Raw genomic sequence first — 56,052 nt, forward strand, 5'->3', positions numbered from 1 at the left:
CCGGCACTACCGGTAGAATGCCTCCATGAAAATCGCCTCCTGGAACGTCAATTCGCTCAACGTGCGCCTGCCGCACCTGGAACAGTGGCTCACCGCCTTCGCCCCGGATGTTGTCGGCATCCAGGAAACCAAGATGGAAGACCACAAGTTCCCCGACGCCGTACTGGCCGGGCACGGCTATCGCAGCGTGTTTGCCGGGCAGAAGACCTACAACGGCGTGGCGCTGCTGTCGCGTGAACCGGCACAGGACGTGCAGATCGGCATTCCCGGTTTTGAAGACGAGCAGAAGCGCGCCATTGCCGGCACCGTAAACGGCGTACGCATCATCAACCTCTACGTGGTCAATGGCCAGGATGTCGGTACCGATAAGTACGAGTACAAGCTGCGCTGGCTGGAGGCCGTGCATGCCTGGGTCGCCGATGAACTGAAGAAGTACCCGGAGCTGATCGTGATGGGCGACTTCAACATTGCCCCCGAAGGCCGCGATACCCACGACCCGCTGGTGTGGAACGAGAATCACATCCTCACCTCCACCGCCGAGCGCGGCGCCCTGCACAAGCTGCAGCAGCTCGGCCTGCACGATGCCTTCCGTCTGCACAACGATGAGGACGGGGTGTTCAGCTGGTGGGATTACCGCGCTGCGGGCTTCCGCCGCAATCTGGGTCTGCGGATCGATCTGACGCTGGTGTCCGATGCGCTGAAGGCACGCGCGGTGGCGGCCGGGATTGATCGCGAGCCGCGTACCTGGGACCGGCCGAGCGACCATGCGCCGGCGTGGGTGGAATTGGGTTGAAATGAAAAGACCCGGCGGTAAGCCGGGTCCAAGCTTTCCGTGGTTGCCGGCCAGCGGCCGGCACTACCGGATGCTCTTGCGGGTGAAGAGGTTCACTATCGCCAGCAGGATCACCGCGCCAATAAGCGAGAACAGGAACGTGCGGATGGTGATCGCTTCGTTGATGCCACCGCCGAACAGCCAGCCGGCGAGCAACGCGCCGACAATGCCGACCACGATGTTGAGGATGATGCCCTGCTGAGCATCGCGGCGCATGATGATGCTGGCCAGCCAGCCCACCACGCCACCTACGATCAGCCAGATGATGATGCCCATGATCTTGACTCCCGGTTTGTCGATGCGACGGCGCAAGTTGACGGCAGATGCCGTGAAGTTGCCGTGCAATCGCACCCACAACGCATTCGCATGAGCCTACCGGCCACCCTCGAAGGGCCGTGGCGCTTTGGCCCGGTGACCGTCTGGCGGTTGCCCCACCTCAACGGCACCCGCGGCGAGCCGCAGGCGCGCGTGCTGCTGGCCGAACAGCTGGGCGGCCAGCCCGAAGACCTGCCACTGCTGCGCGACGAGCGCGGCCGGCCGGAGCTGGACGGCCATCTGGCCCACCTGGGCACCGGCTGGAGCCATAGCCATGGCCTGCTGCTGGTGGCACTGGGCGAGGGCGTGCGCCTCGGCGTGGACCTGGAACCGCTGCGGCCACGCCCGCGCATGCGCGAAATCACCGAGCGCTTCTTCCACCCGGCCGAGGTGGAATGGCTGCTGGGCCTGGACGAGGCCGGTCTGAACCACTGGTTCTTCCGGGTCTGGTGCGCCAAGGAGGCGCTGCTGAAGGCGCAGGGGCAGGGCATCTCGTTCGGCCTGCACCGGTTGCAGCTGGCTCCGGGCGCTGATGGAGCCCTGCACCTGGCCTGGTGCGACCCGGAACTGGGCCCGGCCAGCCGCTGGCACCTGCACGAGTGGCAGGCCGCCCCGGACTTCCGCGCCGCACTGGCCTGGTACGTGCGCTGAGCGCAGCCGGCATTCCGGCAATCCCTGCGATAATGCCGGCATGACCGCACACACTCTTCCCCCCGGTGTGGCCGACGCGCTTGAGCGTGGCCTGGCCGCGATGCAGCTCGACGCCGCCCTGGCCGCGCCGCTGCTGCAGTACCTGACCCTGCTCGACCGCTGGAACAAGACCTACAACCTGACCGCCATCCGCGATCCACTGGAGATGGTCACCCGCCACCTGCTCGACTCGCTGGCGATGCAGCCGCACCTGGAGCGCGGCACCCTGGCCGACCTCGGCACCGGTCCCGGGCTGCCCGGCATTCCGTTGGCCATCGCCCGGCCGCAGCTGCAGGTCACCCTGGTGGAGAGCAACGGCAAGAAGGCACGTTTCATGCGCGAGGCCGTGCGCCAGCTCGGGCTGACCAACGCCCGCGTGGCCGAATCCCGCGCCGAGGCGCTGGCCGAACCGGGCGCATATGACAACCTGACCGCGCGCGCGATGGACACCCTGGCCGGAATCATCGAGGTCGGTGGGCACCTGTTGCGCCCCGGTGGCCGCCTGCTGGCCATGAAAGGCGTTTACCCCCACGACGAGATTGCCCAGCTGCCGGCCGGCTGGACCGTGGAAACCGTGCTGCCGCTGCATGTGCCGGGCTTGACCGGCGAGCGTCATCTGGTGGTGGTGGCCGGTCCGTGAGCCGCCGCCGGGTAGGTCGCAAGAGCCTTCCGGCGCATCTCACAGTGCATGACACGCCCCTTATACGCATAATGACCAGTCCCACTCCCTGCCGATGAGGCTCACCCGCATGGCCCGCATCATCGCCATCGCCAACCAGAAAGGTGGCGTCGGCAAGACCACGACCGCCGTCAATCTGGCCGCTGCCCTGGCTGCTGCGCCCAAGCGCGTGCTGCTGGTCGACCTCGATTCGCAGGGCAACGCAACCATGGGCAGTGGCGTGGACAAGCGCGAAGTGGTCGCGTCCACCTGCGACCTGCTGCTGGGTGAAGTCACCGCCGAGCAGGTACGGGTCACCGCGCCGGAAGGCTACGACCTGCTGCCGGGCAACATCGACCTGACCGCCGCCGAGATCCAGCTGATGGACCAGGGCGAGCGCGAGCAGCGCCTCAAGCGTGCCCTGGCTCCGATCCGCGACCAGTACGACTTCATCCTGATCGACTGCCCGCCGGCGCTGTCGCTGCTGACTCTGAATGCCCTGGCCGCCGCCGATTCGGTGATCGTGCCGATGCAGTGCGAGTACTACGCGCTGGAAGGCCTGAGCGCGCTGGTGGAAACCATCGAAGCACTGCGTGCCAATCTGAACCCCACGCTGGAAATCGAAGGTGTGCTGCGCACCATGTTCGATGTGCGCAACAACCTCGCCAACGCGGTCTCGGCCGAGCTCACCGAGCATTTCGGTGACCGCGTGTTCCGCACCATCGTGCCGCGCAACGTGCGCCTGGCCGAAGCGCCCAGCCATGGGCAGAGCATCGTCGGCTACGACCGCGCCTCGCGCGGCGGTGTGGCCTACCTCGGGTTGGCCGGCGAGATCATCCGCCGCAACCACCAACGCAACACGGCCGGTACGGCCATGGAGACCGCCTGATGACCAGCAAGCCCGCCCTCGGCAAGAAACGCGGCCTCGGCCGTGGCCTCGACGCCCTGCTCGGGCCCAAGGGCGCGGTGACCCAGGTGCAGCAGGCTACGGCGGTGGTCGAACCGCTGCCGGGTGAGGTGCTGCGCAAGCTGCCGGTGAAGCAGCTGCAGCCGGGCAAGTACCAGCCGCGCCGCGAGATGGACCCGACCAAGCTCGACGAGCTGGCCGAGTCGATCAAGGCACAGGGCGTGATCCAGCCGATCCTGGTGCGTCAGCTGGCGGCTGACAGCTATGAGATCGTCGCCGGCGAACGCCGCTGGCGCGCCTCGCAGCTGGCCGGGCTGGACGAAGTGCCGGTGGTGGTGCGCGAGCTGGAAGACCGCACCGTCATCGCGATGGCGCTGATCGAGAACATCCAGCGCGAAGACCTCAACCCGCTGGAAGAAGCCGAAGCACTGCAGCGGCTGATCTCCGAATTCACCCTGACCCATGCCGAAGCCGCACAGGCCGTGGGCCGTTCGCGTGCGGCGGTGTCCAACCTGCTGCGCCTGCTGGAACTGCCGGTTGCCATCCGCGTGCTGCTGGAAAGCCGCCGCCTGGAAATGGGTCACGCCCGCGCGTTACTGACCCTGGCCCCGGAACTGGCCAGCAAGCTGGCCCAGGAAGCGGCCGACCAGGGCTGGTCGGTACGTGAGGTGGAACATCGCGCCCAGCAGTTTGCTGCCGGCAAGGTGCCCGGCAACCTGCGCAAGAAGCCCAGCCCGGGTGCCCCGCAGGCCGACATTGCCTCGCTGGAAACCGAACTGTCCGAATCGCTCGGCGCACGCGTGGCGATCAACCACGGTCGCGGCGGCAAGGGCAAGCTGATCATCCACTATACCGACCTGGACACCCTGGACGGCGTGCTGGAAAAGCTGCGCGCCCGCAAGGGTTGATCGAGCGCATGACCATCCTCGTTACCGGTGCTGCCGGCTTCATTGGTGCCAACACCTGCCGGGCCTTGGTCGAGCGTGGTGAATCCGTGGTCGGGCTGGACAACTACAACGACTACTACGACCCGCAGATCAAGCGCGACCGCGTCGCCGCGCTGTGTCCGGGCGTGGATATCCGCGCGCTGGACCTGACCGACCGCGAGGGACTGGCCGCGCTGTTCGATGAAGTGCAGCCCACCGCCGTGATCCACCTGGCCGCCCAGGCCGGTGTGCGCTACTCGCTGCAGAACCCGCACGCCTACGTGGACAGCAACCTGGCCGGCTTCGTCAACATGCTCGAGCTGTGCCGCCACCGTGGCGTGCAGCACCTGGTGTACGCCTCCAGCAGCTCGGTGTACGGCGACTCGGCCACGCCGCCGTTCTCGGAAGACCAGCGCATCGACCGCCCGCGCTCGCTGTACGCGGCGACCAAGGCCGCCAACGAACTGATGGCCTACACCTACGCCCAGCTGTATGGGCTGCGTGCCACCGGCCTGCGCTTCTTCACCGTGTACGGCCCCTGGGGCCGGCCGGACATGGCCCCGCTGCTGTTCTCGCGCGCGGTGCTGGCCGGCCGCCCCATCGAGGTGTTCAACGACGGCAAGATGCAGCGCGACTTCACACACGTTTCCGACATTGTGAGCGGTATCCTCGGCGCGCTGGCGCATCCGTCCAGCGAGGACGTTCCGCACCGTGTCTTCAATCTCGGCAACCACACTCCGATCGAGCTGGAGCAGTTCATCGGCATCATCGAGGCCGCCGCCGGACGCCCGGCGCACAAGGTCTACAAGCCGATGCAGCCCGGCGACATGGTCCGTACCATGGCCGACACGCGCCGTGCACATGACGCTTTTGGCTATGAACCGGCCACGCCCATCGAGCGCGGGTTGCCGCCCGTGGTCGACTGGTGCCGCGATTATTTCGGCGACCGCGCCTGATTCCCGCCCGGGTATTCATCTTCGGATAACGTTGCCTACGGAGAATGCGCGGACCTTCAACGGCCGCGAACCCATCTCCCACATGGCCCCCAGGCTTGCCCGCCCCCGTAGAGCCACGCCCTGCGTGGCTGCGCGTTCCCACCACCGCAGGTCACGATCATGAGCGAACCCCAGCTGTCGGTCGTCGTCCCGGTGTTCAACGAACGCGACAACGTCCAACCTCTGATCGACGAGATCACCGCGACCCTGCGCGGCCGCGCGGCGTTCGAGATCGTCTACGTCGACGATCACTCCACCGATGACACCCTGGCCGTGCTCACTGCGCTCAAGGCCACCACCCCCGAACTGCGCGTGTTCCATCACGTCACACAGAGCGGCCAGAGCACCGCGGTCCGCACCGGGGTCAAGGCCGCACGTGCGCCGTGGATCGCCACTCTGGACGGCGACGGCCAGAATGACCCGGCCGACATTCCGCGCCTGCTGGTCGCGCGCGATGCCGCGCAGGCGGCGGTGAAGCTGTTTGCCGGCTGGCGGGTCAACCGCCAGGACAGCGGCAGCAAGCGCTGGGCCAGCAAGTGGGCCAACGCCATCCGCGCCCGCATGCTGCGTGATGCCACGCCCGATACCGGCTGCGGTATCAAGCTGTTCGAGCGCGCCGCCTTCCTCGACCTGCCTTACTTCGACCACATGCATCGCTACCTGCCCGCGCTGATGCAGCGTGCCGGCTGGCAGACGGTGAGCGTGCCGGTCAATCACCGCCATCGCACCGCCGGTGTCTCCAAGTACAACAACCTCGGCCGCGCCCTGGTCGGCATCCGTGACCTGCGCGGGGTGGCCTGGTTGATCACCCGCAGCCGGCGTACCGCCGTGGAAGAACGCTGATGGAACTGCACTGGCTGGATCAACCGATCACCTGGCTGTTCTGGACCGGCCTGCATGTCACCGGCTGGAAGCTGATCGGCTACACCGGCGCGCTGATGTTCGGCGGGCGCTGGCTGGTGCAGTTCATCGCCTCGCGCCGCGCCGGCAAGCCGGTGATCCCGCGGCTGTTCTGGTACATGAGCGTGGTCGGCAGCCTGATGACCCTGAGCTACTTCCTGTTCTCGGCCAAGCAGGACTCAGTGGGCGTGCTGCAGAACCTGTTCCCGGCCTTCACCGCCTTGTACAGCCTGCACCTGGACATCAAACATCGCGGCTGGAAGCGCGATCGTGCCGAACATTGACCCCCAACGTTCGATACATGCCGGACTGAACCCGGGGTGCCATGATCGGGGTTCGCCTTCCCCGGGAACCCGTCTGCGTGAATACCCGTCTGTCTGTTGCCCTGCTGCTCGCCTTGTCCCTGCCGGCCGCCGTTTACGCCGCACCGCCCGCCACCACGGCCGCTCCGGCCAGCGTGGCCACCGAATCACCGGCTGACGCCGCGTTCCGTGGCATCTACGAGAAGGAATGGGCCTGGCGCCAGGCCGGTGGCGGCGAAGCCAGCGAGGATGGCGACGGCCCGGCCCAGGCCACCCGCATGCCCGACGTCGGTGCCGCCGCCCAGCAGGCGCGCCTGAAGGTCTGGGACGACGTGCTGGCCCAGTTGGACAAGGTGGACGTCAAGGCACTGTCGCCGGCCAACCAGGTCAACTACGCGATCTACCGCGACCAGGTCTTCAACCTGGCCGCCGAAGTGCGCCTGCGCGGCTACGAGATGCCGTTCAACTCGGACTCGTCGTTCTGGTCCAACCTGTCGTTCATGGCGCGCCGCGAAATGAAGACCGCCAAGGACTACCAGAACTACATCGCGCGCCTGAATGATGTGCCGCGTTATTTCGACCAGCAGACCGACAACATGCGTGCCGGCCTGAAGCGTGGCTTCAGCGTGCCACGCGCCGTGCTGGATGGCCGCGAAGTGGCGATCAGCATGGTCGCCGACCTGAAGGATCCGACCGAATCGCCGTTATACGCGCCCTTCAAGAAGCTGCCGGCCAGCATTCCCGCCGCCGAACAGGCGCAGCTGCAGGCGCAGGCGCGCCAGGCCATCAGCAACAGCGTGGTGCCCGCGTTCGGCAAGCTGCGCACCTTCTTCCTCAACGAATACGTGCCGCAGGCCCGCACCACCCTGGCCGCCGAAGCGCTGCCGGATGGCAAGGCCTACTACCAGCAGCAGATCCACGAATACACCACGCTCGATCTCACCCCGCAGCAGATCCACGAGATCGGGCTGAAGGAAGTGGCGCGCATCCAGGCAGAGATGAACACCATCATCCAGCAGGTGGGGTTCAAGGGCAGCTTCGCCGAGTTTCTCACCTTCCTGCGCACCGACCCGCAGTTCTACGCCAAGACCCCCAACGAGCTGCTGTACCGCGCGGCGTGGATATCCAAGCGCATCGATGGCCAGATCGGCAAGTACATGACCCTGCCGCGCGCCCGCTTCACCATCGTGCCAGTGCCGCCGGACATCGCGCCGTTCTGGACCGCCGGCCGCGGCGGCATGGGCACCTACTGGCTGAACACCTACAACCTGCCGGCCCGTCCGCTGTACAACCTGCCCGCACTGACCCTGCACGAATCCGACCCGGGCCATGCGCTACAGGGTGCGCTGGCCGCCGAGCAGGGCGAACAGCCGGAGTTCCGCCGTAATGCCTACATCTCCGCCTATGGCGAAGGCTGGGGCCTGTACAGCGAGAAGCTCGGCGTGGAAATGGGCATCTATGAAACGCCGTACGAAGACTTCGGCCGGCTTACCTATGAGATGTGGCGTGCCGCGCGCCTGGTGATCGACACCGGTGTGCACCACAAGGGCTGGACCCGTCAGCAGGCCCTGGCCTACCTGCGCGACCACACCGCGCTGAGCGAGCATGAAGTCACCACCGAAGTGGACCGCTACATCTCCTGGCCGGGCCAGGCGTTGAGCTACAAGCTGGGCGAGATCGCCATCGTGCGATTGCGCGCGCAGGCCGAGAAGGAACTTGGTGACCGCTTCGACGTCAGGGCCTTCCACGACGCCGTGCTGAAGCAGGGTTCGGTGCCGCTGCCGGTGCTGGAGCAGCAGATCCAGGCCTTCATCGCCGAGCGACGCGCACCGTGATGTCGGCTTTGGCATCGGAATCGATTGATTCTGTCGATACTGGAAAGCACGTCTCAGTCTGACTCCAGCAGATCACTACTGTGGGGGCGCGCGTCATGTCCGGCGCGCGTCACCCTCAGGAGTAGCAACCATGCTGGAAGCCCTGACCGCGCTACGACACCGCCTGCGCACAACCGCGCCGCGCGATGTGGTCCCCGAACTGCCGCGACCGCCGGGTCAACCGGAACTGCAGCAGGTCCGCAATGGACACATGCCCACCGCTTCCGGCCCTTCCGCGCTCCGCTCCGCTCCGCTGGCCCCGTTTCTGATCCCCGCCAAAGAGGCGCGAACGCTGCTCGGCCTGCTGCGCGCTTCGCGACGTGCGCTTGATCCGGATTATCTGCTGCGGCCCGGCTCCACCGAGCAGCACGCGCAGGAACTGTTCTACCGAACGCGCACGGCATTGCTCGCCGAGGTACGGGCAACGCCGGTACCTGCGCCACCACACGGCGTCACCACCCCGACGCTGGACGCCTGTTCTCTACCGGCCGATGTCCTGCGCCGCCTGCTCTCGGCCAATCCTGGATTGATCGTGGCCGAGGCCAATGCCGGGCGCGCGGGCAAGCAGCTGCTCATCCAGAACATGCCGGTGCTGCGTGCGTTGGGTGTGGATACGCTCTATCTGGACCAGCTGCAGTGCGACCTGCACCAGAAGCACCTGAACAACCTGCATCGAACGGGCTTGCTGTCGCCGGAAGTGGAGCACTTCATGCGCCTCATTGATACCGGCCACATGACCGACGCACGCGGGGGCAACACGTATCTGGCCGTGTTGGACGCGGCAAATCGGGCTGGCCTGCGGGTGGTCGCGCTGGACCAGATGACCAGTTACCACTTGAAGGGTGCCGCCGACGAACTGGACAGCCCCTACGAATCGGCAGCCGACCTGCGCGCACGGGTGTTCAGCCATGTCGCTGCGCAGCGCATCACGCACGACCAGCAGCAGCGTGGACATCTGTCAGGCGTACGTCGTTGGGTCGCGCTGCTCAGCAACGGCTATGCCGGCAGCATCAATGGGATTTCCGGTGTCGGACCACGCCTGCGTATTCCCACTCTTCGGGTGGAGGACGCCGACGCCAGCGAGAACAACCGCCTTCGTGCCGGCTTCGACCCGGGCCGCACCATCCCGCCGGGCCCACTGACCCACAGCGGTGAGATGCAGTGCGATTACCTGCTCAAGGTCCCCATGCCGGGGCCGGGCGGGTTGCACAGTACCCCTGAGCCGTGCAGTGCCGAGCAGGCCCAGTCAGCGCGTCGCCGGCGCGCGGCGATCGCCGCCTGCAGTGGCGACCTTTCGCGTATCGGTACCTACCGGCTGATTGAACCCGACGCCGGAGAACCGTGGTTGGTGTATCGGTCCGGTGCGGGCGAACTGGTCGCCCAGCGCGTGGTGGCGACCACAACCGGCGGACTGCGCCTGCAGGTGGCCGACGCTGCTGATTCCGACAACACGGTGCCGCCCGCGCGCGAGTTCCGTGACCTCGGCCATCTGCGCCAGACGCTGTCCCTGCGCATGGAAGAGGTCCCGCGCGGCACCGCCGTATGAATCGAGCTCGGCCCTGCGATTGTGTAACGAGCACGGCGGCCGCTACCCTGCCGGCCATGCTGTCCCGCCTGCGCCACCGTTGTCCGTTGCCGCTCCGCCTGCTTCTGCTGGCGGTGATGCTGCTGGGTACCGCCGGTGGCGCGCTGGCGTCAGCGCTGGGTGATCTGCATGCGCTGTCGCATGCAGACCACCCCCCGGTGTCGCACCCCGTGTCGGAGCCGGACCATGACGACGGGCATGACGACGACGATGCTGGCACCCGCCTGCTGCATGTATTGGTGCACTGTGGCCATTGCCACGGTCAAGGCGGAATGCTCGCCTTTGCCGCACCCAGCTGGCAGCTGCCGCCAGTATCGGCCCACGGCGTGCCGACCGGGCTCGACGATGCGCTGCATACGCAGCCGCCCGAAAACCTGCTGCGCCCCCCGATAGCCGGTTGATGCCAGGCGGCCGCGTGCCGCGTTCGCTCGACCTTTCTGCTATCTGGAGATTCCCATGTGGACGCACATGGCCGCGATTGCGGCCCTGGCGTTCGTGCCTTGCGCCTATGCGCAGGGCACGCCGCCCGCTATTCCTGTTCAACATAGCGCCGAACGCCCGGTTCCCGGCGCGATTGCGCCCGCGTTGACCCTCGACGACGCCATCGCCCGCGTCGCCCGCCAGCATCCCGACCTGCGTCTGGTCGACGCCCAGCGCTCGGCGCTGGAGGCCCGCCGCGACGCGGCCACGCTGCGGCCACCGCTCACCTTCGGCGTGGAGCTGGAGAATGCGCTGGGCACCGGAGCCGCGCGCGGTTTCGACGCTGCCGAACTCACCGTCAGCCTGGGCGGCGTGCTGGAGCGTGGCGGCAAGCTGGATGCGCGCCGCACCCTGGCCCAGGCCAATCTGGATGCACTCGCTCCGCAGCGCGAGATCGCGCGGCTGGACCTGATGGCGGAAGTGGCCCGTCGCTATCTGGCGGTGACCCAGGCAGTGCAGCAGTTGGAGATTGCCCGCACCGACATCGAGCAGCGACGACGTGCGGTTGCCGCCGCGCGCCTGCGGCTGCAGGCGGGTGCCTCGCCGGAATCGGTGCTGCTGACTGCACAGGCGCAACTGGCCCAGGCCGAACTGGACCGCGACCGCGCGCTGCAGATGGCGCTGTCGGCCAAAGTCGCGCTGGCCGCGCTGTGGCAGCAACGCGAGCCCGACTTCGACATCGTCAGTGGCAACCCCCTGCAGCTGCCGGCCCTGCAGGACCTCAGCGTTCTGACTGACCTGCTGCAGGGCACGCCGGAACTGGCCGTGCTGGCCGGCGAGGGCCGCATCCGCGACGCCCAACTGCAGCTGGCCCGCACCCAGGCCCGGCCTGATTTCAACTGGCAGGTAGGGGTGCGAAACAGCCGCGACAGCCGTGACACGTCGCTGGTGGCCGGCTTCAGCCTGCCCCTGGGCAGTGTGCGCCGCGCCGAGCCGGAGGTCCGTGCGGCCGAAGCCGAGCGCGCGCTGAACGGTATTGAACGGCAGGCGCGCGAACTGCAGCTGTACGCCACCCTGGCGGAAGCCCATGGGCGTTACCAGACCGCGCGGCTGGAAGTGACGCGGCTGGCGCGCGATGTGCTGCCGCAGCTGCAGCGGGCAGAAAAGGCCGCCGAAACCGCATGGCGCGCAGGCGCGGTCAGCTACATGGAGTGGGCGCAACTGCAGGCGCTGCGTATTGAAGCGCGGCAACGCCAGCTGGATGCGGCCATGGCCGCACAGACCGGCCTGATCGAACTCCAGCGCCTGACCGGGCAGAGCCTGCTCGCCAGCGACGTCACCCCCCCCTCGTCCGTTGCCATGTCCACGGAGGACCGCCCATGACTGTTTTCAGCTCCCATACCGTTCTGGCCGCTGCCGTACTGCTCGCCGTGCTCGCCCTTAGTGGATGCGGCAAAGACGCATCATCCGAAACCGCGACCGACACCGAAGCCGCTCATGGCCATGGTCCCGGCGAGGCGGCCGGGTCCGACGAACACGACGACAACCATGAGGATGAAGGGCCGCAGCGCACCACCATTTCCGCCGCCATGGCTGAGCAGGCCGGCATCCGCGTCGCGGCGGTGACCGCGGGTACCATCGCCGACGAACACGACGTGCAGGGCCTGCTGACCCCGGTCGACGGTCGCGTCGCCCAGGTGATGGCGCGCTTCCCCGGCCCGATCCGCACGCTGCGCGCCAACGTCGGCGACCACGTCAAGGCCGGGCAGGTGCTGGCCAGCATCGACAGCAATCTGAGCTTGTCGACGTATACCGTCAGCGCGCCGATCAGCGGCGTGGTGCTGGCACGCCAAGCGCAGGTCGGCGGCGTGGCAGGCGAGGGCACGCCCTTGTTCGAGATCGGCGATCTATCCACGCTGTGGGTGGACCTGCACATCTTCGGTAACGACACCCAGCACATCACCGCCGGTGTGCCGGTCACCGTGTCGCGCATGACCGACGGCGTCAGCCAGACCACCACGCTGGAACGCGTGTTGCCCGGCACCGCCACCGCCAGCCAGAGCACCGTTGCCCGCGCGTCGCTGCGCAATGACGATGGCCTGTGGCGGCCCGGTGCGGCGGTGAAGGCGCGCATCGTCGTGGCGACCACCGCCGCGGCGCAGGTGGTGCCACTCACTGCCGTGCAGACCCTCGATGGCCAGGACGTGGTGTTCGTGCGTACTGGCGACACCTACACCGCGCGCCCGGTGAAGCTCGGCGCGCGCGACGCGCAGAAGGCTGAGGTACTGGAGGGGCTCAGCGTCGGTGAGCTGGTCGTGGTCGAACAGAGCTACGTGATCAAAGCCGATATCGGCAAGGCGGGGGCCGCGCATGAGCACTGAGCGACTGCCGCTGCTGGAACGCATCATCGGCGCGTCCATCGCGCACCGCTGGTTGATGATGATGCTCACCCTGGCGCTGATCGCGGTGGGCATCTGGAGCTTCACCCGGCTGCCGATCGACGCCACTCCCGACATCACCAACGTGCAGGTGCAGATCAACACCGCTGCGCCGGGCTACTCGCCACTGGAGGCCGAACAGCGCATCACCTACGCGGTGGAGACGGTGATGGCCGGCCTGCCGCGGATGGAGCAGGTGCGCTCGCTGTCGCGCTACGGCCTGTCCCAGGTCACCGTGGTGTTCGAGGACGGCACCGATATCTACTTTGCCCGGCAACAGGTGGCCGAACGCCTGCAGCAGGTGAAATCGCAGATTCCAGCCGGGTTGGATCCGCAGCTGGGGCCGATTGCCACCGGCCTCGGTGAGATCTTCATGTACACCGTCGATGCCGATCCCAAGGCGCGCAAGCCCGATGGAAGTGCGTACACCGCCACTGACCTGCGCACCCTGCAGGACTGGGTGATCCGGCCGCAGCTGCGCAATGTGCCCGGGGTAACCGAGGTCAACACCATCGGTGGCTTCCAGCGTCAGGTGCACATCACGCCTGACCCGGCGCGCCTGCGCGCGCTGGGTTTCACCCTGGAGGATGTCGCCCAGGCGGTGGAAACCAACAACCAGAATGTCGGTGCCGGCTATATCGAGCGCAACGGCCAGCAGTTCCTGGTGCGCGTTCCCGGCCAGGTCGCCAACCTGGACGAGATTGGCAACATCGTGCTGGCCCGCCGCGAAGGCGTGCCGATTCACGTGCACGACGTGGCCGAGGTCAAGGACGGTCCCGAACTGCGCAGCGGCGCGGCCACCCAGAACGGGCATGAAGTGGTGATGGGCACCGTGGTGATGCTGATCGGGGCCAACAGCCGCGAGGTCGCCCAGGCCGCCGCCGCCCGGCTGCAGCAGGCCCAGCGCAGCTTGCCCGAAGGTGTCACCGTCACCGCCAGCTACGACCGCACCGCGCTGGTCGACCGCACCATCCAGACCGTGGCGAAGAACCTGATCGAAGGTGCGTTGCTGGTGATCGTGGTGCTGTTCCTGCTGCTGGGAAATTTCCGCGCTGCACTGATTACCGCCGCGGTGATTCCGCTGGCGATGCTGTTCACCCTCACCGGCATGGCGAGGGGCGGGGTGTCGGCCAATCTGATGAGCCTGGGCGCGTTGGACTTCGGCCTGATCGTCGATGGTGCGGTGATCATCATCGAGAACTGCCTGCGTCGCTTCGGTGAGCGCCAGCACGCCCTCGGGCGCGACATGACCGTGGCCGAACGCTTCGCGGAAACCGCCAGCGCCACCGCCGAGGTGATCCGCCCCAGTCTGTTCGGGCTGGGCATCATCACCGCCGTGTACCTGCCGATCTTCGCGCTCAGTGGCGTGGAAGGAAAAATGTTCCACCCCATGGCCATCACCGTGGTGCTGGCCCTTACCGGTGCAATGGTGCTGGCACTGACCTTCGTGCCGGCGGCGATCGCGCTGTTCCTCGGCGGCCGCGTGCAGGAGAAGGAGAACCGGCTGATGGCGTGGGTGCGCAGCCGCTATGCCCCCGCGCTGGACTTCTCGCTGCGCCGTGGGCGCTGGATGGTCGGTGGCGCTGCGGTGCTGGTGGTGGCCTGTACCCTGCTCGCCACCCGCCTGGGCAGCGAGTTCGTGCCGAACCTGGACGAGGGCGATGTCGCCATGCACGCCATGCGTATTCCCGGCACCAGCCTGACCCAGTCGGTGCAGATGCAGACGCTGATCGAGAACCGGCTGGTGCAGTTTCCGGAAGTGAGCAAGGTGTTCTCCAAGATCGGCACGCCCGAGGTCGCCTCCGATCCGATGCCGCCCTCGGTGGCTGACACTTTCATCATGATGAAGCCCCGCAAGGACTGGCCCGATCCCCGCAAACCGCGCGCGGTGCTGCTGGCTGAACTTGAGGAGGCCGTCGAGCAGCTGCCCGGCAACAACTACGAGTTCACCCAGCCGATCCAGATGCGCACCAATGAACTCATCTCCGGCGTGCGCGCGGACGTGGCGGTGATGGTGTTCGGCGACGACCTCGATACGTTGTTGTCAGTGGGCAGGCGCATCGCCAGCGTGGCCGGCCAGGTGCCGGGTGCGGCTGACGTGCGGGTGGAGGAAACCAGCGGGCTGCCGTTGCTTACGGTGACCCCGAACCGTGCCGCGCTGGCCGGGTACGGGCTGAATCCCGGGCAGGTGCAGTCCACCGTCGCCACCGCAGTCGGCGGTCAGGTGGCCGGGCAGCTGTTCGAGGGCGATCGCCGGTTCGACATCGTGGTGCGCCTGCCTGAGATGCTGCGCCAGGATCCGGCCGCGCTGGCTGACCTGCCGGTATCGCTGGAGCCGGCGCTGGCCGGTGGGGATGCCGACGAATCCAGCCGTGCTGACAACTGGACCAGCGGCAGTGCCCGCACTGTGCCGCTGCGCGAGCTGGCCACCTTGACCAACAGCGAGGGCCCGAACCAGATCAACCGCGAGAACGGCAAGCGCCGCATCGTGGTCACCGCCAACGTGCGCGACCGCGACCTGGGTAGTTTCGTCGGCGAGCTGCAGCGGGCCATCAACCAGAACGTGCAGGTACCCAACGGCTACTGGGTGGAGTACGGCGGCAGCTTCGAACAGCTGATCTCCGCCAGCCAGCGTCTGGCTGTCGTGGTGCCGGTGACGTTGCTGCTGATCTTCGCGCTGCTGTTCTGGGCGTTCGGTTCGATCAAGGACGCCGCCATCGTGTTCAGCGGCGTACCGCTCGCGCTCACCGGTGGTGTGCTCGCGCTGGCCGCACGCGGTATTCCGCTGTCGATCTCCGCCGGCGTCGGCTTCATCGCCCTGTCCGGCGTGGCGGTGCTCAATGGCCTGGTGATGATCAGCTTCGTACGCAGCCTGCGCGACAACGGCCTTGCCCTGAACGACGCCGTACGCGAAGGCGCACTCGGCCGCCTGCGCCCGGTGCTGATGACCGCGCTGGTCGCCTCACTCGGCTTCGTACCGATGGCCTTCAACGTCGGTGCCGGTTCCGAGGTACAGCGCCCCTTGGCCACAGTCGTCATCGGTGGCATCGTGTCCTCCACGCTGCTCACCTTGCTGGTACTGCCCGTCCTCTACCGCGCGCTGCACCGCCCTGCGCGGTAATCATCTGCTCGACGTACGCTACCGCCGCTGCCACACCATCTTCCGCCGCCATCGCCTGTCCCAACATCGCCGCCCGCTCTCGCGCGGGCGGCGATTCTGCAAACCCGATCGCCCGCGCAAGCGAATCCACATCCAACCGCTTCACCGACAACGCCCCGGGTGCCACGCCCAGTTCCTGAAGTCGCCGCGCCCAGAAAAACTGATCCGCCGCGAACGGCATCACCAACGACGGCACCCCCGCACGACACGCGGAGTGCGTCGTCCCGCTGCCGCCGTGATGGATGACAAACGCACAACGCGGGAACAGTGCCTCATGCGGCACCGCGCCCACGACGAACACCGACGGCGGCAGCGTCATTTCCGGCAAACCCGCCCACCCCGGCGACAACAGCACCCGGCGTGGTGCCAACGCGCCCAGCAACGCAGGCAGCACCTGCTCCCGATCAAACCCGGCCATGCTGCCGAAGCCTAGATAGACCGGGGCAGGGCCCGCATCCAGAAACGCCTGCAGCTCCGCATCTGGCTGCCATCCCAGATCCGGCGCACGCCACTGCCCACACACATGATGATCGGCCGGCCAATCCGCCGGCTCCGGCAACAGACTGGGCGAGATGCCATACAACATCGGCACGTCGCGCCACAGCGACCGTCGCGCCGGCATGCCCATCGCTTGGCGCGCTTCATTGATCGGCCATTTGAAGGTTCGCCACACCGCGTGGTTTACCGCGCTGTAGCTCCACCGGTTCAACACGCCCGGCAGCCTCAGGCGCGGCAGAAACGGCGTAGGAAACAGCCGGGTAGGGGTCAGCGGAATCATCCCCAACCCGATCACCGGAATGCCATGCCGCTCCGCTACGCTCATGCCCACAAACGCAGCCAGCCCGCCGGTCAGCACCGCATCGCACCCCACCGCCGCCGCATCCGCCTGCCGCATCCACGCCGGCACATGCCGCGCCGCCATCCGCGCCAACCCGCGCGCCGCCGCACCCAGATCATTCCTACGCGACACCAGTGCCACCACCTCGTCATGGATGTCGCCCTCCAGCGCCGCATGCGGAACCCCCAGCACCCGCGCCGATTCCAGCGTGCCGCCCTCGGCCAGCAGCATCACCTCGTGCCCGGCCTGCATCAGCCCATGGCACAGCATCGCCAGCGGCCGGGTGTCGCCCTCGGTCCCGTAGGTCACGACCAGCAATCGCATCGGCGGCTCCGAAGTGGGGAAGTTCGAGTATCCAATGATTTCCGAGCATGAAAAAACCGCCTTGCGGCGGTTCTTTCTTCCCGAGCCGTTTAGCCAACCTAATGACGACGGCAGGGGCGGGGTCGTAGCTGGAGTACAACATCCGGGCCGAGACCACGTACAGAGGCAGAAGCGCCACATTCAGGCTTCCCCTGTGGATAACCCCTTGCGCTGCCCGGCGTTGCCGTGCATAATGCGCGGCTCGCTGTGCCCGGTTTCGACCTGGCTGGCGGCCGGGAACACGTCCTCCGGCTCGCCTTCGACAGCGTAACCCTTTGATTCTCTTGACGTGTGGCGGGTCACCGCCGAGGCCGCCGTCGCCCGGGCTATGGGCTGACAATGACTACTATCGAGGTGCGCAATGTCCCGTAAATGCCAGGTGTCCGGCAAGGGAGTGCAGACGGGTAACAACGTCTCGCACGCCAACAACAAGACCCGTCGTCGTTTCCTGCCGAACCTGCACGAACGTCGCTTCTGGGTTGCCAGCGAAAACCGCTGGGTGAAGCTTCGTGTTTCCGCGCATGCACTGCGCACCATCGACAAGAACGGCATTGATTCCGTTCTGGCTGAGCTGCGTTCGCGCGGCGAAAAGGTCTGAGGAGTAAACGATCATGGCAGGCAAGCGCGATAAGGTCCGTATGATTTCGACCGCCGGTACCGGTCACTTCTACACCACCGACAAGAACAAGAAGAACACCCCGGGGAAGATGGAGTTCTCCAAGTACGATCCGGTCGTGCGCAAGCACGTCCCGTACAAGGAAGGCAAGATCAAGTAATCCACCCGGATTACGCGATCCCCGCGAAAAACCCGCCGCAAGGCGGGTTTTTTGTTGGGCGGTTTTCCATCACACCGGCCATGGCACACTGGCCCCACCTCCAGGCGGGCGACACAATGCTGTTCGAATGGGTGCTGGGCTCATGGCTGCTGCTGCTCGACTGGCTGATCCGGCTGGCCGCGCTGTTCTGGATTCCCACCCGCACCACGCCCGGGGCGGCCCGCAGCTGGTTGCTGCTGGTCGGCTTCGTGCCGCTGCTCGGATTGCCCGCCTACCTGTTGTTCGGCCATCCCTGGCTGTCGCGCCAGCGCGTGCAGCGCCAGGCTGAGGCGTCCCAGGTCATCCGTGAGGAGCAGGGCCTGCAACGCCTGCTGCGCTGGAACCCGCCCAAAGACACCGCCATCGCTGAAGTGGTCCCGCTGGTCGAACGCCAGGGCGACTTCATGCCCGTGCACGGCAATGCCGTCGAGCTGCACACCGACTACGACCACTCCCTGCAGGCCCTGCTCGCCGACATCGACCAGGCCCGCGAGCGTGTACACCTGCTTTACTACCTGATGTTCGACGACGCCGTCGGCGAGGCCGTCGCCGATGCCCTGCAGCGTGCCGCTGCCCGTGGCGTGCATTGCCGCCTGCTGCTGGACGCGGTCGGGGCCAAGCGCGGCCTGCGCCGTTACCGCCACCGGCTGCAGGCCGTGGGTGTGGACGTGCGCGCCATGCTGCCCGGTGGCCTGCGCTGGCGGCGCAGTGGGCGGATGGACCTGCGTAACCACCGCAAGATCGCCGTCATCGACAACAAGGTTGGCTATGTCGGATCCCAGAATCTGGCCCAGGCCGGCTTCGTGCCTGGCTTCTCCAACCGTGAACTGGTTGCCCGTGTACGGGGTCCTGCCGTTGCTCACCTTGAAGCTGTGTTCGCCAGCGACTGGTACATCGAAACCGGGCAGCGTCTCGACGTGATGACCAGTGTCCCGGTGTGCGCGGCCGACATGCCCACCCAGCTGCTGCCCAGCGGCCCGGCGTACCCCTACAGCAATGCGCGCGACGCGGTGAATGCGCTGATCCATCTGGCCCGCCGTCGTATCGTGCTGGTCACCCCGTACTTCGTGCCTGACGAAGCCACCCTCAGCGCGCTGCGCATTGCCGCGCTGTCCGGCGTCAACGTGCAGTTGATTCTGTCGGCCAGCAACAACCAGCGGCTGACCGCCTGGGCCCAGGAAGCGTATTACGACGAACTGCTGCGCTGTGGCGTACGCATCGCGCTGTACGAACCGCACTTCCTGCATGCCAAGCACCTCACCGTCGACGACGACATCGCCCTGCTCGGCTCGATCAACCTCGACATCCGTTCGTTCGCGCTGAATGCCGAAATCGGCCTGCTCTGCTATGACGCGCGGATGGTGCGCCAGCTCGTGCATATCGAAGACGACTACCTCAAGCACGCCACCCAGCTGGACCTGCACACCTGGCGTGAGCGCCCCGCATGGAAGCGCTCGCGCGAAGGCATCGCACGCCTCGCCGATGCGCTGATGTAGCCCAGGCGGCAGTCAGGGAGCGCTGCCGCGCATGGCCTACAATGCCGGCATGACGGAAATCCAGCCTTCCCGCCAGGTGGACCTGGCCATCATCGGCGGCGGTGCGGCCGGCGTGCTCACCGCGATCAACGCGCTGCGCGCGGCAGCACCCGGCCAGCGCATCGCCCTGTTCGAGCCGGCGTCCTCCGTGGCCCAGGGCATCGCCTATGCCACGCCATGGCCCGAGCACCTGCTCAACGTGCCTGCCGGCAAGATGAGCGGGTTTCCCGAGCAGCCTACGGATTTCCTCGATCATCTTCTCGCGCATCGTGAAGCACCCGACGCCACGCTGGCCGAGCAGTACGTGCCACGCCTGGATTACGCCGATTACCTGCAGCAGCGGCTGACCGAAGCTGAAGCCGCCAGCGCCGGCAGCCTGCAGGTCGTCCACGATGCTGTTGTTTCGCTGCAGCCGCAGTCCGGCGGCCACCTGTTGCAACAGGCGGAAGGCGGGAACTGGCAGGCCACACAGGTGGTACTGGCCTGCGGCAACAGCATGCGCCCGCTGCCGTTGCCCGAAGGCAACGCCTTGCCGCCCGGCAAGGTGGTGGACGCCTGGGATTATGACGGTGTGCGCATGCTCGCCGGCGACCAGGACCTGGCCATCATCGGCACCGGCCTGAGCATGGCCGACTGCGTGGTGTCGCTTCTGGCGGCGGGCCATCGCGGCCGCATTCATGTGCTGTCGCGTCATGCGCTGCTGCCCTTGCCGCATGCGCACGGCGGCAGTGCCGACTTCGACCCGCAGCCCCTGCTGCAGCTGCCGCTGCGCGCACGCATGCGCCAGCTGCGCGAACACGTGCGCGCCGCACAGGCGCAGGGCCTGCCGTGGCAGGCCGTGATGGACCGCATCCGTCCGCTGGGGCAGGCGCTGTGGCGCAGCCTGGATGAGGCCGACCAGCGCCGCTTCCTGCGCCACGTGGTGCGCTACTGGGATGTACACCGGCATCGGATCGCCGAGTCCGTACACGACCAGTTGATGGAGGTCGAGCGCAGCGGCCAGCTGCAGCGCCATCGCGCGCGGCTGGATGCCGTGCTGGTCCAGGACGCCAATCTGCAGGTGCACGGGCGCGGCACGCCGCCGTTCAACGTCGGCGCGCTGATCAACGCCACCGGCGTGGAAACCCTCGCGCTTGGCCTGCGCAACCCGCTGCTGCAGCAGCTGCTGGCCGAAGGCTATGCGCGCCCGGGCCCGCATGGGCTGGGGCTGGATGCCGATCCTGACAGCGGGCAGCTCCACGATGCCCAGGGCGCGCCACAACCGGGCGTGTGCGTGGTCGGCAGCCTGCGCATCGGCACCCTGTGGGAAAGCCTGGCCATTCCCGAACTGCGGGTGCAGGCCCAACAGGCCGCGCGTGCCGCGATTGCCTGAACCCGTTGCATGCGCTGCCCCGGTGCGCCACCGCCCGGGGTAAAATGGCGGCATGGATGTCTCCCACCTGCTCGACGGGCTCAACCCCGCCCAGCGCGAGGCCGTGTCCGCCCCGCCCGGCCACCATCTGGTGTTGGCCGGTGCCGGTTCCGGCAAGACCCGCGTACTGACCCACCGCATCGCCTGGCTGCATGAAGTCTTCGGCGTGCCCACCCATGGCATTTTCGCGGTCACCTTCACCAACAAGGCCGCCGGCGAAATGCGCCACCGCATCGACGCGCAGCTGCCGCACGGCAGCCGCGGCATGTGGATCGGCACCTTCCACGGGCTGGCCCACCGCCTGCTGCGCCTGCACTTCGCCGAAGCCAAGCTGCCCGACAGCTTCCAGGTCTTGGATTCGGACGATCAGCTGCGGCTGGTCAAGCGCGTGGTGCAGCAGCTGGAAATCGACGACGGCAAGTACCCGCCCAAGCAGATTGCCTGGTGGATCAACGAGCAGAAAGACGAAGGCCGCCGCCCGCAGCACATCCAGCCCGAGCCTAGTGACCACTGGCTGGAGACCATGCGCCAGGCCTATGCGGCCTACCAGGAGCGCTGCGACCGCGCCGGGCTGGTGGATTTCGCCGAGCTGCTGCTGCGCGCGCATGAGCTGTTGCGCGACAACCCGGCATTGCTGGCGCACTACCGCTCGCGCTTCCGCGAGATTTTGGTGGACGAGTTCCAGGACACCAACGCCATCCAGTACGCCTTCGTGCGCGTGCTGGCCGGCGACAGCGGCCACGTCTTCGTGGTCGGCGACGACGACCAGGCCATCTATGGCTGGCGCGGTGCCAAGGTGGAAAACGTCCAGCGCTTCCTGAAGGACTTCCCCGGCGCGCAGACCGTGCGCCTGGAGCAGAACTACCGCTCCACCGCCAACATCCTCGGCGCGGCCAATGCGGTGATCGCGCACAATCCCGACCGCATCGGCAAGGAACTGTGGACCGACAGCGGCGACGGCGAGCCGATCGACCTGTATGCGGCGTACAACGAAATGGACGAAGCGCGCTATGTGGTCGAGCGCGCCCGGCAGTGGGTGCGCGACGGCGGCAGCTATGCCGACGCCGCCGTGCTCTACCGCAGCAACGCACAGTCGCGCGCGTTTGAAGAAGCGCTGATTTCCGAGCAGGTGCCGTACCGCGTGTACGGCGGCATGCGCTTCTTCGAGCGCGCCGAAATCAAGGACGCGCTGGCTTACCTGCGCTTGATGACCAATCGCGACGACGATGCGGCCTTCGAGCGCGCGGTGAACACGCCGACACGCGGCATTGGCGACCGTACCCTGGACGAAGTGCGCCGGCTGGCCCGCAGCCACGCCATCTCGCTGTGGGAAGCCACCATGCTCACTGCGCAGGGCAACGAGCTGGCCGCGCGCGCCCGCAACGCGCTCGCCGGCTTCCTCACCCTGGTCAACCAGCTGCAGCACGAAGCCGGTGAGATGACCCTGGCCGAGCGCATCGACCATGTGCTGCTGCGTTCGGGCCTGCGTGATCACTGGGCCAAGGAAAGCCGCAATACGCTCGACTCCGAATCGCGTTCGGACAACCTGGACGAACTGATCTCGGTCGCCTCGCGCTTCACCCGCCGCGAAGATGACATCGAAGAAACCGGCGAAACCATGAGCGAGCTGGTCGCGTTCCTGTCCTACGCATCGCTGGAGGCGGGCGAAGGCCAGGCCCAGGCGGGCGAGGAGGGCGTGCAGCTGATGACTCTGCACTCGGCCAAAGGCCTGGAGTTCCCGCTGGTGTTCCTGGCCGGCATGGAGGACGGCCTGTTCCCCAGCGCCCGGTCGCTGGAGGAAAGCGGTCGGCTGGAAGAAGAGCGCCGACTGGCCTATGTGGGCATCACCCGCGCGCGTCAGAAGCTGGTGCTCAGCTACGCCGAGTCGCGCCGCATTCACGGCCAGGACAACTACAACGTGCCCTCGCGCTTCCTGCGTGAGATCCCGCGCGAGCTGCTCAACGAGGTGCGGCCGAAGGTGCAGGTGGCCCGTCCGGCCTCGCTTGGGGCCAACCGGGTGATGGGCCACGCCGCGATCGAAGTACCGCCGTTGAAGCTGGGGGCCATGGTCACCCATGCCCGATTCGGCGAAGGCATGGTCACCGACTACGAAGGCAGCGGCGCGCACGCGCGCGTGCAGGTGGAGTTCGCCGAGGCCGGCAGCAAGTGGCTGGTGATGGCCTACGCCAACCTGACGGTGCTGTGACCCGCAACGTCCTCTTCCTCTGCAGCCAGAACCGCCTGCGCAGCCCCACCGCTGAGCAGGTGTTCGCCGACTGGCCGGGCATTGAAACCGCCTCGGCCGGCCTGCTGGCCGACGCCGACGTGCCGGTCAGCCCCGAGCTGCTGCAGTGGGCGGACCTGATCTTCGTGATGGAGCGCGCCCACCGCAACCGGCTGTCCAGCCGGCATCGGCAGTGGTTGAACGGCAAGCGCGTCATCTGCCTGGACATCCCGGATGACTATGACTTCATGGACCCGGTGCTGGTGGAGCTGTTGAAGCGCAAGGTGACGCCTCACCTGCGCTGACCCGCCCGGCGCAGAAATTCGGTATCTCGCGACGGGCAACCGGGATGCTGCTGATCCCCAAACGTCACCCACGTACAATGACCGCCGACCACCACCGGACGGCCCCCGTGACCGACACCCCGCTCATCATCACCCTCAAACTCAACGCCCGCCTGCAGCCCGAACACCGCCACGTGCTGTTCGAGGACCCGCTTGAGGGCCTGCTGGAAGGAGCATCGCTGGGTGAGATCACCGGCGGCGGCACCGCACTTACCGAGGACGGCGAAGTGGAATACGGTGACATCGAAGTCGCCCTGAACAGCGCCGACGACCTGCCCAAGATCCTGGCGCTGATGGACCAGCTGGGTGCCCCGAAGGGCTCGGTGGCGCAGCGTGCGGGCGCACCCGACGAAGCATTCGGCGTCACCGAAGGCCTGGGCCTCTACCTCAACGGCACCGATCTACCGGACGAGGTGTACGAACAGTACGACTCCAACGAGTTGTTCGAGAAGATCGTGGCCAGCATCGAAGGCGTCGGTGAAGTGTGCAGCTGGTGGCAGGGCCCGACCGAGACGGCGCTGTACCTGTATGGCAGCAGCTTCGACGTGCTGAACGAGCGTATCGCCGAACTGGTCGCGACCTACCCGCTGTGCCAGGGTGCACGTGTGGTGCGTACGGCCTGAGTTGTCGCGCGCGGCACGCTTTGTCCGCGCGCTGACCGTGCACCGGTCACACAATCGAAGATCGATGCTGTGGCTGTCGTTTTGGCCTATGTGTTTCCCACGTTGAGCGCGGCAGGCTTTGCCCCTTTAACCAAGGGGCTGCCATGTCGAAGCGAAAGAAGCGCAAGCCAAAGGCCGGAAGGAAGAAGCGCGCCGCCTCATGCCTGATCCTGCGTGGCACATGGCTGCGCGATGTTGGATTCAGCGAAGGCACGCCGATGGATATCGAGTACCAGGGTCATCGCATCATTCTGACCGCGCAGGGCTGCACGGAACGCATCTCGCCAGGAACGCCCACGTCACTTGAACGTGAAGTGCGGCCGGCCAGGGTCGGTCCAGCATCGCGCGCGTAGAGACGCGCCATGCCCGTCTGCACGCGCCCTCAATCGCGCGCGCCCCGCACCTGCTCCCAATCCAAACCGAACCGCGCCAGATATTTCCGCAGCCGGTCCGCATCATTGGTACTGGCCCGTTGGGTCCGTGACACCGCAAACAGCTCGCGCCCGGCGGCCGACAACGACTTCGCCTGCGCACATACCCGCACCACTTCTTCTAGCTGCACCCGGTCAAACCGGTCCAGCTCCTGCACTCCCTCGCCCAACAACGCATCCAGCGGCGAGGGCGCAACCCCGCCGGCCCACTGTTGCCGCAGCCGCCCGATCTCTTCCTCCACCCCTTCAGTCTGGATACGTCCGGCACTGGCCAGCGTCGCCAGCCGCATCACCGAGGCTCCCAGGTCACGGAAATTCCCGGCCCATGCGGCGTCCGCGCCGGTGGCAAACGAGAGGTAACGTGCCCGCGCCTCCGCATTGAACCGCACCTGCTGGTGCTGTTCACGCGAGAAGCGCTCCAGCTCGAACGCCAGGTTCGGCTCGATATCCTCACGCCGCTGCGCCAGTCCCGGCAGCTGGTAGGTCCACAGGTTCAAGCGCGCCAGCAGGTCCTCGCGGAACCGCCCGGCACGCACCGCTTCCTGCAGGTCTCGGTTGGTGCCGGCAATCAGCTGGAAGTCGCTCTCTACCTCGCGGTCACTGCCCACCGGCAGAAAGCGCTTGTCCTCCAGTGCCCGCAGCAGCATCGCCTGTTCGTCCAGGCCCAGCTCGCCAATCTCGTCCAGGAACAGCAGTCCCTGGTGGGCCGAGCGCAGCAGGCCGGCACGATCGCTGGCGGCCCCGGTGTACGCGCCTTTGGTGTGGCCGAACAGCGTGCTCATCGCACCGTCGCCGCGCAACGTGGCGCAGTTCACTTCCACGAAGCGACCCGGCAGCTGGTGCTTGAGCTTCTTCAGGTCGAACACGCGCCGGGCCAGATGGCTCTTGCCGGCGCCGGTGGGGCCCGTCAGCAGCATCGGCGCGCGCGAACGCGTGGCGACGATCTCGATCTGCTCGATCATGCGGTTGAACGCGGCGTTGCGGGTGGCAATGCCGCTCTTGAGCAGGTCGCGATCCTGCAGCTGCTGCTGCGCGAAGCGCTGTGCGATGCGGTCGTAGCGCGAAAGGTCCAGGTCGATCAGTGCATAGGTGCCGGCCTGATCGCTGTCCTGCTTGCGCGGCGGCGAGGTCTGCAGCAGGCGGCCCGGGAAGTGGCGGCTTTCGGTCAGCAGGAACCAGCAGATCTGGCTCACATGCGTGCCGGTGGTGATGTGGATGTAGTAATCCTCCTCGTCTGGCGCGAACGGGTACGCGGCCAGGAAATCATGCAGGCAGGCATAGACCCCCTCGAACTCCCAGGGGTCCGCCATGTACACGTCATGCCGGGACACCTGGAGGTCCGGTGCCATCTGCACCAGGTCCTCGCACACCTGCGTGGCCAGCTTGCCGAAGCGGCGCTCGTCCAGCAGCAGCTCCACCCGGTCGGGAACGAAGTCATCGTGCATGCCCAAGGCGACGGTCGGGCGCCACTTTTCCCAGCGCTTGGGCCCCGAGCCGGTATCGAGCTGGGTGCCGAGCATGCCGAACACCACCTGCCGCTTGTCCATGTATATGTCCGTATAAATCAGGCGCTGCAAGGATATACAAAATTGATCCTCCCGGTCGCACGTTGCGCTTCCATGTGCGAGAAAAGATATTAAAAACAAAGAGATAAAATATTTCGCGAACGTTGGCACGCGCATTGCTCTATACCCAGCAAGACAGGACGCACCGCGTTGCAGGCGACAGGACGTCGCCGCGGGACCGCCCGGCTGGCAATGGGGCCAGCCGGGCTCGGCCCAGATCACATCGCAACGCCACTGCGCCTCCGCATTTGAGTCACGGCAGAAGGAAACACGCCATGTGCAACACCCACACCAACAACTACGACGTCATCCAGCAGCCGGGCGCTGCGCCGATCAAGCTCTGGACCCGCGGCGTGCCGCTGGAAGATGCCGCGCGCGAGCAGCTGCAGAACATCGCCAAGCTGCCCTTCATCCACCGCTGGATCGCGGTGATGCCGGACGTGCACCTGGGCAAGGGGGCCACGGTGGGCTCGGTGGTGCCGACCATCGGCGCGATCGTGCCGGCGGCGGTGGGCGTGGATATCGGCTGCGGCATGATTGCCGCGCGCACCACCCTGGTTGCCAGCGACCTGCCGGACAACCTGGCCGAGCTGCGCAGCGCGATCGAGCGCGCGGTGCCGCACGGCCGTACCGTGGGGCCGCGTGACAAGGGCGCATGGAATGCCCCGCCGGAGCTTGCGATTGAGGGCTGGTCGCAGCTGGTGGCCGACTTCGAGCTGATCTGCCAGCGCCACCCGCGCCTGAAGAACACCAACAACCTCAAGCACCTGGGCACCCTGGGTACCGGCAACCACTTCGTGGAAGTGTGCCTGGACCAGGACGACCGCGTGTGGTTCATGCTGCACTCCGGTTCGCGCGGGGTGGGTAACGCCATCGGCACCCACTTCATCGAGCTGGCCAAGCAGGACATGCGTCGCTGGATGATCAACCTGCCGGACCAGGATCTGGCCTACCTGCCGGAAGGCAGTGAGCACTATGGCGACTACGTGTTTGCGGTGGACTGGGCACAGCGTTACGCCCGTATGAACCGCGAGATCATGATGCGCCACGTGGTCGAGGCTGCCCGCAAGGTGATCAGCAAGCCGTTCGAGGCCGCAGCCGAGGCGGTGAACTGCCACCACAACTACGTCAGCCGCGAGCACCACTTCGGCAAGGACGTGTTCGTGACCCGAAAGGGCGCGGTGAGCGCACGCAAGGGCGAGCTGGGCATCATTCCGGGCAGCATGGGGGCCAAGAGCTTCATCGTGCGTGGCTTGGGCAATGCCGACAGCTTCAACAGCTGCAGCCACGGCGCAGGGCGCGTGATGAGCCGTACCCAGGCGCGCAAGTTGATCACGGTCGACGAGCACGCCAAGGCCACCGCGCACGTGGAATGCCGCAAGGACGCGGAGGTGGTGGACGAGTCGCCGGCGGCCTACAAGCCGATCGAAGCGGTGATGGAAGCCCAGCGTGACCTGGTGGAAATCGTGCACACGCTGCGTCAGGTGGTCTGTGTGAAGGGATGAAGCAACACGTGCGCGGCGTACACTGCGCCGCGCATGGCAACAGGCAGGAGGAACAACGACATGGAGATGATTGAACTGGACGGCACCGAGGGCGGCGGCCAGCTGCTGCGCTCGGCATTGACGTTGAGCCTGTGCACCGGCATTGGCTTCAGCATGAGCCACATCCGCGGCAAGCGTCGCCGCCCGGGCCTGATGCGCCAGCACCTGACCGCAGTGAATGCGGCAGCCAGCGTCGGCCAGGCACGGGTGCAGGGTGCCGCGCTGGGCGCGACTGAACTGCGCTTCGAGCCCGGCGCGGTACGTGGCGGCGAGTACCACTTCGCCACCGGCAGTGCCGGTTCGGCCACGCTGGTGCTGCAGACCGTGCTGCCGGCGCTGTGGCAGGCGGCGGAGCCGTCCACCCTGCAGCTGGAAGGCGGCACCCACAACCCGCTGGCCCCGAGCGCGGACTTCATTGCTGAAAGCTATCTGCCGGCACTGGCGCAGATGGGCGTGCAGACCACGTTCGCGCTGCACCAACACGGGTTCTACCCGGCCGGGGGTGGCCGTTTCGAGGTGCAGGTAAACCCCTGCGCCGCGCTGCAGCCGTGCGCGCTGGAAACCCGTGGCGTGCCGTTGAGCGTGGAAGCCGGCGTGCTGATGTCGGGCCTGTCCGGCAGCATCGGCCTGCGTGAGCTGCAGGTGCTGGCCGACCGCCTGTGCGTGGACGCGCATCCGCGCCATGTGCAGTCGCTGCGCCCGGCCATCGGCCCGGGCAATGTGGCCCAGGTGCGCGTGCGTCATGGCACCCAGGTGGAAGTGTTCACCGGCCATGGCGAGCGCGGCATCAGTGCCGAGCAGGTCGGTGCACGTCTGGCCGATGAGGTGCAGCAGTACCTGGACGGCGGTGCCTGCGTGGGCGAGCACTTGAGCGATCAGCTGTTGTTGCCCATGGCGCTGGCCGGGGGTGGTTCGTTCACCACGCATGTGTTGAGCGAACACCTGGTATCCAATGCCCGACTCATCGAAAAATTCCTGCCGGTGGAGTTTGAGTGGGAAAAGGCCGACACGGGCTGGCGAGTGTGGGTGCAATAGCGGCGGAAATCGTCCTGCGCACGTAACAATTCCGTAGGTACCACGCCCTGCGTGGTACCCGCGCAAGGCGCGGAACAACCGTCCAACGCCATTTCAATGCCGTCACCGGCCACAGCACCAACGTTTAGACCCTGCCGAAGCCATCCGTCCGACGTTCATGACGCCGGAACGAAGTCTCCGTTCCGGCGTAACCCATGCCTGATACGCGATTTCGTTTGCCTCTAATCGCTGGACGATGCCCGGAGGTCTGATGCACGCCGGTTTCGGACCCTTGTGCCGCGCTGCGCGCGGGCACCACGCAGGGCGTGGTGTCTACGGAACTGTTACGTGCGCAGGATGATCGCGCTGTTCGCCGGGCGCGTGCCCGGCGGGGGCACCCCCATCCCCCCATTCCCGCCCCCATCCCGCGTTTCCCCCGCTTCGTCGCATCCCGCTTGAACCGCCCCGACCGCACGCCCAGAGTCGGACGCTGTCCGCTGGGAGCGTGCATATGAACAAGGGAATTCCGTATCTGCTGGCTGTGCTGGTCGCGCTGACGCTGTCGGCCGGCTGGGCAGCACCGGTACTGGCCCTGTTCGAACACGCGGCCAGCTGCCTGGGCAGCGGCGGCAGCCTGGACCTGGTGCGGCTGCGCTGCGTACCGGCCACCCCGGTGGCACTGGGCTGGTCGTTCTGGGCGACCCTGGTGACCACCGGCCTGGTTGTGATGGCGGTCACGAACCGGCGCGGCCTGCACCGGCGTTGAGGACCCGGGCCGGCCAATTGATCCGGCTCAAGGCGGTCCGTGCACGCCGGGTGTGCAATGGTAGTCCCCACACCATTGCACGGAGCCCGCCATGTACAAGCGCATTCTCATTGCCACCGACGGTTCGGAACTGGCGGCCAAGGGCCTGGACAAGGGCCTGGAGCTGGCCAAGGACCTCGGCGCGGAAGTGGATATCGTGACCGTGTCAGAGCCGTGGGCGGTTGGCATGTATGACGCCATGGGCTGGAGCGTGGGCTACATGAACAGCCCGGAGTACAAGGCTGACCGGGAGACCAGCGCGCAGGAGATCCTGACCCCGGCCAAGGCCGCTGCGGATGCCCAGGGCATTGCTGCCAACACCGTGCACGTGCTGGACCGCTATGCCGCCGACGGGATCATTGATACCGCCACCGAGCGCAGCAGCGACCTGATCGTGATGACCTCGCATGGCCGTCGTGGCGTGACCCGGGTGTTGCTGGGCAGCCAGACCGCCGAGGTGCTGGCGCGCAGCACCATTCCGGTGTTGGTGATCAGGTAGTCCGCATCACGGACGAATCTTGAGCGTCTGCGACTCGTCCAGCGTGCCGTCGGCGTTCAACACCACGTACTTGCTGCCGGTGTTGTCATACAGCACCGGAATCGGGTCGCGGAACAGCGGCCGGCGCACGAAACGTAGCGACCAGCCGAAATGCTCCAGCGTTTCCACCGACTTCGACTGTTCCGGGGTGAGCCCTTCGCGCAGAAGGGCCGGGTCGAGCGTCTTGCGTCGTTCTGGGGTATTCATTGCGTACTGCGAACCGCCCTTACCAGCTGTACAGCTTCCAATACACCGGCGAGACGCCGTCGCGGTTGCTGTCCAGCTTGCCGTCGCCGTTGCCGTCGTACATGTAATACGGTGCGCCACGCGCAGGGGTGACCTTCACCATGCGCAGCTGCCCGCTGACCCGGTATTCCTCGATGGTGTCGCCATTGTCGAGTGAGCGCTTGGAGACGTCCGCGCCACTGACATCGACCGGGGGCATTCCGCCACCGCCGGTGGAGGCACATCCAGCCAGTGCAAGCACGGCGGCCAGCAGCAGGATCTTCATTGGCACAGGCTCCAGAGGCGGGGAACCCTGATTATGCCCCATGCCTTGTGACGCCGGTGCCGCGAATGTACATGGCCGGGTGCGTAGAATCGTCGCATGAGCAGATTAGTCCTGATTGACGGGTCCAGTTACCTGTACCGCGCGTTCCACGCGCTCCCGCCGCTGTCCAACGCCGCCGGTGAGCCGACCGGCGCGCTGTTCGGCGTGGTCAACATGCTGCGTGCCACCCTGAAGGAACGCCCTGAATACGTGGCATTCGTGGTCGACGCGCCCGGCAAGACCTTCCGCGATGAGCTGTATGCCGACTACAAGGCCAACCGCCCGCCCATGCCCGACGACCTGCGCCCGCAGGTGGAGCCGATGTGCCGCATCGTCGAGGCGCTGGGCCTGACCATCCTGCGTGTGCCTGGGGTGGAAGCCGACGATGTGATCGGCACCCTGGCTCTGCAGGGTCAGCAGCAGGGCCTGCAGGTGACCATCTCCACCGGTGACAAGGACTTCGCCCAGCTGGTCCGCCCGGGTATTGAACTGGTCAACACCATGACCGGCAGCCGCATGGACTCGGATGCGGCGGTGATGGACAAGTTCGGCGTGCGCGCCGACCAGATCATCGACCTGCTGGCACTGATGGGCGATACCGTGGACAACGTGCCCGGGGTCGAAAAGTGCGGACCCAAGACCGCCGCCAAGTGGCTGGCCGAGTACCAGACCCTGGACGGGGTGATGGCCGCCGCGCCGACCATGAAGGGCAAGATCGGCGAGAACCTGCGCGCGGCGCTGGAGCGCCTGCCGCTCAACCGCGAGCTGGTCACCATCCGCACCAACGTTGAGCTGGACGCCGGCCCGCAGCAGCTGGGCCTGCGCGACCCGGACGTGCCGGTGCTGAGCGAGCTGTACCTGCGCTACGGCTTCACCCAGGCGCTGAAGGAGCTGGGTGGAGCCGCGCCGGCTCCGGCCGCCGCCAGCGACGCCCCGGTCAGCCTGCGCGGTACCGCCGCCGGCTTTGCCCGCAGCAGTGATGACAGCGCCCCGGCCGCACTGGACCCGTCACTGTCCGCGCCGGGCGAGTACGAGACGGTGCTGACCGCCGAACAGCTGCAGGCCTGGGTGGCCCGGCTGGACGCCGCCGAGCTGATCGCCTTCGACACCGAAACCGACGCCCTGGACGCCATGCAGGCCAACCTGGTCGGCATCAGCGTGGCGGTCGAGCCGGGCAGGGCGGCCTACATTCCGGTCGGCCACAACTACCCCGGCGCGCCGGCCCAGCTGCCGATGCAGCAGGTGCTGGACGCACTGCGCCCGGTGCTGGAGAACCCGGCGAAGAAGAAGCTCGGCCAGCACGGCAAGTACGACCTGCATGTACTGCGCCGGCACGGCGTGAACGTTCAGGGGTACCACGACGACACCATGCTGGAGAGCTTCGTGCTCAACTCCACCGCCACCCGCCACGACATGGACTCGCTGGCGATGCGCTACCTGGGCTACAACACGATCAAGTTCGAGGACGTGGCCGGCAAGGGAGCCAAGCAGATTCCGTTCTCGCAGGTCGGGCTGGACGAAGCCGCCCGCTACGCCGCCGAAGACGCCGACATCACCCTGCGCCTGCACCGCGTGCTGGGCCCGCAGCTGCTGGCGGTGCCGGCGCTGGACAACGTGTACCGCAACATCGAGATGCCGCTGGTGCCGGTGCTGGCCCGGATCGAGGCCAACGGCGTGTACATCGACGCGGCCGAGCTGCGCCGCCAGAGCCAGGACCTGGGCGCGCGCATGTTGGCGGCCCAGCAGAAGGCCACCGAGCTGGCCGGGCACACCTTCAGCCTGGACTCGCCCAAGCAGCTGCAGGCGGTGCTGTTCGACGAGCTCAAGCTGCCGGCGCTGGTGAAGACCCCCAAGGGCCAGCCCAGCACCAATGAAGAAGCACTGGAGGCGATTGCCGACCAGCACGAGCTGCCACGGGTGATCCTGGAATACCGGGGCCTGGCCAAGCTGCGCAGCACCTATACCGACAAGCTGCCGGAGATGGTCAATCCGGTCACCGGCCGGGTTCACACCAGCTACCACCAGGCGGGCGCGGCCACCGGCCGGCTGTCCTCGTCCGACCCGAACCTGCAGAACATTCCGATCCGCACCGACGACGGCCGCCGCATCCGCCGCGCGTTCGTGGCTCCGCCGGGGCACAAGCTGCTGGCCTGCGACTACTCGCAGATCGAGCTGCGGATCATGGCCCACCTGTCCGAAGACCCGGGCTTGGTGCGGGCCTTCGAGCAGGGCGTGGACGTACACCGGGCCACTGCGGCCGAGGTGTTCAGCCGCTCGCTGGACGAGGTCACGCCGAACGAGCGTCGCGCCGCCAAGGCGATCAACTTCGGCCTGATGTACGGCATGAGCGCGTTCGGCCTGGCGAAGAACCTCGGCATCGACCGCGGCCAGGCCCAGGATTATGTGGCGCTGTACTTCAGCCGCTATCCGGGCGTGCGCGACTTCATGGAACGCATGCGCCAGCAGGCCCGCGACCACGGCTATGTGGAAACTCTGGAAGGTCGCCGGCTGTATCTGAACGACATTCACGCCCGCAACCAGGGCCTGAGGGCCGGGGCCGAGCGCGCCGCCATCAATGCGCCGATGCAGGGCACCGCCGCAGACATCATCAAGCGGGCCATGGTGAAGGTGGACGACTGGCTGGCCGGGCAGGGCGGCCGTGCGCGGATGATTCTGCAGGTGCACGACGAACTGGTATTCGAAACCGAAAGCGAGTTTCTGGAAACCTTGCGTTCGCAGGTGGTGGAACTGATGTCGTCTGCGGCCCAGTTGCGGGTGCCTCTGGTGGTCGACGCCGGGGTCGGCGATAACTGGGACGAGGCGCACTGAGACGCATTTGACGTGAAAATGGCTGAATTGGTTCAGTGGAAGGCCAGAATCTGACTCGATGATGAATCTTTCTGAATTTTCCCAAGAATTAATGGGCTTCCTTCACGAACTATCAATGTTCGAGGTGCTTTTATAGACCTCGACAGGCGCAACGCCTGTTGTGGATCTCTCCCATCCCCTGGAGCAGATCTCGGAACGGGGGCTCCTCCCCAAGCGCCCGTTCCCCGGCCCCGCTGACCTCCCCCTGGTCGGCGGGGCTTTTTATTTTGGGGTTCTGGCGCACATCGAGTACCACGCAGGGCGTGGTACCTACGGTGATTTCCGCCGTCATCCCCCCGTCACCCCGCTCCCCCTCATCCTCCCGCCACGCGAATCCTGGCGGAGGGCCCCATGACCGACCTGTTCAACCTGGCCATGCCGTGGTGGGAATTCATCCTGCGCGCGGTGGTGGTGTACGTGGTGGTGCTGGGCATGGTGCGCCTGTCCGGAAAACGCGCGCTGGGCCAGATCACCCCCTTCGACGTGCTGCTGATCGTGCTGCTCGGCAACGCGGTGCAGAACGCCCTGCTGGGCCAGGACACCTCGCTCGGCGGCGGCCTGCTGCTGGCGGCCACGCTGATCCTGATCAACTACGCCGTCGGCTGGCTGACCACGCGCAGCAGGCGCATCGAGAAACTGGTGGAAGGCGAACCGGTACTGATCGCCCGTGACGGTCAGTTGTTGCGGTCGGTGCTGAAGCGCGAGCTGGTTACCCAGGCGGATGTGGAGGCGGCCATGCGCCAACAGGGCTGCTTGCGAATCGAAGATGTCGCGTTGGCCCTGCTGGAGACCAACGGGCACATCACCATCGTGCCGAAGTCCGCGGGAGATGCAGCGAAAGCGTGATTGAAATCTGCAAGCGCCAGTGGATCTGAGTCACTGCAATGTTCAGATCTGCGGTACCCGCTCCGGGAGCCGCGCCGATCTGGATGTGCTCATGTTTGTAACCCCCAGACAACCCAATGCCCAAGCGCTTCACACCACGCTCAATGGTCGTGCTGCGCCTGCTAACGCGGCCTCCGGCGGGGACCGTCTTCCCACCTACGACGAGGCCACCGTCAATGATCCGCGTCCGCCACTGCCGGTTGAGCAGGTAAACAACCGCCGCCCGGCGATTGTCCCGGCTCCCGTAGGACGGACAACCGCCACCCTGAGCCCGCGCGACCTGCATCATCAGCTGCACAGTCCCCGTGGAGAGTTGTTGGATACGGTGCGCGCCGACCTGCAACGCGCACTCGAGGAGCGTCAGAAAAAGACAACGTTGAAACTGGACGCCGCGCGTGCGGGTCTGGAGGCGTTGCAGGCAGAGCAGGGCCGCCAGCAGCGGGCCAGCGCACCGTCGATGCACGACGTCGCAGGCGCGCTTTTCGACGACGGTGCCGAACGTACCGCGCCTTGGCTGGAACAGCAGATCGTCCATCTGGAGAAAAAGATCCAGCTGCTCGTAGAGCAGATGGCCAAACAGGCATCGGACCATGAATCCGAGCTGCGCGCGCTGGAACAGCAGCAGACCCAGCAACGCCTGCAGGACATGTCACCGGCTGAACGGCGAAAGGCGCAAAAACTGCAACTGAAGCAGCTGAAAATCGACGCCAAGCTGCGTCAGCTCTTCCTGCCAACGCTCAACTAGCCGGCGTGAGCCACTCCCGCGGCACCAGATAATCGGCCAGCGCCGCTTCGGCGCTGCCCGGTTCCGGGGTGAAGCCATACTCCCAGCGCACGCGCGGGGGCAGGCTCATCAGGATGCTCTCGCTGCGGCCGCCGCTCTGCAGCCCGAACAGGGTGCCGCGGTCGTAGACCAGGTTGAATTCCACGTAGCGGCCGCGGCGGTACAGCTGGAACTCGCGCTCGCGCTCGCCGAAGGCGGTGTCCTTGCGCCGCTCCACGATGGGCAGGTAGGCGTCCAGGAAGCCGTCGCCCACCGCGCGCAGGTAAGCGAAGTCGCGTTCGAAGTCGCCGTGCAGGTCGTCGAAGAACAGCCCGCCCACGCCGCGGGTTTCATTGCGGTGGCGCAGGAAGAAGTACTCGTCGCACCAGCGCTTGTGCGCCGGGTAGCGCTCCGGGCCGAACGGCGCGCACAGGTCGGCGGCAGTCTGGTGCCAGTGCTGCACATCTTCGTCGAAGGGGTAGAACGGGGTCAGGTCGAAGCCGCCACCGAACCACGAGGCCACTTCCACGCCATCGCGCTCGGCGCGGAAGTAGCGCACGTTGGCGTGGGTGGTGGGCAGGTACGGATTGCGCGGGTGGAACACCAGCGACACCCCGGTGGCGCGCCACGACGCGCCGGCCAGTTCCGGCCGGTTGGCCGAGGCCGAGGGCGGCAGGCGGGTGCCGCAGACGTCGGAGAAGCCGATCCCGGCCTGCTCGAACACCGCGCCATCGCGCAGGATCCGGGTCCGGCCCCCGCCGCCCTCGGCACGCTGCCACAGGTCTTCGGCGAACCGGGCCTGGCCGTCGGCGGCCTCGATGGCCGCGCAGATACGGTCCTGCAGGTCGGTGAGGTACTGACGGACGCGCTCGAATTCGTTCATGCCGACATTCTAGTTGAGCCGGGCTCTGCCCGGCTGCGTCACGCCTTGCCGAACCAGCGCTTCACATCCGGCCGGCCCAGCCGCACCAGCAGCCAGCCGTGCAGCACCGCGAACGCCAGTGCGGTCGCCAGTGCCATGCCGGTGTACAGGAAACGCTGCACCTGCAGTTCACGACGCAGCTCGCCCTGGTCCATGTCGTCCACCGCCGCCGGCAGGTGCAGTACCAGCTGGCGGAAGATGTCATCCACCACCCATGCGCCGTAGAAGTTCAGCAGCGCGGTCAGCACCAGCAGCACGATGAACAGCTGCAGCGCCCAGTTCAACCGGCGCAGCATGCCCCAGCAGGCGACCGCGCCGGCCACGCAGACCGCCAGCATGGCCAGGTTGATGACCACCGCGTGCCGCCCGAACCAGCGCAGCGAAGGCGGCATCCAGGACAGGTCAGTTTCGGCGATGAACCGCTGCAGGTCGTCCCACTGATGCAGGAACAGGGCCACCAGCGCGCCACCGGCCCAGCAGACCGCCGAGATGATGCACACCACCAGGATCGACTTGGCCAGGGGTGAAAGGAACTTGGGAGCCCCATCGGGCGTATGCGTGGCGCGCGGGGCCACCTTGGGCTGCAGCGGGGGCGGAACAGTCGACATCCGGTGTCCTGGGGTCAGCGGGGGAAGGGCAGGCCCAAAAGCCTGCGGCCGCACAGGGCGGCCGCAGACAGGATAAGGCAATGGACGCCCGTGATTATTTCAGCGTGGTCTCGAACAGCTTCAGGATCCGCTTGTACTGGTCCAGCCAGGAGTCGGCACGCACGTAGCCGTGGCGTTCCAGCGGGTAGGGCGCAATGCTCCAGTTGTCCTTGTGCAGCTCGATCAGCTTCTGGGTCAGGTTCACCGAGTCCTGGAAGAACACGTTGTCATCCATCATCCCGTGGGCGATCAGCAGGTTGTCCTGCAGGCCCTCGGCGTACTCGATCGGCGACGACTTGCGGTACGCCTCCGGGTCGATGTCGGGGGTGTTGAGGATGTTGGACGTGTAGCCGTGGTTGTATTGGTGCCAGTCCACCACCGGGCGCAGCGCGGCACCGGCCTTGAAGGTGCCCGGGGCACGGAACAGCGCCATGAAGGTCATGAAGCCGCCGTACGAACCGCCGTAGATGCCGGCGTGGTCACGGTCGCCCTGCTGGTTGGCCACCAGCCATTCCAGCCCGTCCTGGTAATCCTCCAGCTCCGGGTGGCCCATGTTGCGGTAGATGGCGGTGCGCCAGTCGCGGCCATAGCCCTCGCTGCCGCGGTAGTCCATGTCCAGCACCACGTAGCCCTTCTGCACCAGCAGGTTGTGGAACATCTGCTCGCGGAAGTAGGCCGGGTAGCGCTGGTGCACGTTCTGCAGGTAGCCGGCACCGTGCACGAACATGGCGATCGGGTACTTCCTGCCGGGTTCCAGCTTCTCCGGGCCGTAGTACTTGGCCCAGACCACGCCCGCACCGTGCTTCGACGGCACCTGCACCAGCTTGGGCTGGATCCACTCACGCGCCTTGAACCCGGCGCTGCGGGTGTCGGTCAGCACCTTGGCCTGGCCACCGGCGGTCGGCACCACCGCCAGCTGCGCCGGCAGGTAGGCACCGGAGTAGCGGACCAGCAGCTGGCTGCCGTCCGGCGACAGCGAGAAGTCTTCCACACCGTTGAGGCTGGTCAGCTCGCGCACCTGGCGGCTGGCGGTGTCCACCGCGCACACCTCGTAGTCACCCGGGCTCTGCTGGTTGCACAGCACGTAGAAGCCACGGCCGTCGGCGCTGGGCACCGGCATCGAGGTCTCCCACTTGCCGCTGGTCAGCGCCTGCGGCTTGGCCGTGCCCTGCTGGGTGTACAGGTGCGAATAGCCGGACTCTTCCGACAGCAGCCACAGCGTCTTGTTGTCGCTGGACCAGCCGAAGTCGTTGAAGCCCCAGTTGATCCAGGCCGCGTCAGTCAGACGGTGCCGATTGACCAGCTTGGCGTCGGCCGGGTTCAGGCTGGCGATCCAGCGGTCCTTGTTGTCATTGGCACGCAGCATGATCGCGGCCTGCTGGCCGTCGGCGCTCCAGCGCACGCCCGGCGCGCCGGGGCCGCCCAGCACCTGCAGCGAGCGGTTGCCCTTCAGCGCGTCCTTGCCGGCGGCCTTGCGCAGCGCGGCCAGCGGGTCGGTGCCGATGCCCGGCAGGCCATCCAGCGACAGCGGCTTGACCGTGCCGGCCACGGTGTCGACCAGCCACAGGCTGTTCGGCTCGGGGTCGTTGCGGCCGACGCGGGTGCGGGTGTCCTCGAACTCCTCGTAGCCCGATTCGGTCACGTACTTGGGCATCTTGCCGCCGCGGCCTTCGTCGAAGCTCTTCGGCTTGGTCACCACCACCAAGCTGCGCAGGTCCGGCGACAGCGCGCTGTCGACGATCTCCACGTCCGCGCCCAGGTACACCGGGCCCGGCGCGCGGGTGCTGTCAGCCTTGCGCCAGCTGGCTTCCTGCGCCTTCAGCGCGTCGCGCTGGGCGCGGTCATTGCGCAGCGTGGCCAGGGTGCGCAGCTGCTGCTCGCGCAGCACGTCGGCCTTGGGTGCATCGTCGGGGTTCTTTTCGGCCTTGAGGCTGGCCACCTGCTGCACGCCAGCCGCGGCGGTCCAGTGGAACCAGTTCTGGCCGGTGCGCCAGATCACCCCGCCGTCGCGGGCGAAGCCCACGTTGCTGGACTTTTCGGTGCTGCGGGTGAGCTGGGTCAGCGCGCCGCTGCGCAGGTCGCGCAGGAACACGTCGCCGTTGCGTACGAAGGCGCTGCGCTGGCGGCTGCTGTCATACACCGGGGTGTCCACGTCCAAAGTGCCGCGCTGGTCGTCGGCCACCTGCACCGCCGCGCCGCCGCTGACCGGCTGGCGGAAGGTGTCGCGCACCGGGCTGCCGTTGCGCTTGAGGGTGTATTCCACCTGCTGGCTGTTCCACGACCACCAGGCGCTTTCCACCGGCGGCCCGATCCAGTCCGGGTCGGCCATGGCCTGTTCGATGGTGATCGGCGTCGGTGCCGCGTGGGCCGTACCGCCAAGGGCGGCGAGCAGCAGCAGGGACAAGGGCAGCGTTCTGGGCATTGCGGGCAGCACCGTGAAGGAAAAAACCCCGCCAGCGTATCAGCCGCCAGAAATTCACAAGCGGGCCACAGGTAATGCCCCGCCGACGTAGAGCCACGCCCTGCGTGGCTTCGGGGGCCGTCCCCGGACGATACCCCCCTGCGACAAACTGCTGCAGCGCGTCACCGGGTCGCATGTCCCTTTCACGGAACTCCACCCAAACTGGTCTGGATTCCCCACCACCCCCGCCGGAGGCGTCCCGTGGACGCGTTGTTGTTGTCGCGGATCCAGTTCGGATTCGTCATCAGTTTCCATGTGCTGTTCCCCGCCTTCACCATCGGCACCGCCAGCTGGCTGGCCTTCGTCGAAGGCCAATGGCTGCGTACCGGCAAGCCGGTCTGGCGCGAGCTGTACTTCTTCTGGCAGAAGATCTTCGCGGTGTCGTTCGGCATGGGCGTGGTCAGCGGCATCGTCATGGCCTTCCAGTTCGGCACCAACTGGCCGCGCCTCAGCGAAGTGGCCGGCAGCGTGATCGGCCCACTGCTCACCTATGAAGTGCTCACCGCGTTCTTCCTGGAGGCCAGCTTCCTTGGCGTCATGATGTTCGGCTGGGGCAAGGTCTCGCCGAAGCTGCATTTCTTCTCCACCTGCATGGTGGCGCTGGGCACGCTGTTCTCCACCTTCTGGATCCTGTCCTCCAACAGCTGGCTGCAGACCCCGTCGGGCTTCGAGCTCATTGACGGCATCGTGCACCCGCTGGACTGGTGGCAGGTGGTGTTCAATCCGTCCTTCCCGTACCGCCTGGCGCACATGGCGCTGGGCTCGTTCATCACCACCTGTTTCGTGATCGGCGGCATCGGCGCGTGGTACCTGCGCCGCGGCACCCATGTGGAGGCCGGGCGCACCATGCTGCTGGCAGCGGTGGCGTTTGCCGCGCTGACCGTGCCGGTGCAGATCTTCGTCGGCGACATGCACGGCCTGAACACCCTCAAGCACCAGCCGATGAAGATCGCGGCGGTGGAGGCGCACTGGCATGCCGAAGGGGAGGGCGAGGGCGTGCCGCTGGTGGTGTTCGCCGTACCCAACCAGAAAGAGGAGCGCAACGACTTCGAGATCGCCATTCCGCGCCTGGGCAGCCTGATCCTGACCCACTCGCTGGACGGCACGTTTGATCCGCTGACCTCGGTCCCGGCCAGTGAGCGGCCGCCGGTGCTGCCGGTGTTCTTCGCCTTCCGCATCATGGTCGGGCTGGGCACGCTGATGCTGTTGCTGGCCTGGGTGTCGGCCTTCCAGTGGTGGCGCGGCAAGCTGCTGAGCTCACCGTGGCTGCTGCGCGGCTGGAACTGGATGCTGCCCAGCGGCTTCATCGCGCTGGTGTCGGGCTGGTTCGTTACCGAGATGGGTCGCCAGCCCTGGGTGGTGTACGGGGTGCTGCGCACCGCCGATGCGGTCGGGCCGCAGAGCGCGTGGATGACCGCGTTGTCGCTGGGCATCTACATCGTCGGCTACGCCTTCGTGTTCGGCTGGGGCATCTGGTATCTGGTCAAGATCATCCGTACCGGGCCGAAGCCGCACGACCATCAGCCGCCCATCGAGGACGGCAGCCATACCCCGGCGCGTCCGCTGTCGGGCACCGATGAACCGCTGGAGGGCCGCTGAGATGGAAATGACAACCTGGCTGCCGGTGGCGTGGTTCGCGGTGATCGGCTTTGGCGTGCTGATGTACGTGGTGCTGGACGGCTTCGTGCTGGGCATCGGCATTCTTGCGCCGATGGCCGAAAGCGAGGAACAGCTGGATGTGATGATGAACACCGCCGCGCCGATCTGGGACGGCAACGAAACCTGGCTGGTGCTGGGCGGGGCCGGGCTGATGGCGGCGTTCCCGAAAGCCTATGCGGCGCTGCTGTCGGCGCTGTACCTGCCGGTGCTGCTGCTGGTGGTGGCGCTGGTGTTCCGTGGCGTCGCGTTTGAGTTCCGCTTCAAGGCGCACCGCTCGCGACGGCTGTGGAGCGTGGCGTTCGGGCTGGGTTCGCTGCTGGCCGCGTTTGCCCAGGGCGTGATCCTGGGCGCACTCGTGCAGGGCCTGGACCTGGTCGACGGTCGCTATGTGGGTGGGGCGTTCGGCTGGTTCAGTCCGTTCTCGATGCTGACCGGGGTGGCGGTGGTGTTCGGTTATGCCCTGCTGGGCAGCACCTGGCTGATCCTGAAGACCGAGGGGCGCGAACAGGCGGTGGCGCGCACGCTCACCCGCCCACTGATCGTGGCAGTGATTGTGTTCATGGGGCTGGTCAGCACCTGGCTGCCGTTCCTGCAGTCGCGGGTGATGGAGCGCTGGTTTGCCGACGGCAACTTCTGGTGGCTGTCGCCGGTGCCGCTGCTGACCCTCGCCGTGGCGGTGGCGCTGTGGCGTAGCGCGGTCCATCCGCGTCGCGACCTGCCGCCGTTCCTGCTGACCCTGGCGTTGTTCGTGCTGGGCTTCATCGGCCTGGTGCTGGGCATGTGGCCGTACCTGCTGCCGCCCAGCCTGACCCTGTGGCAGGCCGCCGCGCCGGCGTCCTCACTGGGCTTCAGCCTGGTCGGGCTGGTGGTGCTGCTGCCGGTGATCCTGGGGTATACGGCGTGGTCGTACCGGGTGTTCAGAGGAAAGGTGACGGCGGGCACTGGATATCATTGAATGCATGGAGCCGGCCAGCGGCCGGCACTACCTTCCTCCAGATGCATCCCGGTAGTGCCGGCCGCTGGCCGGCAACCACGCAAATGCTGCCGGAGGTCAGCCGTGCATGCCCTCGATTTCCACCAGCAGCTCGGCGCGGCAGACCTCGGCATGCAGCACCACATGGGGGGGTGACCCCGGCAGCTGCGCCATGCGTGCGGCCACCGCCGCCAGGTTGGCCGCGTCGCGCACATAGACCTTGAGCACCGATTCCGCACCCAGCTGCGCCGGCAGGTCCGGCCGTTGCTGCCGCGCGGTATCCACCAGGCTCTGCAGGTTGGTCAGCGTCTCTTCCAGCTGTTCCTGCCAGGACCCGGTGTGCTGCGAGACATGCCCGACGATCGCTGCCGTGCCCGACTGCAGCAGCGGCAGGCCGGTCACGGGTGGCGGCAGCAGCGCCCGCGAGAAACTGGGCGACTGCGGGCCGTACTGCCGCGGGTAGCGGAAGGCGCTGACCTGGCGCGGGTTCTCCAGCGGGGTGCCGGCCTCGCGCGCGCTCAGCCAATACACCTGCAGGCGGCGCACGCCATCAAAGCGGCCAATGCAGGTCGCCGCCGGCAGCGCGGCCTCGTCCAGCGAGCGCAACCCGCGTACCCGGCCCACGCAGAAGCGCCGGTAGCGCTCGGCATCGCCCTCGCCCTCGGTCACCGCATCCAGGTAGTTCCACATCCGCAGCAGGTGCGGGAAGCCGCACTTTGTAAGGAATGTACTCAACGTGGCGTAGGCATCTGCCGCGGCCGCCTCAATATCGGCACCCGGTTCTTCTATTTCGATGGCACCAAACAGCACACTGCCGTCATGCGACCAGCGCACCGTGCCGTCCACCCCGGTCTGAACCGGGGCCGCCCCCTGCCAGATCTCGATCTGCGCGGGGCCGTGCTCGTCCAGCGGTACCTGCAGCCAGCGCGGGTCTGCGCAGGCAGTAGGGGCGGTGCCGAAGCCAAACACCGCCAGCGTGTGCGGGTCGGCAAGGGCGGCATCGCGTTCATCTGCAGGGGCATAGCGGGCACGGAACGACGCGGGGGCCGGCGATGAGATCAAGGCCGGTGTGGCCGCTGCGCTGTGGATCGTGCTGCTCATTTCAGATTGTGAAAGCTGCCAGTGCTGAAGGTGTCATGATAGCGTGCGCTCCTTTGGCGGCGTGCGTTGCGCGCCGCACGATGTCGGATGACAGGTACGGATCGGCTGGAATGGGGGAGCCGACCCGTATCGCCCGTGTGGCTCGTGCTTCCAGGTGCCCATCACGAGTGTTGCTGTGAATGATTGAGTTTTCTGTTGTGGATTGGTCAGCCTGGGCACCGGGCCTGACCACGAAATCGGACTGGCAGCAGTGGGCCGCCGCGCCGCACCTGCCGGCCGGTGACGACACCCCGGCGCTGCCGGAAGTGCCGCCCATGCAGCGCCGCCGGATCGAACGGCTGGGTCGCATGGCGATCCAGGCCGCCTGCTGGTGCGAGCAGCCCGACGACGGCGGGCAGGTGCCGCTGGTGTTCGCCTCGCGCCATGGCGACGTGGCCCGTTCCATGGAACTGCTCGACACCCTGCGCCAGGACGCGGCGATGTCGCCCACGGCGTTCGGCCTGTCCGTGCACAACGCGGTGGCCGCGCTGTACTCCATCGCCCGAGGCCAGCGCGGCAACTACCTGGCCCTGGCCGGTGGGCGAGCGACGGTTGAGGCCGCCTGCGTGGAGGCCTTCGGCCTGCTCGCCGACGGAGCCGAGGAAGTGCGCGTGGTGGCCTATGAGTCGCCGCTGCCGGCGGTGTATGCCGGTTTCGCCGACGAACCCGACCCGTACTTCGCCTGGTGCTGGCGGCTGGCCCGTGCCGATCGCCCGGGGACCCGGCTGTCGCTGGGCTGGAGCGGTGCCGGTGCGGTTCCCGACTCCCCGGCCGGCGCGTTGCCGCACAGCCTGGAGCTGATGCGCTTCCTGCTGGCCGGCGACCCGGCGCTGGTGTTCCAGGCCGATGGCCAGCCGTGGATCTGGCAGCGCCATGGCTGAGCCGTTGGCTGCCCGCCTCAACCACGCCTGGCGCGTGGTCGGCACCGGTATCAGCTTCGCCGCCTTCGGGATCGGCGGGCTGCTGCTGGGCGGCCTGCTGTTCCCGCTGCTGTTCCTGGTCCGCCACCACCAGCGCCGGCGCGCCCTGGCCCGGCGGCTGGTGCAGTTCAGCTTTGCCAGTCACGTCAACCTGATGCGCTGGCTGGGGGTGATGACCTATGAAATTCACGGACATGAACGCCTTAAGCGTGACGGCCTGCTGATCCTGGCCAACCACCCCACGCTGATTGATGTGGTGCTGCTGATCTCGCAGCTGCCCAATGCCGACTGCGTGGTCAAACACGCGGTCGCCTGCAACCCGTTCATGCGCGGCCCGGTCCGCGCCGCTGGCTATGTGGCCAACAGCGACGGGGCGGGGCTGGTGGATGACTGCATCGCGGCGGTGCGCCGGGGCGGCAACCTGGTGATCTTCCCGGAAGGCACCCGGACCGTGCCGGGCCAGCCGCTGAAGCTGCAGCGGGGGGCGGCCAACATCGCCGTGCGGGGCCGGCTGGACATCACCCCGGTGCGGATAACCTGCACCCCGCCTACACTGACCAAGGGCCAGAAATGGTATCGTGTGCCATCACGTCGTTTTCACGTTCAGCTGGAAGTCGGGGAAGATATTTCGATCGCTCCCTTCCTGACCGAGGCCGGCGATTCGCCCAGGGGGGATGCCTTGGCGGCCCGGCGCGTGACCGATCACCTTGCCCACTACTTTGACTTCGCTGGAGAAACAAGCCGTGCAGGCACTTGAGCACGAGATCAAGGAATTGATCATTTCATCGCTTTCATTGGAAGACATCGCTCCGGAAGACATCGATGCCCAGGCCCCCCTGTTTGTGGAAGGGTTGGGGTTGGACTCCATCGATGCGCTTGAACTGGGTCTTGCCCTGCAGAAGAAGTATGGCGTCAGCCTGTCTGCGGATTCGGAAGAAACCCGTCGTCATTTTTCCAGCGTGCGCGCGTTGAGCGAGTTTGTCGCCGCACGCCAGCCGTCGTAACGGTGCGTCAGGATTTGCCATGACCAAGAACGAACTTTTCGACCGTATCGTCAAGATCCTCAAGGACAGCTTTGAGATCGAACCGGTGCGCATCACGCCCGAAGCCCGCCTGTACGACGACCTGGATATCGACAGCATCGATGCCGTGGACCTGATCGTGCAGCTCAAGCCGCTGCTCGGCCGCAACCTGCAGCCGGAAGCCTTCAAGTCGGTGCGTACCGTGCAGGACATCGTCGATGTGGTGCACGGGCTGATGCCCGGACAAGCGGCCGCCTGACGGTCGTCGCAGAGGTCCGGCCATGGTTCGGCTGCGTGTTGCAGCGTTTGCAGTGCTGTCGCTGGCGTACCCGCTGGTGGTGTACTTCGCGCTGGGCCGCTTCGAGCCACGCTGGATGGCGTTACTGCTGTTCGCGCTGGCCGCGCTGCGCGCGCTGACCACCCGCCAGCCGGTGTGGTGGGTGGCCGCCGCTGGCGCCGGGCTGCTGGCCCTGCTGGCCACGGCCTTCAACCAGGCCCTGCCGCTGAAGCTGTACCCGGCGCTGGTCAATGCCGTGATGCTGGTGATCTTCGCCACCAGCCTGCGTTTCCCCCCTACCGCCGTGGAACGGCTGGCACGGCTCACCGAGCCGGAACTGCCGCCGTTCGCCGTCGTCTATACCCGCCGCGTCACCCAGGTGTGGTGCGGCTTTTTTGTCTTGAACGGGGCGCTTGCCCTGATGACCGCGTTCTGGGCCTCCAACCAGGTCTGGGCGCTCTACAACGGATTGTTGGCGTACGTGATGATGGGTGTCCTGTTTGGCGGTGAATGGCTGGTGCGGCGGCGGGTGAAGGCGGCGCACGCGCATGGCTGAGTGGATCGCTTTGTCGCAGCTGGCGCTGCAGCCGCGCCCCGAGCGCATCGTCGGTATTGCCGCCGATGGCACGCCGGTGACCCACCCGCAGTTCCGCCAGCAGGTGCTGCGCTGGCAGCAGGCGTTCGCGCGTGCGCCCGGCCACGACTGGGCGCTGTATTTCGATGACACCCTGGCCTTTGCCGCGGCGCTGCTGGGTGCCTGGCACGCCGGCAAGCGCGTGGTCCTGGGCGGCGACAACCTGCCGGCCACGCTGGACGCGCTGCGCCCGCAGGTACACGGCTTCGCCGGTGACCTGCCCGCCAGCGACGCCCCGTTGCAGGCCGACGCCGAGCCCGCCGCCAACCTCGCGCTCCAACCGCTGGATGTCGCTGAACTGGAACTGGTGGTGTTCACCTCCGGCAGCACCGGTGCACCCACCGCCATCCACAAGCGCCTGCACCAGCTCACCGCTGAAGTCGACGCGCTGCAGGCCGCCTTCGGCGCACGGCTGGACGGCGCGCAGGTGCATGGCACGGTCTCGCACCAGCACATCTATGGCCTGCTGTTCCGCGTGCTGTGGCCGCTGTCGGCAGGCCGCGTGATCCAGCCGCGCCGCTTCTTCCATGAAGACTTGGTCACCGCGCTGGCGCAGCACGACGCGCTGCTGGTGGCGACGCCGGCGCACCTCAAGCGTCTGCCGGAGCAGCTGGACTGGCAGGCCCTGGGTGGTCGCCTGCGCGCGGTGTTTTCGTCCGGCGGTCCGCTGCCCAGCGATGCTGCCCTGCAGGCGCGCGCGCTGCTCGGCGTGGCCCCGACCGAGGTGTTCGGCAGCAGCGAGACCGGCGGCATTGCCTGGCGCCAGTGGAGCGCCGAGCAGCCGCAATGGCATCCGCTGCCGGGCGTGGAATGGCAGATCCAGGACGGCGCGCTGGCCGTGCGTTCGCCGCATCTGGCCGATAGCGACTGGTGGCAGACCCAGGACCGGGTCCAGGCCGACACCGGCAACAGCTTCCGCCTGCTGGGGCGCGCCGACCGCATCGTCAAGATCGAAGAGCGCCGGGTGTCTCTGGACGCGCTGGAACAGCAGCTGCGTGCCCACCCCGACGTGCAGGACGTGCGCGTGCTGGTGCTGCCGGGTGCACGCGAGCAGCTCGCTGCCGTGGTGGTGCCCAATCCGCCCGGTGCCGCGCACTGGACCGACACCCAGCGGCGTCAGCAGGCACAGCGGCTCAGTATCCATCTGGCGAGCAGCCATGATGCGGTAACCCGTCCGCGCCGTTGGCGGTTCGTCGACGAACTGCCGTTCAACGCACAGGGCAAGACCACCGCCGCCGCGCTGGCCGCGCTGTTCCGCCCGCTGATGCCGGTCGCGCAGTGGCAGCAGCGTGATGCTCAGGCGGCAACGCTGCACCTGCCGCTGGACGCCGATCTGATCGCCTTCGATGGACATTTCCCGCAGGCGAAGATTCTGCCCGGCGTGGTTCAGCTGGACTGGGCCATCCATTACGGGCGCGAAGTATTTGCCATGCCGCCGCGCTTCGCGCGCATGGACGCGCTGAAATTCCAGCATGTGGCCCGCCCCGGCGATGTGCTGCAGCTCACCCTGGGCTGGGATGCCGAGAAGTCAGTGATGAGCTTCCGCTATGTCTCCGACCATGGCGTGCATGCCAGCGGTCGGGTGGTGTTCGCGGATGCGTGACGTCGCATTTTCGCCGGTGGTGGTGATTCCGGTGTACGACCACGAGCACGCCATTGCGGCGGTGGTGCAGGGCGTGCTGGCCAGCGGCCTGCCGTGCCTGCTGGTGGATGACGGTTCGCACGATGGCTGCGCGCAGGCACTGCGTGCGCTGGCCGCACAGTATCCGGAACAGGTCACCCTGCATCGACTGGAGATCAACCAGGGCAAGGGCGGGGCGATGCTGGCCGGCTTTGAACAGGCCCACCGGCGCGGCTACTCGCATGTGCTGCAGATCGATGCCGACGGCCAGCACACCACCGACGACATTCCGGTATTCGTGGCCTTGGCCGAGGCGCATCCAGATGCGGTCATCTGCGGCATTCCCGCCTATGACGCCAGCGTGCCGAAGGCGCGCCTGTATGGCCGTTACGCCACCCATATCTGGGTCTGGATCAACACCCTGTCACTGCAGATCCGGGATTCCATGTGTGGGTTCCGGGTCTATCCGCTGGCACCGGTCAAGAGGCTGGCCGTGGAGGAAACCATCGGCCGGCGCATGGATTTCGATACCGAAGTCCTGGTCCGGCTGTTCTGGCGCGGCGTGCAGGTGATCAGCCAACCCACCCGCGTCACCTATCCCAGCGACGGCGTGTCCCACTTCGATGTGTGGCGTGACAACGTGCGCATCAGCTGCATGCACACCCGGTTGTTCTTCGGCATGTTGCCGCGTGCACCGCGCCTGCTGTGGCGGCGGCTGGCAGGTCGCCCGGCATGAACGCCCCGGCTGACCGCGCTGCGCCGCACTGGGCCGAGCTGGGTGAAACCACCTCGGCTGCCGGCGTGCTGTTCCTGTGCGGCGTGCACCGCTGGTTCGGGCGCTGGCCGTTCCGGCTGTGCGTGTACCCGGTGGTGCTGTGCCACTGGTTGTCCAATGCGGTGGCGCGGCGTTCCTCGCTGCAGTACCTGCAGCGCCTGCAGGCGCACGCCGGCGTGCTCGGCCGTGCGCCCGGCCGCTGGCACAGCCTGAAGCACTTCGCCAGCTTCGCCGACACCCTGCTGGACAAGCTGCTGGGCCTTGGTGGCCGTTACCCGCCCGAGCGCATCCACCTGCAACGCGACCTGATGCTGGAGAAGATCGCGCGCCGCGAAGGGGGGCTGATTCTCACCGCGCACATCGGCTGCCTCGAACTGTGCCAGGTCCTGGCCGAGCAGGTGCCGGGCTTCCACATCACCGTGCTGGTGCACACCGCGCACGCGCAGCGTTTCAATCGCCTGATGCAGCGCCTGGACCCGCTGGCCCAGGTCGAGCTGATGCAGGTCACCGACATGGGGCCGGCCACCGCCGTGGAGCTGCAGCGCCGTGTGGATGCTGGCGGCTTCGTGGCCATCGTCGGCGATCGCGTGCCCCTGCGTGGCGGCCGCACCGTGCCGGCCTCGTTCCTGGGCCACACCGCGCAGTTCCCGATCGGGGCCTACGTGCTGGCCGCCGCACTGGCCTGCCCGGTGTACACCATGGCCTGCCTGCACGAAGGCGAAGGCTATCGGGTGCGCTTCGAGCACTTCAGTGACCGTATCGTGCTGCCGCGCGGTTCGCGCGATGCCGCACTGACGGCCCAGGCCGAACAGTTCGCCGCATGGCTGGAGACCCAGGTCATCCAGGCTCCCTTTGATTGGTTCAACTTCTTCCCCTTCTGGGATCAGGCATCGCATGGAAAGTAACGCCCAACTCGACCACTCCCGCCGCAACGCGGACCGCCCGACCCTGCGCTTCGGCGATGCGCCGCTGTGCATTGAAGACGTGGTGGCGTTGTCGCGCCGCCAGGCCGATGCGATGGTCAGCGACACGCCCGAGTTCGTGGAACGCATCCAGCGCGGCGCGGACTTCCTCGACCGCCTGCTGCGCGAAGACGGCGTCATCTACGGCGTCACCACCGGTTACGGTGACTCGTGCACGGTGAACATTCCGCCGGCGCTGGTGGCCGAGCTGCCGCATCACCTGTTCACCTACCATGGCTGTGGCCTGGGCCGGTATCTGGACGAAACCGAAACCCGTGCCGTGGTAGCTGCACGCCTGGCGTCGCTGGTGCGTGGCATGTCGGGCGTGAGCCATCCGCTGCTGCAGGGCCTGGCCACGCTGCTGCGCCACGACGTGCTGCCGCTGATTCCGGCCGAGGGCTCGGTCGGGGCCAGTGGTGACCTCACCCCGCTGTCGTACGTCGCTGCCGTGCTGTGTGGCGAGCGCGAGGTGATGTACCAGGGCGCGCGCCGCCCGGCGGCCGAGGTGCTGGCCGAGATCGGCATGACTCCGCTGCGGCTGCGTCCCAAGGAAGGCCTGGCGATCATGAACGGCACTGCGGTGATGACCGCGCTGGCATGCCTGGCCTATGACCGTGCGGATTACCTGACCAGGCTGGCCACCCGCCTGACCGCCTTCAACGTGCTGGCCAGCGACGGCAACGCGCACCACTTCGATGAAATGCTGTTCGCGGCCAAGCCGCACCCGGGCCAGATGCAGATCGCCGCGCGCCTGCGCCAGGACCTGCACAGCGACCGTCCGCCGCGCAACGAACAGCGCCTGCAGGACCGTTACTCGCTGCGCTGCGCACCCCACGTCATCGGCGTGGTGCAAGACGCGTTGCCGTTCCTGCGCCAGCTGATCGAAACCGAACTCAACAGCGCCAACGACAACCCGCTGATCGACGCCGACGGCGAGCGCATCCTGCATGGCGGCCACTTCTACGGTGGTCACATCGCCTTTGCCATGGACGCGCTGAAGAACACCATCGCCAACCTGGCCGACCTGCTCGACCGTCAGCTGGCGCTGGTGGTGGACGCGCGCTACAACCATGGCCTGCCGGCCAACCTGTCCGGCAGCACCGGTGAGCGCGCGCCGATCAACCATGGCCTGAAGGCGCTGCAGATCAGCGTGTCTGCCTGGACCGCCGAAGCGCTCAAGCAGACCATGCCGGCCTCGGTGTTCTCGCGTTCCACCGAGTGCCACAACCAGGACAAGGTCAGCATGGGCACCATCGCCGCGCGCGACTGCCTGCGCGTGATCGAGCTGACCGAACAGGTCGTGGCCGGCATGCTGATCGCCGCGCGCCAGGGTATCGCCCTGCGCCAGCGCAAGGGCATGAACGCCACGCTGCATGGCGAACTGGAAACGATGTACCAGGATCTTGCCGCACGTATCGCGCTGGTCGAGGAAGACCGTGCGCTGGATGGAGAACTGCGTGGCCTGCTGGAGGATATCCGCGGCCAACGCTGGAGCCTGTATGACCCTGCCTGAGCTGAGCTTTGAAGTAGCCCTGTCGCCCACCTTCCACGACTGCGATCCCATGCACGTGGTGTGGCACGGAAACTACTTCAAGTACTTCGAAGTCGCGCGCTGCGCCCTGCTGCAGCGTTACGACTACGACTACCCGCAGATGCGCGAATCCGGCTACCTGTGGCCGGTGGTGGACGCGCGGGTGAAGTACATCCGTCCGCTGCTGTACGGCCAGCAGCTGGTGGTGCGCGCCACCATCACCGAATGGGAAAACCGGTTGAAGATCGTCTATGAGATCCGCGACGCCGGCAGTGACCAGGTGCTGACCCGCGCCCACACCATCCAGGTCGCGGTCGACGCGACCACCAACGAAATGCTGTACCTGTGCCCGTCCGTGCTGTGGGACCGTCTGGGAGTGGAAGTGCAATGAAGCGTCTGTGGCGCACGCTGGGCGTGCTGATCCTGCTGTGCCTGCTTGCGCCTGCCGCACTGGCGGCCGATGTTGATCTGGTCAAGCAGCGCGTGGCCAAGGTGGGCGTGCTGCGCGGTGACTTCACCCAGGAAAAGCAGGTCACCGGCTTCAAGAACCCGCTGCGTTCGCAGGGTCGATTCGTGCTGGCCCAGGACCACGGCGTGATCTGGACCACGCTCAAGCCGTTCCCGTCGGAAGTGGTGGTCACCCGTGACCGCATTCTGAGCCGCCAGAGCGACGGCAGCACCCGCGTCGAGCTGGACGCGAAGCAGCAGCCGGCGATGCGCTCGGTCAACGCGATCATGTTCGCGCTGATGAGCGGTGATGCGCAGGCGCTGTCGGCGCAGTTCACGGTCAAGGTCGAGGCGCTGCCCAACAACGGCTGGAAAATGCAGCTGAGCCCGCGCTCGGCGATGCTGGGCAAGGTGTTCACCGGGCTCAAACTCAGCGGCGACCGTTATGTGCGCGAGGTGGAAATCACCGAAGCCAACCAGGACGTCACCCGCATCCACTTCGCCGGCATGAGCGAAACCCCGGCGGCGCTGAGCGCGGAAGAGGGCGGCAAGTTTGAATGAGTCGTTGAAGGACGCGTTCCACGAAGGCGGCCGGTTGCAGCGCCTGTGGCGCTGGCTGGCGATCACCTGGCTGCTGGTGCTGGTCGGGTTGGGCGTGCAGCAGTGGCAGCTGTGGAAGAGCGAATCGCGGATCGATACCGACATCCTCGCGCTGCTGCCGCAGGATGCACACGACCGCCTGTTGTCCGATGTCACCCGCCGCATCGCCGACGTCAACGCGCGCCAGATCGTGGTGCTGCTGGGCAGCAGCGACGCGGCCCAGACCAAGGCCGCCGAGGCGGCGTTCCGCAGCACCATCACCCCGGCTTCCCGAACGCCGACCAACACCGTAGAGCGGGGCCATGCCCCGCTGAACAACCCTGCCACGCCCGCGTTGCGTGAAGCCGGCACCATCGAAGGCTGGTTCGACCAGGCCCGCGCCTTCTACGCCCCCTACCGCGACCGCCTTCTCACTACCGAACAACGCCAGCGCCTGCAGTCCGAACCCGCCGACACCCTGGCGCAGTCCGCACTGGCCGCGCTGTACGGCCCGATGGGCGCACCGCGCCTGACCGACTGGGGCCAGGACCCACTGTCGTTGTGGCCGCAGTGGTGGCAGGAACGTGCACAGGGGGCCGGCCTGCAGATGGGCGACGACGGCCTGCTTGAAGCCGACGGAAAGCACTGGGCCATCCTGCAGTTTGAAACCACCGGCTCGGCGTTCCAGCTCGACGGCGAACGCCACATCGACCTGCTGCTCGACCAGGCCGCCGCAGCCGCCACCCGGAAGGCCCCCGGCCTGGACGTGCTGCGCGCTGGCGTGCCGCTGCACGCCGAAGCCGCCGCCGTGCAGGCCAACTGGGAGATCAACACCATCGGTTGGGGTTCGCTGGCCGCCGTGCTGCTGCTGGTGTGGCTGGCGTTCCGCTCGCTGCGCCCGATCCTGCTGGTTGGCGCGTCGCTGCTGATCGGCTGCGGCGTGGCGCTGGCGGTGACCGTGCTGGTGTTCGGCAAGGTGCACGTTCTCACTCTGGTGTTCGGCGCATCGCTGGTCGGCGTGGCCGAGGACTACGGCATCCACTGGTTCGCCTCGCGCCAGGCCGAACCGGCCGACCGGCGCTGGAAGCTGCTGCGACACCTGCTGCCCGGCCTGTGGCTGGCGCTGCTGACCAGTGCGCTGGCCTATCTCGCATTGGGTCTGGCCCCGTTCCCCGGTCTGCGTCAGATGGCGCTGTTCTCGGTGGTCGGGCTGGCCGCGGCATTCCTTACTGTGATCTTCTGGTTCCCGTGGCTGGACGGCGGCGAGATCCGCACCACCCGCTTCGCCCGCTGGCTCGGTGCCAGCCTGGAGCGTTGGCCGCGCCTGCAGGGCCGCCGCCCGGTCGGTCTGTTCCTCGGCGTGGTCGCGATCATCGCCGCGGTAGGCATGCTGCGTCTGCAGCCCAACGACGACCTGCGCAGCCTGCAGTCCTCGCCGATGTCGCTGATCAACCAGCAGATCCGCATCAGCAAGATGCTGGGCCTGCCCAGCCCCGCGCAGTTCTACCTCGTGCAGGGCGACAGCGCCGAGCAGGTGCTGCAGCGCGAAGAAGCCCTGGTGGATCGCCTGCGCGTGCTCGCCGCGAAGAAGCAGATCGGCGGCTACCGCGCGATCAGCGAGTGGCTGCCTTCAGTGCAGCGTCAGCACGCCGATGCCGCGCTCACCGGCGCGATCGAACCACGCGTGCTGGCCCAGGTCGGCGATGCGGTCGGCGAAACCCTGCCGCGTCCGGATTACGCCGCGCAGGACCTGCAGGCCCAAGCCTTCCTCGACTCGCCGGTGGCGATGCCGTTCCGCCATCTGTGGCTGGGCACGGTTGGGCAGGGCATGGCCTCGGTGGTGATGGTGGATGACCTGTCGCGTGCCGATGCGCTGACCCTGCTGGAAGCGCAGACCGAAGGTATCGACGGCGTGCGCTGGGTTGACCGCACCGCCGACTTCTCCAAGCTGCTCAAGCATTACCGCAAGCTGATGAGCGCGCTGCTGCTGGTTGGCATCGTGCTGGTGTTCGCGGTGCTGTACTGGCGCTACCGCGCGCAGGCCTGGCGGGTGTTCGCTCCAACGCTGGTCGCCGGCGCGCTCACGCTGGGCCTGCTTGGCCTGTTCGGGCAGCCGTTGCAGCTGTTCAACGTGCTGGCCTTGATGCTGCTGCTCGGCATGGGCATCGACTACGGCATCTTCCTGATCGAACACCGCGGCGACGCCAGCGCCTGGCTGGCCGTGTGCGTGGGCGCGGCCAGCACCTGGCTGTCGTTCGGCCTGCTCGGTCTGTCGGCGACGCCTGCACTACGTGCCTTCGGGCTCACCCTACTGTTCGGCATTGGTCTGGTCTGGCTGATCTCACCGCTGTTCAGGCCGCCGCCGCATGACGCTCCACACTAAGCACACACCCTTTCCTCCACGCTGCTGATCCAAGGATGTATCGATGAACGCTGCTGTGAATGACGCACCTGTTGACGCCACCGATGCGGTGGAACGTACTGAAATCCTGATCATCGGGGCCGGTCCGGCCGGTTCGGTCGCCGCCGCGATGCTGCGCAAGCAGGGCCGCCAGGTGCTGATGCTCGAGCGCCAGCAGTTCCCGCGCTTCTCCATCGGCGAAAGCCTGCTGCCGCAGAGCATGGAATACATCGAGCAGGCCGGGTTGCTGCAGGACGTTGTGCAGGCCGGCTTCCAGTACAAGAACGGCGCTGCATTCGTGCGCGGCGAGCGCAGCACCGAGTTCGATTTCCGCGAGAAGTTCTCGCCGGGTTGGGGCACCACCTACCAGGTGCAGCGCGCCGACTTCGACAACGTGCTGGCACGCGGTGCCGAGCGCATGGGCACCACCCTGCGCTTCGGCGATGAAGTGCTGTCGGTGCAGCCGGGCCGCCCGGCGCGCGTGCAGGTGCGTCGCCCCGATGGCAGCGAGTACACCATCGAAGCCGGTTTCATCCTCGACGCCAGCGGCTTTGCCCGCCTGCTGCCGCGCCTGCTGCAGCTGGAGTCGCCGTCCAATTTCCCGGTGCGTGGTGCGATCTTCTGCCACGTGCGTGACCACATTCCGGCCGACGCCGGCTTCGACCGCAACAAGATCCTGATCACCACCCATCCCGAACACGTGGACGTGTGGTACTGGACCATCCCGTTCTCCAACGGCTGCTGCTCGCTGGGCGTGGTCGCCGAGCCCAGCTTCTTCGAGAAGTACTCCGGCACCGACCTGGAAAAGCTGCAGGCCATCGTCGGCGAAGACCCCAACCTGACCCGCCTGCTGAAGAACGCCGAATGGGCGGTGCTGCCGGTGCGCACCATCACCGGCTATTCGGCCAACGTCAGCTCGCTGTGGGGCGAAGGCTATGCACTGCTCGGCAATGCCGGTGAATTCCTTGACCCGGTGTTCTCCTCGGGCGTCACCATCGCGTTCAAGTCGGCGCAGCTGGCCAGCGACTGCCTGGCACGCGAACACGCCGGCGAAACCGTGGACTGGGAAGCCGAGTTCGCGCTGCCGCTGCGCGCCGGGGTGAAGACCTTCCGCCGCTTTGTCGAAGCCTGGTACCAGGGCGGCTTCCAGAAGATCATCTACCACCCCGAACAGCAGCCCGACGTGCGCCGCATGATCTCCTCGATCCTGGCCGGCTACGCCTGGGATACCAAAAACCCGTATGTGGCCGATGACAGCGGTCGCCGACTGCGTGTGCTGGAGGAACTGTGCACCGGCTGATCCTGGCCCTGTTGCTGTGCATGGGGCTGGCCGCCTGTGCCAGCACCCGCATGCCTGCGCCCAAGGTGCAGCTGCCGACCCTGCAGCTGGCCCCGTCGGCGCTGCCGGCACCGTTGCAGCTGCAGCAGCGGCTGCAGTTCCGCTTCGGCAGCCACGAGCGCACCCTCGATGCGCTGCTGGAAGCCGACCACGACGAAGTCCGGCTGGCGGTGCAGGCCATGGGCCAGACCGGCGTGCGTATGGTCTGGGACGGCAAGCAGCTGCAGCAGACCCGTGCGCCGTGGCTGCCGCCGCAGGTACGTGGCGAGCGGGTGCTGGATGACCTTCAGTTTGCACTGTGGCCGGCCGATGCCATCCGGGCGGCGTTGCCGGCCGGCTGGACGCTGGAGGACGCCGACGGCATCCGCCGTCTGCAGCAGAACGGCCAGACCTGGCTGGAGCGCGACACCCTGCCGGATGGCCGGGTACGCCTGCGCAACCTGGCCGAAGGCTATGAACTGGTGATTGAATCGTTGGATATGGGGCAGGCAGCATTGTGAGCAGCGCGGTATTCCTGAATGAACTCGGCGTGGTCAGTGCGCTCGGCTCCGGCCATGCGCAGACCCGCGCTGGCCTGTTCGCCGA

The 56,052-nt window shown here is 67.1% G+C and carries 55 protein-coding genes (1 of these 55 only partly in view); 46 read left to right on the plus strand and 9 right to left on the minus strand.

The window, feature by feature from the left end:
• Window positions 1-25 precede the first annotated feature (25 nt).
• Window positions 26-793 carry an exodeoxyribonuclease III gene (gene xth, locus RT551_RS09170; protein ID WP_313457774.1) on the plus strand — a complete coding sequence of 256 codons (768 nt, stop codon included), beginning with the start codon at window positions 26-28 and terminating at the stop codon, window positions 791-793.
• Window positions 794-856: 63 nt separating this feature from the next.
• Here xth and RT551_RS09175 read toward each other — a convergent pair whose 3' ends face one another.
• Entirely contained in the window at window positions 857-1,108 is a 252-nt protein-coding gene (locus RT551_RS09175; protein WP_311193732.1) for a GlsB/YeaQ/YmgE family stress response membrane protein, read from the minus strand.
• Between the two features lie 90 nt (window positions 1,109-1,198).
• Between RT551_RS09175 and RT551_RS09180 the strand changes: the two genes are divergently transcribed.
• From RT551_RS09180 to RT551_RS09240, 13 genes are all read left to right on the plus strand, one after another.
• Window positions 1,199-1,798 carry a 4'-phosphopantetheinyl transferase superfamily protein gene (locus RT551_RS09180; RefSeq protein ID WP_313457776.1) on the plus strand — a complete coding sequence of 200 codons (600 nt, stop codon included), beginning with the start codon at window positions 1,199-1,201 and terminating at the stop codon, window positions 1,796-1,798.
• Between the two features lie 40 nt (window positions 1,799-1,838).
• On the plus strand, window positions 1,839-2,477 hold the full coding sequence (gene rsmG, locus RT551_RS09185) for a 16S rRNA (guanine(527)-N(7))-methyltransferase RsmG (RefSeq protein ID WP_313457778.1): 639 nt from the start codon (window positions 1,839-1,841) through the stop codon (window positions 2,475-2,477).
• 109 nt (window positions 2,478-2,586) lie between these two features.
• Window positions 2,587-3,384 carry a ParA family protein gene (locus tag RT551_RS09190; RefSeq protein ID WP_313457781.1) on the plus strand — a complete coding sequence of 266 codons (798 nt, stop codon included), beginning with the start codon at window positions 2,587-2,589 and terminating at the stop codon, window positions 3,382-3,384.
• Entirely contained in the window at window positions 3,384-4,310 is a 927-nt protein-coding gene (locus tag RT551_RS09195) for a ParB/RepB/Spo0J family partition protein (RefSeq protein WP_311193078.1), read from the plus strand. Before RT551_RS09190 ends, RT551_RS09195 begins: the two co-directional genes overlap by 1 nt.
• A gap of 8 nt (window positions 4,311-4,318) precedes the next feature.
• A complete protein-coding gene (locus RT551_RS09200) occupies window positions 4,319-5,284 on the plus strand; it encodes an NAD-dependent epimerase/dehydratase family protein (protein ID WP_313457786.1) in 966 nt (321 codons plus the stop codon).
• 159 nt (window positions 5,285-5,443) lie between these two features.
• Complete coding sequence (locus tag RT551_RS09205; RefSeq protein WP_313457790.1) at window positions 5,444-6,166, plus strand: glycosyltransferase family 2 protein; 723 nt, start codon at window positions 5,444-5,446, stop codon at window positions 6,164-6,166.
• Complete coding sequence (locus RT551_RS09210; RefSeq protein ID WP_282297052.1) at window positions 6,166-6,507, plus strand: lipid-A-disaccharide synthase N-terminal domain-containing protein; 342 nt, start codon at window positions 6,166-6,168, stop codon at window positions 6,505-6,507. Before RT551_RS09205 ends, RT551_RS09210 begins: the two co-directional genes overlap by 1 nt.
• Before the next feature lie 41 nt (window positions 6,508-6,548).
• Window positions 6,549-8,360: a DUF885 family protein gene (locus tag RT551_RS09215; protein ID WP_313457793.1), complete on the plus strand. Its 1,812-nt coding sequence runs from the start codon at window positions 6,549-6,551 to the stop codon at window positions 8,358-8,360.
• 130 nt (window positions 8,361-8,490) lie between these two features.
• Complete coding sequence (locus RT551_RS09220; RefSeq protein WP_313457796.1) at window positions 8,491-9,945, plus strand: membrane-targeted effector domain-containing toxin; 1,455 nt, start codon at window positions 8,491-8,493, stop codon at window positions 9,943-9,945.
• A gap of 56 nt (window positions 9,946-10,001) precedes the next feature.
• Window positions 10,002-10,385 carry a hypothetical protein gene (locus RT551_RS09225; RefSeq protein ID WP_313457798.1) on the plus strand — a complete coding sequence of 128 codons (384 nt, stop codon included), beginning with the start codon at window positions 10,002-10,004 and terminating at the stop codon, window positions 10,383-10,385.
• Window positions 10,386-10,440: 55 nt separating this feature from the next.
• Complete coding sequence (locus RT551_RS09230; RefSeq protein WP_313457801.1) at window positions 10,441-11,787, plus strand: TolC family protein; 1,347 nt, start codon at window positions 10,441-10,443, stop codon at window positions 11,785-11,787.
• Complete coding sequence (locus RT551_RS09235) at window positions 11,784-12,785, plus strand: efflux RND transporter periplasmic adaptor subunit (protein WP_313457803.1); 1,002 nt, start codon at window positions 11,784-11,786, stop codon at window positions 12,783-12,785. Before RT551_RS09230 ends, RT551_RS09235 begins: the two co-directional genes overlap by 4 nt.
• 10 nt (window positions 12,786-12,795) lie before the next feature.
• Window positions 12,796-15,963, plus strand: coding sequence for a CusA/CzcA family heavy metal efflux RND transporter (locus RT551_RS09240; RefSeq protein ID WP_313457914.1), 3,168 nt, complete (start codon window positions 12,796-12,798; stop codon window positions 15,961-15,963).
• On the opposite strand, the gene RT551_RS09245 is transcribed toward RT551_RS09240, so the two are convergent.
• A complete protein-coding gene (locus RT551_RS09245) occupies window positions 15,908-17,164 on the minus strand; it encodes a glycosyltransferase (RefSeq protein WP_313457806.1) in 1,257 nt (418 codons plus the stop codon). The two genes, RT551_RS09240 and RT551_RS09245, sit on opposite strands and share 56 nt — an antisense overlap.
• A gap of 400 nt (window positions 17,165-17,564) precedes the next feature.
• Between RT551_RS09245 and rpmB the strand changes: the two genes are divergently transcribed.
• From rpmB to RT551_RS09285, 8 genes are all read left to right on the plus strand, one after another.
• The gene (gene rpmB / locus RT551_RS09250; RefSeq protein WP_125362384.1) at window positions 17,565-17,801 is read left to right on the plus strand and encodes a 50S ribosomal protein L28; all 237 of its coding nucleotides are present in this window, start codon (window positions 17,565-17,567) and stop codon (window positions 17,799-17,801) included.
• Between the two features lie 10 nt (window positions 17,802-17,811).
• Window positions 17,812-17,979 carry a 50S ribosomal protein L33 gene (gene rpmG, locus RT551_RS09255; RefSeq protein ID WP_170272460.1) on the plus strand — a complete coding sequence of 56 codons (168 nt, stop codon included), beginning with the start codon at window positions 17,812-17,814 and terminating at the stop codon, window positions 17,977-17,979.
• 116 nt (window positions 17,980-18,095) lie between these two features.
• Window positions 18,096-19,514, plus strand: a complete 1,419-nt coding sequence (gene cls, locus RT551_RS09260; protein WP_313457810.1) for a cardiolipin synthase — start codon at window positions 18,096-18,098, stop codon at window positions 19,512-19,514.
• 31 nt (window positions 19,515-19,545) lie between these two features.
• A complete protein-coding gene (locus tag RT551_RS09265; protein ID WP_313457813.1) occupies window positions 19,546-20,925 on the plus strand; it encodes an FAD/NAD(P)-binding protein in 1,380 nt (459 codons plus the stop codon).
• A 52-nt stretch (window positions 20,926-20,977) separates the two neighbouring features.
• Window positions 20,978-23,170: a DNA helicase II gene (gene uvrD / locus RT551_RS09270; RefSeq protein ID WP_313457816.1), complete on the plus strand. Its 2,193-nt coding sequence runs from the start codon at window positions 20,978-20,980 to the stop codon at window positions 23,168-23,170.
• The gene (locus RT551_RS09275; RefSeq protein ID WP_313457818.1) at window positions 23,167-23,493 is read left to right on the plus strand and encodes a low molecular weight protein tyrosine phosphatase family protein; all 327 of its coding nucleotides are present in this window, start codon (window positions 23,167-23,169) and stop codon (window positions 23,491-23,493) included. The genes uvrD and RT551_RS09275 overlap by 4 nt, the downstream gene beginning before the upstream one ends.
• A 107-nt stretch (window positions 23,494-23,600) precedes the next feature.
• On the plus strand, window positions 23,601-24,155 hold the full coding sequence (locus RT551_RS09280; protein ID WP_313457821.1) for a hypothetical protein: 555 nt from the start codon (window positions 23,601-23,603) through the stop codon (window positions 24,153-24,155).
• A gap of 143 nt (window positions 24,156-24,298) precedes the next feature.
• Window positions 24,299-24,547 (plus strand): hypothetical protein, encoded by a 249-nt coding sequence (locus RT551_RS09285; protein ID WP_313457824.1) that lies wholly within the window; start codon window positions 24,299-24,301, stop codon window positions 24,545-24,547.
• A gap of 29 nt (window positions 24,548-24,576) precedes the next feature.
• Here RT551_RS09285 and rtcR read toward each other — a convergent pair whose 3' ends face one another.
• Window positions 24,577-26,172 (minus strand): RNA repair transcriptional activator RtcR, encoded by a 1,596-nt coding sequence (gene rtcR / locus RT551_RS09290; protein WP_313457826.1) that lies wholly within the window; start codon window positions 26,170-26,172, stop codon window positions 24,577-24,579.
• 293 nt (window positions 26,173-26,465) lie between these two features.
• On the opposite strand from rtcR, the gene RT551_RS09295 reads away from it, so the two are divergent.
• From RT551_RS09295 to RT551_RS09310, 4 genes are all read left to right on the plus strand, one after another.
• Window positions 26,466-27,695 (plus strand): RtcB family protein, encoded by a 1,230-nt coding sequence (locus RT551_RS09295; protein ID WP_313457827.1) that lies wholly within the window; start codon window positions 26,466-26,468, stop codon window positions 27,693-27,695.
• Between the two features lie 60 nt (window positions 27,696-27,755).
• On the plus strand, window positions 27,756-28,769 hold the full coding sequence (rtcA, locus tag RT551_RS09300) for an RNA 3'-terminal phosphate cyclase (RefSeq protein WP_313457828.1): 1,014 nt from the start codon (window positions 27,756-27,758) through the stop codon (window positions 28,767-28,769).
• 490 nt (window positions 28,770-29,259) lie between these two features.
• A complete protein-coding gene (locus RT551_RS09305; RefSeq protein ID WP_313457831.1) occupies window positions 29,260-29,514 on the plus strand; it encodes a hypothetical protein in 255 nt (84 codons plus the stop codon).
• A 91-nt stretch (window positions 29,515-29,605) separates the two neighbouring features.
• On the plus strand, window positions 29,606-30,052 hold the full coding sequence (locus RT551_RS09310) for a universal stress protein (protein WP_313457834.1): 447 nt from the start codon (window positions 29,606-29,608) through the stop codon (window positions 30,050-30,052).
• Window positions 30,053-30,058: 6 nt separating this feature from the next.
• On the opposite strand, the gene RT551_RS09315 is transcribed toward RT551_RS09310, so the two are convergent.
• Together RT551_RS09315 and RT551_RS09320 are read right to left on the minus strand one after the other, a co-directional pair.
• Window positions 30,059-30,298, minus strand: coding sequence for a hypothetical protein (locus tag RT551_RS09315; RefSeq protein ID WP_313457836.1), 240 nt, complete (start codon window positions 30,296-30,298; stop codon window positions 30,059-30,061).
• A 19-nt stretch (window positions 30,299-30,317) separates the two neighbouring features.
• Window positions 30,318-30,602 (minus strand): DUF2782 domain-containing protein, encoded by a 285-nt coding sequence (locus tag RT551_RS09320; protein WP_313457837.1) that lies wholly within the window; start codon window positions 30,600-30,602, stop codon window positions 30,318-30,320.
• Window positions 30,603-30,698: 96 nt separating this feature from the next.
• Between RT551_RS09320 and polA the strand changes: the two genes are divergently transcribed.
• The 3 genes from polA to RT551_RS09335 all read left to right on the plus strand — a co-directional run bounded on the left by polA (window position 30,699) and on the right by RT551_RS09335 (window position 35,139).
• Window positions 30,699-33,470 carry a DNA polymerase I gene (gene polA, locus RT551_RS09325; protein WP_313457840.1) on the plus strand — a complete coding sequence of 924 codons (2,772 nt, stop codon included), beginning with the start codon at window positions 30,699-30,701 and terminating at the stop codon, window positions 33,468-33,470.
• Window positions 33,471-33,860: 390 nt separating this feature from the next.
• Window positions 33,861-34,355: a YetF domain-containing protein gene (locus RT551_RS09330; protein ID WP_313457843.1), complete on the plus strand. Its 495-nt coding sequence runs from the start codon at window positions 33,861-33,863 to the stop codon at window positions 34,353-34,355.
• 19 nt (window positions 34,356-34,374) lie between these two features.
• Complete coding sequence (locus tag RT551_RS09335; protein ID WP_313457845.1) at window positions 34,375-35,139, plus strand: hypothetical protein; 765 nt, start codon at window positions 34,375-34,377, stop codon at window positions 35,137-35,139.
• Here RT551_RS09335 and hemF read toward each other — a convergent pair.
• The 3 genes from hemF to RT551_RS09350 form a co-directional block, all read right to left on the minus strand.
• Window positions 35,132-36,040, minus strand: coding sequence for an oxygen-dependent coproporphyrinogen oxidase (gene hemF / locus RT551_RS09340; protein ID WP_313457848.1), 909 nt, complete (start codon window positions 36,038-36,040; stop codon window positions 35,132-35,134). The two genes, RT551_RS09335 and hemF, sit on opposite strands and share 8 nt — an antisense overlap.
• Before the next feature lie 38 nt (window positions 36,041-36,078).
• Window positions 36,079-36,687: a hypothetical protein gene (locus RT551_RS09345; protein WP_313457849.1), complete on the minus strand. Its 609-nt coding sequence runs from the start codon at window positions 36,685-36,687 to the stop codon at window positions 36,079-36,081.
• A 94-nt stretch (window positions 36,688-36,781) separates the two neighbouring features.
• A complete protein-coding gene (locus tag RT551_RS09350) occupies window positions 36,782-39,148 on the minus strand; it encodes a S9 family peptidase (protein ID WP_313457852.1) in 2,367 nt (788 codons plus the stop codon).
• A 240-nt stretch (window positions 39,149-39,388) separates the two neighbouring features.
• Between RT551_RS09350 and RT551_RS09355 the strand changes: the two genes are divergently transcribed.
• Both RT551_RS09355 and cydB read left to right on the plus strand, forming a co-directional pair.
• Window positions 39,389-40,786 (plus strand): cytochrome ubiquinol oxidase subunit I, encoded by a 1,398-nt coding sequence (locus RT551_RS09355; protein WP_313457854.1) that lies wholly within the window; start codon window positions 39,389-39,391, stop codon window positions 40,784-40,786.
• A gap of 1 nt (window position 40,787) precedes the next feature.
• Complete coding sequence (gene cydB, locus RT551_RS09360; RefSeq protein WP_313457857.1) at window positions 40,788-41,801, plus strand: cytochrome d ubiquinol oxidase subunit II; 1,014 nt, start codon at window positions 40,788-40,790, stop codon at window positions 41,799-41,801.
• A 96-nt stretch (window positions 41,802-41,897) separates the two neighbouring features.
• Here cydB and RT551_RS09365 read toward each other — a convergent pair whose 3' ends face one another.
• Window positions 41,898-42,920 carry a pteridine-dependent deoxygenase gene (locus RT551_RS09365; RefSeq protein ID WP_313457859.1) on the minus strand — a complete coding sequence of 341 codons (1,023 nt, stop codon included), beginning with the start codon at window positions 42,918-42,920 and terminating at the stop codon, window positions 41,898-41,900.
• Window positions 42,921-43,099: 179 nt separating this feature from the next.
• Between RT551_RS09365 and RT551_RS09370 the strand changes: the two genes are divergently transcribed.
• The 15 genes in view from RT551_RS09370 to RT551_RS09440 are tightly spaced (at most 43 nt apart) and all read left to right on the plus strand, a layout consistent with a single transcriptional unit that may run on beyond the window.
• Window positions 43,100-43,840 carry a beta-ketoacyl synthase chain length factor gene (locus RT551_RS09370; protein ID WP_313457862.1) on the plus strand — a complete coding sequence of 247 codons (741 nt, stop codon included), beginning with the start codon at window positions 43,100-43,102 and terminating at the stop codon, window positions 43,838-43,840.
• Window positions 43,833-44,636 (plus strand): lysophospholipid acyltransferase family protein, encoded by an 804-nt coding sequence (locus RT551_RS09375; RefSeq protein ID WP_313457865.1) that lies wholly within the window; start codon window positions 43,833-43,835, stop codon window positions 44,634-44,636. Before RT551_RS09370 ends, RT551_RS09375 begins: the two co-directional genes overlap by 8 nt.
• On the plus strand, window positions 44,623-44,883 hold the full coding sequence (locus RT551_RS09380; RefSeq protein ID WP_313457868.1) for a phosphopantetheine-binding protein: 261 nt from the start codon (window positions 44,623-44,625) through the stop codon (window positions 44,881-44,883). Before RT551_RS09375 ends, RT551_RS09380 begins: the two co-directional genes overlap by 14 nt.
• A gap of 19 nt (window positions 44,884-44,902) precedes the next feature.
• Window positions 44,903-45,160, plus strand: a complete 258-nt coding sequence (locus RT551_RS09385) for an acyl carrier protein (protein ID WP_125360898.1) — start codon at window positions 44,903-44,905, stop codon at window positions 45,158-45,160.
• 22 nt (window positions 45,161-45,182) lie between these two features.
• The gene (locus RT551_RS09390) at window positions 45,183-45,734 is read left to right on the plus strand and encodes a hypothetical protein (RefSeq protein ID WP_282296182.1); all 552 of its coding nucleotides are present in this window, start codon (window positions 45,183-45,185) and stop codon (window positions 45,732-45,734) included.
• Window positions 45,727-47,415: an AMP-binding protein gene (locus RT551_RS09395; protein WP_313457872.1), complete on the plus strand. Its 1,689-nt coding sequence runs from the start codon at window positions 45,727-45,729 to the stop codon at window positions 47,413-47,415. Before RT551_RS09390 ends, RT551_RS09395 begins: the two co-directional genes overlap by 8 nt.
• A complete protein-coding gene (locus RT551_RS09400; RefSeq protein WP_313457875.1) occupies window positions 47,408-48,169 on the plus strand; it encodes a glycosyltransferase family 2 protein in 762 nt (253 codons plus the stop codon). The genes RT551_RS09395 and RT551_RS09400 overlap by 8 nt, the downstream gene beginning before the upstream one ends.
• On the plus strand, window positions 48,166-49,113 hold the full coding sequence (locus RT551_RS09405) for an acyltransferase (RefSeq protein WP_313457878.1): 948 nt from the start codon (window positions 48,166-48,168) through the stop codon (window positions 49,111-49,113). Before RT551_RS09400 ends, RT551_RS09405 begins: the two co-directional genes overlap by 4 nt.
• Window positions 49,103-50,683, plus strand: coding sequence for an aromatic amino acid ammonia-lyase (locus RT551_RS09410; protein WP_313457881.1), 1,581 nt, complete (start codon window positions 49,103-49,105; stop codon window positions 50,681-50,683). The genes RT551_RS09405 and RT551_RS09410 overlap by 11 nt, the downstream gene beginning before the upstream one ends.
• A complete protein-coding gene (locus RT551_RS09415; RefSeq protein ID WP_313457884.1) occupies window positions 50,670-51,092 on the plus strand; it encodes a thioesterase family protein in 423 nt (140 codons plus the stop codon). Before RT551_RS09410 ends, RT551_RS09415 begins: the two co-directional genes overlap by 14 nt.
• Entirely contained in the window at window positions 51,089-51,709 is a 621-nt protein-coding gene (locus RT551_RS09420) for an outer membrane lipoprotein carrier protein LolA (RefSeq protein WP_313457887.1), read from the plus strand. The genes RT551_RS09415 and RT551_RS09420 overlap by 4 nt, the downstream gene beginning before the upstream one ends.
• Window positions 51,702-54,110 (plus strand): MMPL family transporter, encoded by a 2,409-nt coding sequence (locus RT551_RS09425; RefSeq protein ID WP_313457890.1) that lies wholly within the window; start codon window positions 51,702-51,704, stop codon window positions 54,108-54,110. The genes RT551_RS09420 and RT551_RS09425 overlap by 8 nt, the downstream gene beginning before the upstream one ends.
• Window positions 54,111-54,153: 43 nt before the next feature.
• Complete coding sequence (locus RT551_RS09430) at window positions 54,154-55,428, plus strand: NAD(P)/FAD-dependent oxidoreductase (protein WP_313457893.1); 1,275 nt, start codon at window positions 54,154-54,156, stop codon at window positions 55,426-55,428.
• 20 nt (window positions 55,429-55,448) lie between these two features.
• Window positions 55,449-55,967: a DUF3261 domain-containing protein gene (locus RT551_RS09435; protein ID WP_313457917.1), complete on the plus strand. Its 519-nt coding sequence runs from the start codon at window positions 55,449-55,451 to the stop codon at window positions 55,965-55,967.
• Window positions 55,964-56,052: the beginning of a beta-ketoacyl-[acyl-carrier-protein] synthase family protein gene (locus tag RT551_RS09440; protein WP_313457896.1), read on the plus strand. The gene runs 1,096 nt beyond the window's last position; the window shows 89 of its 1,185 coding nt (coding positions 1-89); it begins with the start codon at window positions 55,964-55,966; its stop codon lies off the right edge, out of view. The genes RT551_RS09435 and RT551_RS09440 overlap by 4 nt, the downstream gene beginning before the upstream one ends.

Source organism: Stenotrophomonas sp. (assembly GCF_032103445.1).
In the GTDB taxonomy this organism is placed as follows: Bacteria; Pseudomonadota; Gammaproteobacteria; order Xanthomonadales; family Xanthomonadaceae; genus Stenotrophomonas.

What these genes read in the sequence shown, in the direction of transcription:
- xth (WP_313457774.1), top strand. Translation starts at nt 26, where the DNA reads ATGAAAATCGCCTCCTGGAACGTCAATTCGCTCAACGTGCGCCTGCCG.
- RT551_RS09175 (WP_311193732.1), bottom strand. Translation starts at nt 1,108, where the DNA reads ATGGGCATCATCATCTGGCTGATCGTAGGTGGCGTGGTGGGCTGGCTG.
- RT551_RS09180 (WP_313457776.1), top strand. Translation starts at nt 1,199, where the DNA reads ATGAGCCTACCGGCCACCCTCGAAGGGCCGTGGCGCTTTGGCCCGGTG.
- rsmG (WP_313457778.1), top strand. Translation starts at nt 1,839, where the DNA reads ATGACCGCACACACTCTTCCCCCCGGTGTGGCCGACGCGCTTGAGCGT.
- RT551_RS09190 (WP_313457781.1), top strand. Translation starts at nt 2,587, where the DNA reads ATGGCCCGCATCATCGCCATCGCCAACCAGAAAGGTGGCGTCGGCAAG.
- RT551_RS09195 (WP_311193078.1), top strand. Translation starts at nt 3,384, where the DNA reads ATGACCAGCAAGCCCGCCCTCGGCAAGAAACGCGGCCTCGGCCGTGGC.
- RT551_RS09200 (WP_313457786.1), top strand. Translation starts at nt 4,319, where the DNA reads ATGACCATCCTCGTTACCGGTGCTGCCGGCTTCATTGGTGCCAACACC.
- RT551_RS09205 (WP_313457790.1), top strand. Translation starts at nt 5,444, where the DNA reads ATGAGCGAACCCCAGCTGTCGGTCGTCGTCCCGGTGTTCAACGAACGC.
- RT551_RS09210 (WP_282297052.1), top strand. Translation starts at nt 6,166, where the DNA reads ATGGAACTGCACTGGCTGGATCAACCGATCACCTGGCTGTTCTGGACC.
- RT551_RS09215 (WP_313457793.1), top strand. Translation starts at nt 6,549, where the DNA reads ATGATCGGGGTTCGCCTTCCCCGGGAACCCGTCTGCGTGAATACCCGT.
- RT551_RS09220 (WP_313457796.1), top strand. Translation starts at nt 8,491, where the DNA reads ATGCTGGAAGCCCTGACCGCGCTACGACACCGCCTGCGCACAACCGCG.
- RT551_RS09225 (WP_313457798.1), top strand. Translation starts at nt 10,002, where the DNA reads ATGCTGTCCCGCCTGCGCCACCGTTGTCCGTTGCCGCTCCGCCTGCTT.
- RT551_RS09230 (WP_313457801.1), top strand. Translation starts at nt 10,441, where the DNA reads ATGTGGACGCACATGGCCGCGATTGCGGCCCTGGCGTTCGTGCCTTGC.
- RT551_RS09235 (WP_313457803.1), top strand. Translation starts at nt 11,784, where the DNA reads ATGACTGTTTTCAGCTCCCATACCGTTCTGGCCGCTGCCGTACTGCTC.
- RT551_RS09245 (WP_313457806.1), bottom strand. Translation starts at nt 17,164, where the DNA reads ATGCGATTGCTGGTCGTGACCTACGGGACCGAGGGCGACACCCGGCCG.
- rpmB (WP_125362384.1), top strand. Translation starts at nt 17,565, where the DNA reads ATGTCCCGTAAATGCCAGGTGTCCGGCAAGGGAGTGCAGACGGGTAAC.
- cls (WP_313457810.1), top strand. Translation starts at nt 18,096, where the DNA reads ATGCTGTTCGAATGGGTGCTGGGCTCATGGCTGCTGCTGCTCGACTGG.
- RT551_RS09265 (WP_313457813.1), top strand. Translation starts at nt 19,546, where the DNA reads ATGGCCTACAATGCCGGCATGACGGAAATCCAGCCTTCCCGCCAGGTG.
- uvrD (WP_313457816.1), top strand. Translation starts at nt 20,978, where the DNA reads ATGGATGTCTCCCACCTGCTCGACGGGCTCAACCCCGCCCAGCGCGAG.
- RT551_RS09285 (WP_313457824.1), top strand. Translation starts at nt 24,299, where the DNA reads ATGTCGAAGCGAAAGAAGCGCAAGCCAAAGGCCGGAAGGAAGAAGCGC.
- rtcR (WP_313457826.1), bottom strand. Translation starts at nt 26,172, where the DNA reads ATGGACAAGCGGCAGGTGGTGTTCGGCATGCTCGGCACCCAGCTCGAT.
- RT551_RS09295 (WP_313457827.1), top strand. Translation starts at nt 26,466, where the DNA reads ATGTGCAACACCCACACCAACAACTACGACGTCATCCAGCAGCCGGGC.
- rtcA (WP_313457828.1), top strand. Translation starts at nt 27,756, where the DNA reads ATGGAGATGATTGAACTGGACGGCACCGAGGGCGGCGGCCAGCTGCTG.
- RT551_RS09305 (WP_313457831.1), top strand. Translation starts at nt 29,260, where the DNA reads ATGAACAAGGGAATTCCGTATCTGCTGGCTGTGCTGGTCGCGCTGACG.
- RT551_RS09310 (WP_313457834.1), top strand. Translation starts at nt 29,606, where the DNA reads ATGTACAAGCGCATTCTCATTGCCACCGACGGTTCGGAACTGGCGGCC.
- RT551_RS09315 (WP_313457836.1), bottom strand. Translation starts at nt 30,298, where the DNA reads ATGAATACCCCAGAACGACGCAAGACGCTCGACCCGGCCCTTCTGCGC.
- RT551_RS09320 (WP_313457837.1), bottom strand. Translation starts at nt 30,602, where the DNA reads ATGAAGATCCTGCTGCTGGCCGCCGTGCTTGCACTGGCTGGATGTGCC.
- polA (WP_313457840.1), top strand. Translation starts at nt 30,699, where the DNA reads ATGAGCAGATTAGTCCTGATTGACGGGTCCAGTTACCTGTACCGCGCG.
- RT551_RS09330 (WP_313457843.1), top strand. Translation starts at nt 33,861, where the DNA reads ATGACCGACCTGTTCAACCTGGCCATGCCGTGGTGGGAATTCATCCTG.
- hemF (WP_313457848.1), bottom strand. Translation starts at nt 36,040, where the DNA reads ATGAACGAATTCGAGCGCGTCCGTCAGTACCTCACCGACCTGCAGGAC.
- RT551_RS09345 (WP_313457849.1), bottom strand. Translation starts at nt 36,687, where the DNA reads ATGTCGACTGTTCCGCCCCCGCTGCAGCCCAAGGTGGCCCCGCGCGCC.
- RT551_RS09350 (WP_313457852.1), bottom strand. Translation starts at nt 39,148, where the DNA reads ATGCCCAGAACGCTGCCCTTGTCCCTGCTGCTGCTCGCCGCCCTTGGC.
- cydB (WP_313457857.1), top strand. Translation starts at nt 40,788, where the DNA reads ATGGAAATGACAACCTGGCTGCCGGTGGCGTGGTTCGCGGTGATCGGC.
- RT551_RS09365 (WP_313457859.1), bottom strand. Translation starts at nt 42,920, where the DNA reads ATGAGCAGCACGATCCACAGCGCAGCGGCCACACCGGCCTTGATCTCA.
- RT551_RS09370 (WP_313457862.1), top strand. Translation starts at nt 43,100, where the DNA reads ATGATTGAGTTTTCTGTTGTGGATTGGTCAGCCTGGGCACCGGGCCTG.
- RT551_RS09375 (WP_313457865.1), top strand. Translation starts at nt 43,833, where the DNA reads ATGGCTGAGCCGTTGGCTGCCCGCCTCAACCACGCCTGGCGCGTGGTC.
- RT551_RS09385 (WP_125360898.1), top strand. Translation starts at nt 44,903, where the DNA reads ATGACCAAGAACGAACTTTTCGACCGTATCGTCAAGATCCTCAAGGAC.
- RT551_RS09390 (WP_282296182.1), top strand. Translation starts at nt 45,183, where the DNA reads ATGGTTCGGCTGCGTGTTGCAGCGTTTGCAGTGCTGTCGCTGGCGTAC.
- RT551_RS09395 (WP_313457872.1), top strand. Translation starts at nt 45,727, where the DNA reads ATGGCTGAGTGGATCGCTTTGTCGCAGCTGGCGCTGCAGCCGCGCCCC.
- RT551_RS09400 (WP_313457875.1), top strand. Translation starts at nt 47,408, where the DNA reads ATGCGTGACGTCGCATTTTCGCCGGTGGTGGTGATTCCGGTGTACGAC.
- RT551_RS09405 (WP_313457878.1), top strand. Translation starts at nt 48,166, where the DNA reads ATGAACGCCCCGGCTGACCGCGCTGCGCCGCACTGGGCCGAGCTGGGT.
- RT551_RS09410 (WP_313457881.1), top strand. Translation starts at nt 49,103, where the DNA reads ATGGAAAGTAACGCCCAACTCGACCACTCCCGCCGCAACGCGGACCGC.
- RT551_RS09415 (WP_313457884.1), top strand. Translation starts at nt 50,670, where the DNA reads ATGACCCTGCCTGAGCTGAGCTTTGAAGTAGCCCTGTCGCCCACCTTC.
- RT551_RS09420 (WP_313457887.1), top strand. Translation starts at nt 51,089, where the DNA reads ATGAAGCGTCTGTGGCGCACGCTGGGCGTGCTGATCCTGCTGTGCCTG.
- RT551_RS09430 (WP_313457893.1), top strand. Translation starts at nt 54,154, where the DNA reads ATGAACGCTGCTGTGAATGACGCACCTGTTGACGCCACCGATGCGGTG.
- RT551_RS09435 (WP_313457917.1), top strand. Translation starts at nt 55,449, where the DNA reads ATGGGGCTGGCCGCCTGTGCCAGCACCCGCATGCCTGCGCCCAAGGTG.